The 57,671-nt window shown below is 71.9% G+C and carries 23 protein-coding genes (2 of these 23 cut by a window edge); 20 read left to right on the top strand and 3 right to left on the bottom strand.

Translation table 11 applies throughout. The features are described from left to right. From ACIHIX_RS33240 to ACIHIX_RS33325, 18 genes are all read left to right on the top strand, one after another. Window positions 1-4,231, top strand: the final stretch of a protein-coding gene (locus tag ACIHIX_RS33240; RefSeq protein WP_399962732.1) for an amino acid adenylation domain-containing protein. Its footprint begins 5,564 nt before the window's first position; only the last 4,231 of its 9,795 coding nucleotides appear in the window; its start codon lies beyond the left edge, outside the window; the stop codon is at window positions 4,229-4,231. Window positions 4,232-4,380: 149 nt separating this feature from the next. Beyond that, window positions 4,381-32,928 (top strand): non-ribosomal peptide synthase/polyketide synthase, encoded by a 28,548-nt coding sequence (locus tag ACIHIX_RS33245; RefSeq protein WP_399962734.1) that lies wholly within the window; start codon window positions 4,381-4,383, stop codon window positions 32,926-32,928. A 7-nt stretch (window positions 32,929-32,935) separates the two neighbouring features. Further along, window positions 32,936-34,105, top strand: coding sequence for a cytochrome P450 (locus tag ACIHIX_RS33250; protein ID WP_399962736.1), 1,170 nt, complete (start codon window positions 32,936-32,938; stop codon window positions 34,103-34,105). A 5-nt stretch (window positions 34,106-34,110) separates the two neighbouring features. After that, complete coding sequence (locus ACIHIX_RS33255) at window positions 34,111-34,398, top strand: ferredoxin (RefSeq protein WP_399962738.1); 288 nt, start codon at window positions 34,111-34,113, stop codon at window positions 34,396-34,398. A gap of 86 nt (window positions 34,399-34,484) precedes the next feature. Continuing rightward, entirely contained in the window at window positions 34,485-35,045 is a 561-nt protein-coding gene (locus tag ACIHIX_RS33260) for a hypothetical protein (RefSeq protein WP_399962741.1), read from the top strand. Next, window positions 35,042-36,364 (top strand): peptidoglycan-binding protein, encoded by a 1,323-nt coding sequence (locus ACIHIX_RS33265; RefSeq protein WP_399962743.1) that lies wholly within the window; start codon window positions 35,042-35,044, stop codon window positions 36,362-36,364. Before ACIHIX_RS33260 ends, ACIHIX_RS33265 begins: the two co-directional genes overlap by 4 nt. Continuing rightward, complete coding sequence (locus ACIHIX_RS33270; protein WP_399962745.1) at window positions 36,361-37,083, top strand: ABC transporter ATP-binding protein; 723 nt, start codon at window positions 36,361-36,363, stop codon at window positions 37,081-37,083. Before ACIHIX_RS33265 ends, ACIHIX_RS33270 begins: the two co-directional genes overlap by 4 nt. Then, on the top strand, window positions 37,080-38,339 hold the full coding sequence (locus ACIHIX_RS33275; protein ID WP_399962747.1) for an ABC transporter permease: 1,260 nt from the start codon (window positions 37,080-37,082) through the stop codon (window positions 38,337-38,339). Before ACIHIX_RS33270 ends, ACIHIX_RS33275 begins: the two co-directional genes overlap by 4 nt. Before the next feature lie 299 nt (window positions 38,340-38,638). Further along, window positions 38,639-38,863 carry an MbtH family protein gene (locus tag ACIHIX_RS33280; RefSeq protein ID WP_079306987.1) on the top strand — a complete coding sequence of 75 codons (225 nt, stop codon included), beginning with the start codon at window positions 38,639-38,641 and terminating at the stop codon, window positions 38,861-38,863. Window positions 38,864-38,927: 64 nt separating this feature from the next. Then, a complete protein-coding gene (locus tag ACIHIX_RS33285; RefSeq protein ID WP_399962749.1) occupies window positions 38,928-41,030 on the top strand; it encodes an ABC transporter ATP-binding protein in 2,103 nt (700 codons plus the stop codon). A gap of 376 nt (window positions 41,031-41,406) precedes the next feature. After that, on the top strand, window positions 41,407-42,378 hold the full coding sequence (locus tag ACIHIX_RS33290) for a streptomycin biosynthesis protein (RefSeq protein ID WP_399962751.1): 972 nt from the start codon (window positions 41,407-41,409) through the stop codon (window positions 42,376-42,378). 313 nt (window positions 42,379-42,691) lie between these two features. Further along, window positions 42,692-45,889, top strand: coding sequence for an AAA family ATPase (locus ACIHIX_RS33295; protein ID WP_399962753.1), 3,198 nt, complete (start codon window positions 42,692-42,694; stop codon window positions 45,887-45,889). A 139-nt stretch (window positions 45,890-46,028) separates the two neighbouring features. After that, entirely contained in the window at window positions 46,029-48,155 is a 2,127-nt protein-coding gene (locus ACIHIX_RS33300; protein WP_399962755.1) for an aminotransferase class I/II-fold pyridoxal phosphate-dependent enzyme, read from the top strand. An 87-nt stretch (window positions 48,156-48,242) separates the two neighbouring features. Then, window positions 48,243-49,367 carry a 3,5-dihydroxyphenylacetyl-CoA synthase DpgA gene (dpgA, locus tag ACIHIX_RS33305; protein WP_399962757.1) on the top strand — a complete coding sequence of 375 codons (1,125 nt, stop codon included), beginning with the start codon at window positions 48,243-48,245 and terminating at the stop codon, window positions 49,365-49,367. A 17-nt stretch (window positions 49,368-49,384) separates the two neighbouring features. Further along, window positions 49,385-50,047, top strand: coding sequence for an enoyl-CoA-hydratase DpgB (gene dpgB, locus ACIHIX_RS33310; protein ID WP_399962759.1), 663 nt, complete (start codon window positions 49,385-49,387; stop codon window positions 50,045-50,047). Further along, a complete protein-coding gene (gene dpgC, locus ACIHIX_RS33315; RefSeq protein WP_399962761.1) occupies window positions 50,047-51,345 on the top strand; it encodes a (3,5-dihydroxyphenyl)acetyl-CoA 1,2-dioxygenase DpgC in 1,299 nt (432 codons plus the stop codon). Before dpgB ends, dpgC begins: the two co-directional genes overlap by 1 nt. After that, window positions 51,342-52,154 (top strand): enoyl-CoA-hydratase DpgD, encoded by an 813-nt coding sequence (gene dpgD / locus ACIHIX_RS33320; protein WP_399962763.1) that lies wholly within the window; start codon window positions 51,342-51,344, stop codon window positions 52,152-52,154. The genes dpgC and dpgD overlap by 4 nt, the downstream gene beginning before the upstream one ends. Window positions 52,155-52,187: 33 nt before the next feature. Next, window positions 52,188-52,997 carry an alpha/beta fold hydrolase gene (locus ACIHIX_RS33325; RefSeq protein ID WP_399962765.1) on the top strand — a complete coding sequence of 270 codons (810 nt, stop codon included), beginning with the start codon at window positions 52,188-52,190 and terminating at the stop codon, window positions 52,995-52,997. 18 nt (window positions 52,998-53,015) lie between these two features. Here the strand turns inward: ACIHIX_RS33325 and ACIHIX_RS33330 are convergent, their stop codons facing one another. Beyond that, a complete protein-coding gene (locus ACIHIX_RS33330) occupies window positions 53,016-53,897 on the bottom strand; it encodes an aminoglycoside phosphotransferase family protein (protein WP_399962767.1) in 882 nt (293 codons plus the stop codon). A 33-nt stretch (window positions 53,898-53,930) separates the two neighbouring features. Here ACIHIX_RS33330 and ACIHIX_RS33335 point away from each other — a divergent pair, with 33 nt between their 5' ends. Continuing rightward, window positions 53,931-54,584 carry a rhomboid-like protein gene (locus tag ACIHIX_RS33335; protein ID WP_399962769.1) on the top strand — a complete coding sequence of 218 codons (654 nt, stop codon included), beginning with the start codon at window positions 53,931-53,933 and terminating at the stop codon, window positions 54,582-54,584. A 10-nt stretch (window positions 54,585-54,594) separates the two neighbouring features. Continuing rightward, entirely contained in the window at window positions 54,595-56,001 is a 1,407-nt protein-coding gene (locus ACIHIX_RS33340; protein ID WP_399962771.1) for an NAD(P)/FAD-dependent oxidoreductase, read from the top strand. 6 nt (window positions 56,002-56,007) lie between these two features. Here the strand turns inward: ACIHIX_RS33340 and ACIHIX_RS33345 are convergent, their stop codons facing one another. Both ACIHIX_RS33345 and ACIHIX_RS33350 read right to left on the bottom strand, forming a co-directional pair. Further along, window positions 56,008-57,501, bottom strand: a complete 1,494-nt coding sequence (locus tag ACIHIX_RS33345) for an MFS transporter (RefSeq protein ID WP_399962773.1) — start codon at window positions 57,499-57,501, stop codon at window positions 56,008-56,010. A 47-nt stretch (window positions 57,502-57,548) separates the two neighbouring features. Next, a protein-coding gene (locus ACIHIX_RS33350) for a zinc-binding dehydrogenase (protein ID WP_399962775.1) crosses the window boundary here: on the bottom strand, window positions 57,549-57,671 show its 3' end. The gene runs 858 nt beyond the window's last position; 123 of the gene's 981 nt are visible here — the last part of the coding sequence; its start codon lies off the right edge, out of view; its stop codon occupies window positions 57,549-57,551.

Consider the following 57,671-nt stretch of genomic DNA (forward strand, 5'->3'; position numbering starts at 1 on the left):
GCCTCTCGGCGCAGACCTCGCGCTCAAGGCCACGGAACTTCGCGAGTCGACCAACTTCGCGCTGGCCCTGGGTGTCACCCCCGGCGACGGCCTGGAGATCCGCCTCGACCACCGCGCCGACCTCTTCGACCGCCCCGCCGCCGAGCGGATGGCCCGTCGGTTGGTGCGGGTGCTGGAGCAGGTGGCGGCCGATCCGCTGGTGCGGCTGAGCGCGCTGGATCTGCTGGACGACTCCGAGCGGGCTGCGGTGGTGGGGGAGTGGAACGCCACGGGGCGGGACGTGGATACGTCGTCGGTGGTGGGGCGGTTCCGGGGGTGGGTGGCTGGGGCTCCGGGGGCGGTGGCGCTGTGGTCGGGGGGCCGTGCGCTGTCGTATGCGGAGGTGGATGCGCGGTCGGATGCGTTGGCGCGTGGGTTGGTGGCGCGTGGGGTGGGGGCGGAGTCGCGGGTGGGGCTTTGTCTGCCGCGCGGGGCTGAGATGGTCGTGGCGATTTTGGGGGTGTGGAAGGCCGGTGGGGCGTACGTTCCGCTGGATCCCGAGTATCCGTCGGATCGGCTGGCGTTCATGGTCGCCGACAGCGGGGCCGAGGTGGTGCTGGTCGCGGAGGAGACGGCCGGTCGTGTGCCGGTGGGTGTGCTGCTGGATGAGGTGGTGAGTGACTCCGGTGTGCTGCCGGAGGTGGGCATCGACCAGCTGGCGTACGTCATCTATACGTCGGGCTCGACGGGGCGGCCGAAGGGAGTAGCCGTCGCGCACGCCTCCGTGGCGAACCTGGCCTCTGTGATGCGTCCCGTTCTGGGTGTTGAGCCTGGTGTCACGGCGTTGCAGTTCGCGTCGTTCAGTTTCGACGCGGCGGTGCTGGATGTGGCGGTCACGCTGGCGGGCGGGGGCACGTTGGCGATTGCCACCTCGGAGGAGCGGCTGGACCCCGCTGCCCTGGCCGGGATGCTTCAGGAAGCCGGGGTGACGGTGGCGAGTGTGGTGCCGTCGCTGCTGGGGGCGTTGGAGCCGGGGGCGGTGGCCGGTGTCGGGAACTGGGTGCTGGGCGCTGAGCGGCTTGAGGCGGGGCTGGCGGCGAAGTGGCGTGCGGGTGCTCGGGTTTGGAACACGTACGGGCCGACTGAGGCGACCGTGATCACGACTGCGGTGTTGTTGGAGGAGGGTGTCTCGGGTGAGGACGCTCCGCCTGCGATCGGCCGGCCTTTGGGCAATGTCCGCACCTTTGTGCTGGATGCGTTTTTGCGGCCGGTGCCGGTGGGCGTGGTGGGTGAGTTGTATGTCGCTGGTGGTGGTCTGGCGCGGGGGTATGTGAACCGTCCTGACCTGACGGCGGAGCGGTTTGTGGCCTGCCCGTTCGGTGAGGGCGGTCGGATGTACCGCACCGGCGACCTGGCGCGTTGGACGGCCGATGGCCAGCTGGAGTTCGTGGGGCGTGCGGATGCGCAGGTGAAGATCCGTGGGTTCCGGGTGGAGTTGGGTGAGGTCGAGGCTGTTCTCGCTGCGCATCCGGGGGCGGAGCGGGCGGTGGCGGTTGTGCGGGATGGCCGTCTGGTGGGGTACGTCGTCGGTGGCGTGGAGGGTGAGGACGTACGGGCGTATGCCGGTACTCGGTTGCCGGAGTACATGGTGCCGTCGGTGGTTGTCGTGCTCGACGCGTTCCCGTTGACGGTGAACGGCAAGGTGGATCGGGCCGCGCTGCCGGTGCCGGAGGTCGCGGCGAGTGATGTGCGGGCGCCCGAGAGCTCCGCGGAGAAGGCGTTCTGCGAGCTGTTCGCCGAGGTGCTGGGGCTGGCGAAGGTCGGGGTCGGGGACGGGTTCTTCGAGCTGGGCGGTGACTCGATCATGTCGATGCTGCTGGCGTCCCGTGCGCGGCGGGCCGGGTGGGTGGTGACGCCTCGGCAGGTCTTCGAGGAGAAGACACCGGAGCGGCTGGCGCTGGTGGCGGTCATGACCGGGGACAGGGCGGAGGAGGCCGAGGACTGCGGCGTCGGTGAGGTGCCGTGGACGCCGGTGATGCGGTCCCTGGGTGCGGACGCGTTGCGGGCGGGGTTCGCGCAGTGGATGGCGGTCGGCGCGCCCCCCGGGCTGGGGACGGAGGTGCTGACGGCGGGGCTGGCGGCGGTGCTGGCCGTGCACCCCATGCTGCGGGGCGGTGTGCGGCGCGGGGCCGACGGCCGCCCGGTGCTGGTGGTGCCGGAGGCCGACGCGGTGGACCTTTCCGGCCGGGTGGTGCGGGTGGACGCCGTCGGTGTTCCCGACGGTGGTCTCGACGACGTGGCCGGGGAGGCGGCTCGGGCCGCGGTCGCGGCGCTGGACCCGGTGGCGGGTGTCATGGTGCGCGCGGTGTGGGTGGACGCCGGACCGGGCCGCGTCGGCCGGGTGGTCGTCGTGGCGCATCACCTGGTGGTCGACGGGGTGTCGTGGCGGGTGCTGATGCCGGATCTGCGGGCGGCCTGCGAGGCCGTGGCCGTGGGACGGAGGCCGGAGGGCGTCCTGGAGTCGGGTGGCACCTCCTTCTGTTCCTGGGCACGGCAGTTGGAGCGGTCGGCGCTGCGCGCGGAGCGGGTGGCGGAGCTGGACGGGTGGGTGGAGCTGCTGGCCGGGGCTGATGGGCAGCGGTTGGCCGGGGCTGATGGGCAGCGGGTGGTTGGGACCGGCGGGATGCAGGCGGTCGGTGCCGACGGGTTGCAGGCGGCTGGCGCTGATGGGTCGCGGGTGGTTGGGGCTGGTGGGCGGCGGGTGGTCGGGGCCGACGGGTTGCAGGCGGTCGGGGCCGACGGGTCGCGGGTGGTTGGGACCGGCGGGTTGCAGGGGGTCGGTGCCGACGGGTTGCGGGTGGCTGGCTCTGATGGGTCGCGGGCGGTCGGGGCTGATGGGCGGCGGGTGGTCGGGGCTGACGGGATGCAGGCGGTCGGTGCCGATGGGTTGCAGGCGGCTGGCGCTGACGGGTCGCTGGTGGGCGGGGCTGATGAGCGGCGGGCGGTCGGGGACGACGGGTTGCGGGTCGCCGGGACCGGCGGGTTGCAGGCGGTCGGTGCCGGCGGGTCGCGGGTGGCTGGCGCTGATGGGTCGCGGGTGGTCGGGGCTGACGGGTTGCAGGGGGTCGGGGCTGATGAGCGGCGGGCGGTCGGTGCCGACGGGTTGCAGGCGGCTGGCGCTGACGGGCCGCGGGTGGTCAGGGCTGACGGGTTGCAGGCGGTCGGGGACGACGGGTTGCAGGTCGCCGGGACCGGCGGGTCGCGGGTGGCTGGCGCTGATGGGTCGCGGGTGGTCGGAGCTGGTGGGCGGCGGGCGGTCGGTGCCGACGGGTTGCAGGTGGCCGGGGCTGGCCGGGCGCAGGGGGGCGGGGGCCGTGGGCTGTCGGTGGTTGGGGCGCGGGTGTTGGATCCGGGTCGTGACACCGTCCGGACTCTCGTCCGCCGTGAGTGGACGCTGACCGCCGAGCGCGGTGCCGTTCTGGTGGGGCGTACCCCGGCGCTCTTCCACTGCGGTGTGCACGAGGTGCTGCTGGCGACGTTGGCGGGTGCCGTGGCGCGCCGGCGTCCGGAGGCCGGTGACGGTGGGCTGCTGGTGGATGTGGAGGCGCACGGCCGGGAGCCGTTGGCGGAGGGCATGGACGTGTCCCGGACGGTGGGCTGGTTCACGGCGGTGCATCCGCTGCTGCTGGACGTGTCGGATCTGGATCTGGACGATGCCGCGGTCGGCGGTCCCTCCGCCGGTGCGCTGGTCAAACGGGTGAAGGAGCAGGTGCAGGCGGTGCCGGGGGACGGCCTCGGACACGGTCTGCTGCGCTGGGCGAACCCGGACACGGCACGGTTGCTGGCGGATCTGCCCGTACCGGAGATCGGCTTCAACTATCTGGGCCGGTTCGCCGCCGCCGGGCCGGACGACGGACCGGTCCGCGCCTGGCAGACGGCCGGCGGCGCGGCGATGGCCGGTACGGCGGACCCCGACATGCCGGTGGCGCATGCGCTGGAGGCCGGAGCCCTGGTGGCGGACACCCCGGACGGGCCGCTGCTGACCCTCACGCTGAGCTGGCCCGCAGGGCTGCTCGACGAGAGCCGGGCGGAGTGTCTGGGCCTGGCCTGGCTGGAGTTGCTGGAAGGCGTCGCCGCGCACACCGCGGACCCGTCGGCCGGCGGCCACACCCCCTCCGACTTCGCGCTGCTGGATCTCGACCAGGACGAGATCGAGGCTCTCGAGTCCGAGTTCGCCGACGACCACCACTGATCACACCAGTTCACCCTTCCTCTTCTCTTCTCTTCTCTTCTTCCCTTCCTGGCGCCCGCTCTGGGACGCCCCTTTTACGACTTCTGTCCTTTGACGCTCTGTTCGTGCTGCCGAACCGAAGCTGTTACCGCTGTGAGGAGATCTACGCGATGACCCGGACTCGGAACGCCATCGAAGACATCTGGCCGCTGTCGCCCCTGCAGGAGGGACTGCTGTTCCACGCGGCCTTCGGGGACGGGGCGTCCGACGTGTACGCGGGACAGCGGGCCCTCGCCCTCGACGGGCCGCTGGACGTCGACCGGCTCCGCCGCTCCTGGGAGAGCCTGATCGCCCGGCACGGCGCGCTGCGGGCCGGCTTCCGCCGACGCAGGTCGGGGCAGGCGGTCCAGATCGTCGCACGGCAGGTGGAACTTCCCTGGCAGGAAGCCGACTTGAGCGGCCTGTCACAGGAGGAGGCGGAGGCCGAGGCGGCCCGACTCTCCGAGGCCGAACTGTCGGCCGGCTTCGATCTCGAGCGGGGGCCGCTGCTGCGGCTGCTGCTGATCCGCCTCGGCGGACGGCGCCACCGCCTGGTGATGACGACCCATCACATCGTGCTGGACGGATGGTCGTTGCCGATCCTGGTGGGCGAGCTGTCGACGCTGTACCGGGCCGGAGGCGAGGCCGGGGCGCTGCCCCCGGTCCGCTCCTACAAGGATTACCTGGCCTGGCTGGGCCGCCAGGACCGGGAGGCGGCCCGGACCGCGTGGCGCGCGGAGCTGGCGGGAGCGGACGAACCGACCCTGGTCGCCCCGGCCGACCCCGCCCGGGCACCGCTGCGGCCGGAGGCGCTGACCGTCGAATGCAGCGCGGAACTGACCCGGGCGCTGGAGACACTGGCCCGTGACCACGGGGTCACCATGGCCACGGTGGTGCAGAGTGCGTGGGCCCTGGTTCTCGCCCGGTTGTCCGGACGCCAGGACGTGGTGTTCGGCACCACGATCGCCGGCCGTCCCACGGACCTGCCCGGCGCCGACTCGCTCATCGGCCTGTTCATCAACACCCTGCCGGTCCGCGTCGAGCTGGCCGGCGGCCAGTCCGTCGCCGACCTGCTGCGTACCCTCCAGGCCCGCCAGGTCGCCCTCCTCGGCCACCAGCACCTCGGCCTCACCGAGATCCGGCAACTCACCGGCCCCGGCGCCGAGTTCGACACACTCGTCGTGTACGAGAACTACCCGCGCCCGGCGGACGCGGAGCCGGACGGCCCCGACGCCCTCACCATCCGGCTCGACGGCCGGACCAGGGACGCCAGCCACTACCCCCTCGGCCTGATCGTCGGACCGGGCGAGCGGTTGGAACTGCAACTCGACCACCGCACCGACCTGTTCGACCGAGCCCGCGCCGAACAGGTGCTCGCCGCGCTCCAGCAGGTACTCGAAGGCTTCGCAACCGACCCGCGCACACCGCTGGCCCGCATCGGCCTGCTGACCGGCGACGAACTGGCCCTTGTCACCCGGGACTGGCAGGACATCCAGCCCGAGGCACCCACCGGGACACTGCCCGAACTCCTCGCCGGGCAGGTGCGCCGGACACCGGACGCGATGGCCCTGGACTCGGACGAGCGGACGTACGGCTACGCCGAACTCCAGGACGAGGCGGGCCGCCTGGCCCGGCATCTGATCACCCTGGGCGTGGGGCCCGAGCGCCGGGTCGCCGTGGTCGCCGAACGGTCGGCGGACACCGTCGTCGCGCTCCTCGCCGTCTCCATGGCCGGCGGCGCCTTCGTCCCCCTCGACCCCGGGCACCCCGCCGACCGCCTCGCCCTCGTCCTGGAGGACGCCGACCCGGTCGCCGTGCTCTGCACCGAGACCGGCCGCACGCTGCTGCCGGAGGCCGCCCGGGACCGGGCGATCGCCCTCGACGACCCGCAGGTCGTGGCAGCGGTGGCACGGCAGGCCCCCGGCCTGGTGACCGACACCGAACGCACGGCACCGCTGCGCCCCGCGAACGCCGCCTACGTCATCCACACGTCGGGTTCGACGGGGCGGCCGAAGGGTGTGGTGGTGTCGCATGCGGGGTTGGTGAATCTGGCGGGTGCGCAGGTTGAGCGGTTTGCGGTGGGTGTGGGTTCGCGGGTGTTGCAGTTTGCGTCGTTGAGTTTCGATGCGGCGGTGTCGGAGTTGTGTATGGCGTGGGGTGCGGGTGGGGTGTTGGTGGTTGCGGGGGTTGGGGGGTTGCCGCCGCGGGTGTCGTTGGGTGAGGCGTTGGTGCGGTCGGGGGCGTCGCATGTGACGGTGCCGCCTGGGGTGTTGGCGGTGGAGGAGGGGGTGTTGCCGTCGGGGTTGGTGACGTTGGTGGTGGCGGGGGAGGTGTGTGCGCCGGGGTTGGTGGATCGGTGGTCGGTGGGTCGGCGGATGGTGAATGCGTATGGGCCGACTGAGGTGACGGTGTGTGCGGCGATGAGTTTGCCGTTGGTGCCGGGTTCGGCTGCTGGTTCGGGTGTGGTGCCGGTGGGGCGTCCGTTGCGGAATGCGAGGGCGTTTGTGCTGGATGCGTTTTTGCGGCCGGTGCCGGTGGGTGTGCGGGGTGAGTTGTATGTGTCGGGGGTTGGGTTGGCGCGTGGTTATGCGGGGCGTGCTGGTCTGACGTCGGAGCGGTTTGTGGCGTGTCCGTTCGGTGAGGGTGGCGGGCGGATGTATCGCACGGGGGATGTGGTGCGGTGGCGTGTGGATGGGCAGTTGGAGTTTTTGGGGCGTGTGGATGAGCAGGTGAAGATCCGTGGGTTCCGGGTGGAGTTGGGTGAGGTGGAGGCTGTTCTCGCTGCTCATCCGGGGGTTGAGCAGGCGGTGGCGTTGGTCCGCGACGGCCGCCTCATCGCCTACGCCGTCGGCGACGCGGAGGGTGCGGAGCTGCGGACGTATGCCGGTACCCGGTTGCCGGAGTACATGGTGCCGTCGGTGGTCGTCGTCCTGGACGCCTTCCCGCTGACGGTCAACGGCAAGGTGGATCGGGCCGCCTTGCCGGTGCCGGACCTGGGTGCGGGGGCCTCTCGCGCGCCGGCGACCCCGACCGAGGAGACGCTCGCGGCGCTGTTCGCCGAGGTCCTGGACCTGGAGCGGGTCGGCGCGGAGGAGAGCTTCTTCGAGCTGGGTGGTGACTCGCTGCTGGTGATGCGGCTGATCGCCCGCATCCGCTCCGTGCTGGAGGTGTCGGTCGGGGTCCGTGAGGTGTTCGCGGAGCCGACCGTCGCCGGTGTCGCGCGGCTCGTCGAGACCGCAGGGGCGTCGACCGGCGTGGTGGTGCTGGGGCGTGAGGAGCGGCCGGAGCGGGTGCCGCTGTCCTTCGCTCAGCAGCGGATGTGGTTCCTGAACAGGATGGACGGGGCGGGTACTGAGGGAGCTGCCGCCTACAACATGCCCTTCGCCCTTCGGCTGTCGGGCCGCTTGGACGTGGCCGCGCTGGATGCGGCGCTGGGTGACATCGCCGACCGGCACGAGAGCCTGCGGACGGTCTTCCCGGACGTGGAGGGTGTGCCGTACCAGGAGATCCGTCAGGGTGCCGAGGGGCGCCCGGTGCTCCAGGTCGTCGAGGCCGGCGAGCGGTGGCGTGACGCCATGCAGGAGGAGGCCGCGCGCGGATTCGACCTCGCGGCTGAACTACCCTGGCGCACCACCCTGTTGAGGGTCTCTGAGGCGGAGTGGGTGCTGCTGCTGGTGGCCCACCACATCGTCACGGATGCCTGGTCGATGGGGGTGCTGGCGGGGGACCTTCAGGTTGCCTACGGTGCTCGGCTCTCCGGCCAGGCTCCGGGCTGGGAGCCGCTCCCTGTCCAGTACGCGGATTACGCGCTGTGGCAGCGGCAGGTGCTGGGCGCGTTGGAGGACCCGGACAGTGCGGGGGCCGGCCAGGTCGCCTTCTGGCGGCAGGCGTTGGAGGGGGTGCCGCAGGAGACCGCGCTGCCGTTCGACCGTCCGCGAGGCGCGTTGCCGACGTTCCGTAGTGGGTCGGTACCGGTCGGGGTGGATGCGGAGACGCATGCCCGGTTGGTGGAGCTGGCCGCCCGTGGTGGGGCGACCATGTTCATGGTCGTGCACACGGCGCTGGCGCTGTTGCTGGCCCGGATGGGGGCCGGGGAGGACGTCTGCGTCGGTACGCCGGTAGCCGGGCGGCCGGACGCGCAGTTGGAGGGGCTGGCCGGCTTCTTCGTCAACACGCTGGTGCTGCGCTCCGATACATCGGGGAATCCCACGTTCGGTGAGCTGCTGGCGCGGGTGCGTGAGGCTGATCTGTCGGCGTACGCGAACCAGGACGTGCCCTTCGAGCGGCTCGTCGACGAACTGAACCCGGCACGGTCGGCGGCCCGTAATCCGCTGTTCCAGGTGATGCTGGCGCTCCAGAACGTGCCCGAAGCCCGATGGGAGTTGGAAGGGCTGTGGGTGGAGCAGGTTCCGCCGGTGGAGGATCCGGCCGCCCGCTTCGACCTGTCGGTGGACCTCAGCGAGCAGTGGAACGACAGTGGCGCCCCGGCCGGGCTGGGCGGGGGGATTCTCTATGCCGCCGACCTGTTCGATGAGGGGACGGTTCGTGGGCTGGCGGGCCGGTTGGTGCGGGTGCTGGAGCAGATCGCGGCCGATCCGGGCGTGCGGCTGAGTGATCTGGATCTGCTCGGTGAGTCCGAGCGGGCCCTGGTGGTGGGGGAGTGGAACACCACGGGGCAGGTGATTGAGCCGGGTTCGGTGGTGGAGCGGTTCCGGGCCAGTGTGGTCAGGGCGCCGGATGCGGTGGCGCTCCGCTCCCTCGGCCGCTCGCTGACGTATGCGGAGGTGGACGCCCGGTCGGACGCGCTCGCGCGTGGGTTGGTGGCGCGTGGGGTGCGGGCGGAGTCGCGGGTGGGGCTGTGCCTGCCGCGCGGTGCCGAGATGGTCGTGGCGATTTTGGGGGTGTGGAAGGCCGGTGGGGCGTATGTGCCCCTGGACCCGGAGTACCCCTCCGACCGGCTGGCGTTCATGGTCGCCGACAGCGGTGCCGAGGTGGTGCTGGTCTCTGAGGAGACGGCCGACCGTGTGCCGATGGGTGTGCTGCTGGACGAGATAGCGAGTGAGTCCGGTGTGCTGCCGGAGGTGGGCACCGATCAGTTGGCGTACGTCATCTATACGTCGGGCTCGACCGGCCGTCCCAAGGGCGTGGCCGTCGCCCATGCCTCCGTGGCCAACCTCGCGTCCGTGATGCGTCCCGTTCTGGGCGTCGAACCCGGCGTCACGGCATTGCAGTTCGCGTCGTACAGCTTCGACGCGGCGGTGCTCGATGTTGCCGTCACCCTCGCTGCTGGGGGCACCCTGGCGATCGCCTCGGCGGAGGAGCGGCTGGACCCGGCTGCGTTGGCGGCCATGGTGGAGGCCGCCGGGGTGACGGTGGCGAGTGTGGTGCCGTCGCTGCTGAGCGTGCTGGAGCCCGAAGCCGTTGCCGGGGTCGGGAACTGGGTGCTCGGTGCCGAGCGCCTGGAGGCCGGTTTGGCGGCGAAGTGGCGTGAAGGTGCCCGGGTCTGGAACACGTACGGGCCGACCGAGGCGACCGTGATCACGACTGCCGTACTGCTGGAGGAGGGCATCACCGGGCAGGATGCCCCACCGGCGATCGGTCGTCCCCTGGGCAATGTCCACACCTACGTGCTGGATGCCTTCCTGCGTCCGGTTCCTGTGGGGGTGACGGGTGAGCTGTATATCGCCGGAGACGGGCTGGCCCGGGGCTACGTCAACCGCCCTGACCTGACGGCGGAGCGGTTTGTGGCCTGCCCGTTCGACGGTGAGGGCGGTCGGATGTACCGCACCGGTGACCTGGTCCGCTGGACGGCCGATGGCCAGCTGGCCTTCGTGGGCCGTGCCGACGAGCAGGTCAAGATCCGTGGCTTCCGGGTCGAACTCGGCGAGGTCGAGGCCGTCCTCGCCGCCCACCCGCAGGTCGAGCGGGCAGTGGCCGTCGTACGGGATGGCCGTCTGGTCGGCTACGTCGTCGGCGATGTGGACGAGGACGCTGTACGGGCTCATGCGGCGACGCGGCTGCCGGACTACATGGTCCCGGCTGCCGTGCTGGTGCTGGACGCGCTGCCGTTGACGGTGAACGGCAAGGTGGACCGGGCTGTGCTGCCGGCGCCGGAGCTGGGTGCGGGCGCTTCCCGTGGGCCGGTGACGGCGACGGAGGAGGCGCTGTGCGGGTTGTTCGCCGAGCTGCTCGGCGTGGAGAGCGTCGGGGCGGAGGAGAGCTTCTTCGAGCTGGGTGGTGATTCGCTGCTGGTGATGCGGCTGATCGCCCGGATCAGGTCGGTGCTGGAGGTGTCGGTCGGGGTCCGTGAGGTGTTCGCCGAGCCGACCGTGGCCGGTGTCGCGCGACTCGTCGAGACCGCCGGGGCCTCGGCGGACGTGGTGGAGCTGGGGCGTCGGGAGCGGCCGGAGCGGGTGCCGTTGTCCTTCGCCCAGCAGCGCATGTGGTTCCTCAACCACCTGGAAGAGGTCGGTGCGGAGGGTGCGGGCGCTGTTTACAACCTGCCGCTGGTGCTGCGTCTGAACGGGCGACTGGACGCTGAAGCGCTGGCTGCGGCGCTGGGCGACATCGCCGACCGGCACGAGAGTCTGCGCACGGTCTTCCCGGACATCGAGGGCGTGCCGTATCAGCGGGTGCTGGTGGGGGCGGACAGTCGTCCGGAGCTGGTGGTGGTCGAGGCCGGTGCACGGTGGCGCGAGCTTGTGCAGGCCGAGGTCGGGCGCGGCTTCAATGTCGGAGTCGAACTGCCCTGGCGGACGACGCTGTTGAAGGTCTCCGAGGCGGAGTGGGTCCTGCTCCTGGTGGCCCACCACATCGCCACCGACGCCTGGTCGATGGGCGTGATAGCGGACGATCTGCGGAACGCCTATCGGGCACGCCTCACCGGGCAGGCCCCGGGCTGGGAGCTGCTCCCTGTCCAGTACGCGGATTACGCGCTGTGGCAGCGCGAGGTACTGGGTGAGCTGGAGGACCCGGACAGCGAGGGGGCCGGTCAGGTCGCCTTCTGGCGGCGGGCGTTGGAGGGGGCTCCGCAGGAGACGGCCCTTCCGTTCGACCGTCCGAGGGCGGCGGTGCCGACATTCCGTAGTGGGTCGGTACCGGTGGACGTCGATGCGGAGACGCATGCCCGGTTGGTGGAGCTGGCCGCGCGGGGCGGGGCGACGATGTTCATGGTCGTCCATGCCGCGCTGGCGGTACTGCTGGCTCGGATGGGGGCGGGTGAGGACGTCTGCGTCGGTACGCCGGTAGCCGGGCGGCCGGACGCGCAGTTGGAGGGGCTGGCCGGCTTCTTCGTCAACACGCTGGTCCTGCGGTCGGATGCTTCCGGGAATCCCACGTTCGGTGAGCTGCTGGCGCGGGTGCGGGAGGCTGATCTGTCGGCGTACGCGAACCAGGACGTGCCGTTCGAGCGGCTCGTCGACGAGCTGAACCCGGCACGGTCGGCGGCGCGTAATCCGCTGTTCCAGGTGATGCTGGCGCTCCAGAACGTGCCCGAAGCCCGGTGGGAGCTTGAGGGGCTGGCCGTCGAGCAGATCCCGCCGCAGATGGCCCCGGCCCGCTTCGACCTCTCCGTGGGGCTCAGCGAGCAGTGGAACGACAGCGGCGCCCCGGCCGGTCTGGATGGGGGGATTCTCTATGCCGCGGATCTGTTCGATGAGGGGACGGTTCGTGGGCTGGCGGGCCGGTTGGTGCGGGTGCTGGAGCAGATCGCGGCCGATCCGGAAGTGCGGCTGAGCGATCTGGATCTACTGGGTGAGTCCGAGCGGGTGGCGGTCGTCGAGGAGTGGAACGCGACGGCTGAGGCGTTTGAGTCCGGCCTGGTGGTGGAGCGGTTCCGGGCCGGTGTGGTCAGGGCGCCGGATGCGGTGGCGCTGTGGTCCGGGGGGCGTGCGCTGTCGTATGCGGAGGTGGATGCGCGGTCGGATGCGTTGGCGCGTGGGTTGGTGGCGCGTGGGGTGCGGGCGGAGTCGCGGGTGGGGCTGTGCCTGCCGCGCGGCGCCGAGATGGTCGTCGCCATCCTGGGCGTGTGGAAGGCCGGTGGGGCGTACGTCCCGCTGGACCCGGAGTACCCCTCCGACCGGCTGGCGTTCATGGTCGCCGACAGCGGTGCCGAGGTGGTGCTGGTCTCTGAGGAGACGGCCGACCGTGTGCCGATGGGTGTGCTGCTGGACGAGATAGCGAGTGAGTCCGGTGTGCTGCCCGAGGTCGGCTTCGGTCAACTCGCCTATGTCATCTATACGTCGGGCTCGACCGGGCGCCCGAAGGGTGTGGCCGTCGCGCATGCCTCGGTGGCCAATCTGGCCTCGGCGATGCGTCCCGTTCTGGGTGTTGAGCCTGGTGTCACGGCGTTGCAGTTCGCGTCGTTCAGTTTCGACGCGGCGGTGTTGGATGTGGCGGTCACGCTGGCCGCCGGGGGCACGTTGGCGATCGCCTCGTCCGATGAGCGCCAGGATCTGGCTGCGTTGGCGGCCATGGTGGAGGCGGCCGGGGTGACGGTGGCGAGTGTGGTGCCGTCGCTGCTGAGCGTGCTGGAGCCGGAGGCAGTGGCCGGTGTCGGGAATTGGGTGCTCGGTGCCGAGCGCCTGGAGGCGGGCCTGGCAGCCAAGTGGCGTGCGGGCGCCCGGCTCTGGAACACCTATGGCCCCACCGAGGCCACCGTCATCACCACCGCCGTGCTGCTGGAAGACGGCATCACAGGTGAGGACACCCCGCCCGCCATCGGGCGCCCCCTGGGTAACGCCCGTACGTATGTGCTCGACGCGTATCTGCGGCCTGTCCCTGTCGGTGTGACGGGTGAGCTGTACATCGCTGGGGACGGTTTGGCGCGAGGTTATGTCAACCGTGCGGATCTGACGGCGGAGCGGTTTGTGGCCTGCCCGTTCGACGGTGAGGGCGGTCGGATGTACCGCACCGGTGACCTGGTCCGCTGGACGGCCGAAGGCCAGCTGGAGTTCGTGGGCCGTGCCGACGAGCAGGTCAAGATCCGTGGCTTCAGGGTCGAGCTCGGTGAGGTCGAGGCCGTTCTCGCCGCCCACCCGCAGGTCGAGCGGGCGGTGGCCGTCGTACGGGATGGCCGTCTGGTCGGCTACGTCGTCGGAGGCGCGGACGCCGAGAGCGTGCGGGCGTATGCGGCGACGCGCCTGCCGGAGTACATGGTGCCGTCGGTGGTCATCGTGCTCGACGCGTTCCCGTTGACGGTCAACGGCAAGGTCAACCGTGATGCCTTGCCGGTGCCGGATCTGGGTGCGGGGGCCTCTCGCGTGCCGGCGACCCGGACGGAGGAGGCGCTTGCGGTGTTGTTCGCCGAGGTGCTGGATCTGGAGCGGGTGGGGGCGGAGGAGAGTTTCTTCGAGCTGGGTGGTGACTCGCTGCTGGTGATGCGGCTGATCGCCCGCATCCGCTCCGTGCTGGAGGTGTCGGTCGGGGTCCGTGAGGTGTTCGCGGAGCCGACCGTGGCGGGTGTGGCGCGGCTCGTCGAGACCGCCGGGGCGTCGACCGGCGTGGTGGTGCTGGGGCGTGGGGAGCGGCCGGAGCGGGTGCCGCTGTCGTTCGCTCAGCAGCGCATGTGGTTCCTCAACCGCATGGACGGGGAGGGCGCCGAGGGGGCCGCTGCCTACAACCTGCCGTTCGCCCTGCGACTGACCGGCAGCCTGGATGTCCAGGTGTTGCAGGCGGCGCTATGGGATGTCGCCGATCGTCACGAGAGTCTGCGGACGGTGTTCCCGGACGTGGAGGGTGTGCCGTACCAGGAGATCCGTGAGGGCGCCGAGGGGTGCCCGGTGCTCCAGGTCGTCGAGGTCGGCGAGCGGTGGCGTGAGGTCATTCAGGGCGAGGCCGAGCGCGGGTTCGATCTCTCGGTCGAGCTGCCGTGGCGGACCTCGCTGCTGAGGGTCTCGGAGGCGGAGTGGGTGCTGCTGCTGGTGGCCCACCACATCGCCACCGACGCCTGGTCGATGGGTGTGCTGGCGGGTGACCTTCAGACGGCGTACCGGTCGCGGTTGAGCGGCCGGGCGCCGGAGCGGGAGCAGCTGCCTGTCCAGTACGCGGATTACGCGCTGTGGCAGCGCGAGGTACTGGGTGAGCTGGACGACCCGGACAGCGCCGCGTCGGCGCAGGTCGCCTTCTGGCGCCGGGAGTTGGACGGCGCACCGCAGGAGACGGTGCTCCCCTTCGATCGTCCGAGGGCGGCGGTGCCGTCCTTCCGCAGTGGGTCGGTTCCGATGGAGGTGGACGCGGAGACGCATGCCCGGCTGACGGAGCTGGCGGCGCAGGGCGGGGCGACGATGTTCATGGTCGTCCATGCCGCGCTGGCCGTGCTCCTGGCTCGGATGGGGGCCGGGGAGGACGTCTGCATCGGTACGCCGGTCGCCGGGCGGCCGGACGCACAGCTGGAGGAGCTGGCCGGCTTCTTCGTCAACACGCTGGTCCTGCGGTCGGATGCTTCCGGGAATCCCACGTTCGGTGAGCTGCTGGCGCGGGTGCGTGAGGCTGATCTGTCGGCGTACGCGAACCAGGACGTGCCGTTCGAGCGGCTCGTCGACGAGCTGAACCCGGCACGGTCAGCCGCCCGCAACCCGCTGTTCCAGGTCCTGCTGGCGCTTCAGAACGTGCCCGAGGCCCTCTGGGACCTCGAAGGGCTGGCGGTTGAGCAGATCGCGCCGCTGGCGGATCCCCCGGCTCGCTTCGATCTCTCCCTGACGCTGAGCGAGCGCAGGTCGGAGGACGGGTCCGCCGGTGGTCTGCGCGGCGGGATCCTTTTCGCGGCCGATCTCTTCGACGAGGGGACGGTTCGTGGGCTGGCCGGGCGGCTGGTGCGGGTGCTGGAGCAGGTTGCCGCCGATCCGCAGCTGCGGCTGAGCGCTGTGCAGGTGCTGGATGCGGCGGAGATGGCCACGGTCGTCGAGCAGTGGAACGGGCCCGTGACCGAGGTCGAAGCCGTGACGGTGCTGGAGCTGTTCCGGGGGTGGGTGGCGCGGACGCCTGAGGCGGACGCCCTGTGCTCCGAGGACCAGACGCTGTCGTACGCCGAACTGGACGCGCGTTCCGACGCGTTGGCGCGCGGACTCGTGGCGCGTGGCGTGGGCCTGGAGTCCCGGGTGGGGCTGTGCATGCTGCGCGGGATGGACGCGATCGTCGCGATCCTGGCGGTGTGGAAGGCCGGTGGGGCGTACGTCCCGCTGGACCCCCAGTATCCGTCGGACCGGCTGGCCTACATGGTCGCCGACAGTGACGCCGAACTCGTCCTGGTCGCGCCCGAGACCGCCGACCGGCTGTCCGACGGCGTGGAGACGGTCCTGCTCGACGAGCTGGACGGCGACTCGGACCGTGACTCGGACGGCGACTCGATCGAACTGCCCGACATCCTCCCTGATCAGCTCGCCTACATCATCTACACGTCGGGTTCGACGGGGCGGCCGAAGGGTGTGGTGGTGTCGCATGCGGGGTTGGTGAATCTGGCGGGTGCGCAGGTTGAGCGGTTTGCGGTGGGTGTGGGTTCTCGGGTGTTGCAGTTTGCGTCGTTGAGTTTTGATGCGGCGGTGTCGGAGTTGTGTATGGCGTGGGGTGCGGGTGGGGTGTTGGTGGTTGCGGGGGTTGGGGGGTTGCCGCCGCGGGTGTCGTTGGGTGAGGCGTTGGTGCGGTCGGGGGCGTCGCATGTGACGGTGCCGCCTGGGGTGTTGGCGGTGGAGGAGGGGGTGTTGCCGTCGGGGTTGGTGACGTTGGTGGTGGCGGGGGAGGTGTGTGCGCCGGGGTTGGTGGATCGGTGGTCGGTGGGTCGGCGGATGGTGAATGCGTATGGGCCGACTGAGGTGACGGTGTGTGCGGCGATGAGTTTGCCGTTGGTGCCGGGTGTGGGTGTGGGTTCGGGTGTGGTGCCGGTGGGGCGTCCGTTGCGGAATGCGGGGGCGTTTGTGCTGGATGCGTTTTTGCGGCCGGTGCCGGTGGGTGTGCGGGGTGAGTTGTATGTGTCGGGGGTTGGGTTGGCGCGTGGTTATGCGGGGCGTGCTGGTCTGACGTCGGAGCGGTTTGTGGCGTGTCCGTTCGGTGAGGGTGGCGGGCGGATGTATCGCACGGGGGATGTGGTGCGGTGGCGTGTGGATGGGCAGTTGGAGTTTTTGGGGCGTGTGGATGAGCAGGTGAAGATCCGCGGGTTCCGGGTGGAGTTGGGTGAGGTGGAGGCTGTTCTCGCTGCTCATCCGGGGGTTGAGCAGGCGGTGGCGTTGGTCCGCGACGGCCGCCTCATCGCCTACGCCGTGACTGGTGCGAGCGCCGACGTGGACGCGACCGAGCTGCGCGCCTTCGCTGCCGCGCGTGTGCCGGACTACCTGGTGCCGTCAGCCGTGGTCGTGCTCGATGCGTTCCCGTTGACGGTCAACGGCAAGGTCGACCGTGATGCCTTGCCGGTGCCGGATCTGGGTGCGGGTGCCTCTCGCGCGCCGGCGACCCCGACGGAGGAGGCGCTTGCGGTGTTGTTCGCCGAGGTGCTGGATCTGGAGCGGGTGGGGGCGGAGGAGAGTTTCTTCGAGCTGGGTGGTGATTCGCTGCTGGTGATGCGGCTGATCGCCCGGATCAGGTCGGGGCTCGGGGTGTCGGTCGGGGTCCGTGAGGTGTTCGCGGAGCCGACCGTGGCCGGTGTCGCGCGGCTCGTCGAGACCGCAGGGGTGTCGGCGGGCGTGGTGGTGCTGGGGCGTGGGGAGCGGCCGGAGCGGGTGCCGCTGTCGTTCGCTCAGCAGCGCATGTGGTTCCTCAACCGCATGGACGACGCCGGCGCGTCCGCCTACAACATGCCGTTCGCGTTGCGGCTGACCGGCAGCCTCGACGCCGAGTCGCTCCAGGCCGCCTTGGGTGACATCGCCGACCGGCACGAGAGCCTGCGGACGGTCTTCCCGGACGTGGAGGGCGTGCCGTATCAGGAGATCCGTGAGGGCGTCGAGGGACGGCCCCGGCTCCAGGTCGTCGAGGCCGGTGAGCGCTGGCGTGAGGTGATGCAGGAGGAGGCTGGGCAGGGCTTCGACGTCCGGAGCGAACTGCCCTGGCGCACCACGCTGTTGAAGGTCTCGGCGTCGGAGTCGGTGCTGCTCCTGGTCGCTCATCACATCGCTACGGATGCCTGGTCGATGGGCGTGCTGGCCGGGGACCTTCAGGTTGCCTACGGTGCTCGGCTCTCCGGCCAGGCTCCGGGCTGGGAGCCGCTCCCTGTCCAGTACGCGGATTACGCGCTGTGGCAGCGGGAGACGCTGGGTGAGCTGGACGACCCGTCCAGCCCCGGCGGGGGTCAGGTCGCCTTCTGGCGGCGGGCGTTGGACGGCGTGCCGCAGGAGACGGCGCTGCCCTTCGATCGTCCGCGAGGGGCGGTGCCGTCCTTCCGGAGTGGGTCGGTTCCGATGGAGGTGGATGCGGAGACGCATGCCCGGTTGGTGGAGCTGGCCGCGCGGGGCGGGGCGACGATGTTCATGGTCGTCCATGCCGCGCTGGCGGTGTTGCTGGCCCGGATGGGGGCCGGGGTGGACGTCTGCATAGGCACCCCGGTCGCCGGGCGCTCGGACGCACAGCTGGAGGAGCTGGCGGGGCTCTTCGTCAACACGCTGGTCCTGCGGTCGGATGCTTCCGGGAATCCCACGTTCGGTGAGCTGCTGGCGCGGGTGCGTGAGGCTGATCTGTCGGCGTACGCGAACCAGGACGTGCCGTTCGAGCGGCTCGTCGACGAGCTGAACCCGGCACGGTCGGCGGCGCGTAATCCGCTGTTCCAGGTGATGCTGGCGCTCCAGAACGTGCCCGAGGCTCGATGGGAGTTGCAGGGGCTGGCCGTCGATGAGGTGCCGCAGACGGGCGACCTCGTGGCCCGCTTCGATCTCTCCCTTTCGCTGAGCGAGCGCCGGTCGGAGGGCGGGGCCGCCGGTGGTCTGCGGGGCGGGATCCTGTACGCGGCCGATCTGTTCGATGAGGGGACGGTTCGTGGGCTGGCGGGCCGGTTGGTGCGGGTGCTGGAGCAGATCGCGGCCGATCCGGAAGTGCGGCTGAGCGATCTGGATCTGCTCGGTGAGTCCGAGCGGGCCCTGGTGGTGGGGGAGTGGAACACCACGGGGCAGGTGATTGAGCCGGGTTCGGTGGTGGAGCGGTTCCGGGCCGGTGTGGTCAGGGCTCCGGGGGCGGTGGCGCTCCGCTCCCTCGGCCGCTCGCTGACGTATGCGGAGGTGGATGCGCGGTCGGATGCCTTGGCGCGTGGGTTGGTGGCGCGTGGGGTGCGGGCGGAGTCGCGGGTGGGGCTGTGCCTGCCGCGCGGTGCCGAGATGGTCGTCGCCATTCTGGGCGTGTGGAAGGCCGGTGGGGCGTATGTGCCCCTGGACCCGGAGTATCCGTCGGATCGGCTGGCGTTCATGGTCGCCGACAGTGGTGCCGAGCTGGTGCTGGTCGCGGAGGAGACGGCCGGTCGTGTGCCGATGGGTGTGCTGCTGGACGAGGTGGTGAGTGAGTCCGGCGTGCTGCCCGAGGTTGCCTCCGGTCAACTCGCCTACGTCATCTATACGTCGGGCTCGACCGGACGCCCGAAGGGCGTGGCCGTCGCCCATGCCTCCGTGGCCAATCTCGCGTCCGTGATGCGTCCTGTCCTCGGTGTCGAGCCCGGTGTCACGGCGTTGCAGTTCGCGTCGTTCAGTTTCGACGCGGCGGTGCTGGATGTGGCGGTCACGCTGGCCGCAGGGGGCACGTTGGCGATCGCCTCGTCCGATGAGCGGCTCGACCCCGCTGCCCTGGCAGCCATGCTGGAGGCGGCCGGGGTGAGCACGGTCAGCGTGGTGCCCTCGCTCCTCGGCGTGCTGGAGCCGGGTGCGGTGTCCGGGGTCGGGAACTGGGTGCTGGGCGCTGAGCGCTTGGAGGCCGGTTTGGCGGCGAAGTGGCGTGAAGGTGCCCGGGTCTGGAACACGTACGGGCCGACCGAGGCGACCGTGATCACGACTGCCGTACTGCTGGAGGAGGGCATCACGGGAGAGGATGCCCCACCGGCGATCGGCCGGCCCTTGGGCAATGTCCGGACCTACGTGCTGGATGCCTTCCTGCGTCCGGTTCCTGTGGGGGTGACGGGTGAGCTGTATATCGCCGGAGATGGTCTGGCCCGGGGTTATGTCAACCGCCCTGACCTGACGGCGGAGCGGTTTGTGGCCTGCCCGTTCGACGGTGAGGGCGGTCGGATGTACCGCACCGGTGACCTGGTCCGCTGGACGGCCGATGGCCAGCTGGCCTTCGTGGGCCGTGCCGACGAGCAGGTGAAGATCCGTGGCTTCCGGGTCGAACTCGGTGAGGTCGAGGCCGTCCTCGCCGCTCACCCGCAGATCGACCAGGCGGTGGCAGAGGTACGCGACGGACGCCTGATCGCCTACGCCGTCGGAGACACCGGCACCGACGACCTGCGCGCCTTCGCCGCCACCCGTCTGCCCGACTACATGGTGCCGTCCACCATCGTCCTGCTCGACGCGCTGCCACTGACCGTGAACGGCAAGATCAATCGTGCGGCGTTGCCCGCTCCGGACCTGGGTGCGGGTGGTGGTCGTGCGCCGGCGACTGCGACCGAGGGGGCGCTCGCGTCCCTGTTCGCCGAGGTGCTGGATCTCGAAGCGGAGGCGATAGGAGCGGAGGAGAGTTTCTTCGACCTGGGTGGTGATTCGCTGCTGGTGATGCGGTTGATCGCCCGGATCAGGTCGGTGCTGGAGGTGTCGGTCGGGGTCCGTGAGGTGTTCGCCGAGCCGACCGTGGCCGGTGTCGCCCGGCTGGTGGAGAGCAGCGCGGTGTCGACAGGCGGGGTGCTGTTGGCGCGGCGGGAGCGGCCCGAGCGGGTGCCGTTGTCGTTCGCTCAGCAGCGGATGTGGTTCCTCAACCGGATGGACGAGACCGGCGCGTCCGCCTACAACATGCCGTTCGCCCTGCGCCTGACCGGAACCCTCGACACCGAGGCCCTCCAGTCGGCGCTGTGGGACATCGCCGACCGGCACGAAACCCTGCGCACGGTCTTCCCGGACATCGAGGGAGTGCCGTATCAGGACATCCGCGAAGGCGCCGAAGGACGCCCCCGCCTCCAAGTGATCGAGGCCGGCGAGCGGTGGCGTGACGCCATGCGGGACGAGGCGGGACGTGGCTTCGATCTGTCGGCCGAACTGCCCTGGCGCACCACGCTGTTGAGGGCGTCCGAGTCGGAGTGGGTCCTGCTCCTGGTCGCCCACCACATCGCCTCCGACGCCTGGTCGATGGGCGTACTGGCCCGCGACCTTCAGGGTGCTTACCGTGCCCGTCTCGCGGGCCGGACCCCGGGATGGAAGCCCTTCCCCGTCCAGTACGCGGATTACGCGCTCTGGCAGCGCGAGGTACTGGGTGAGCTGGACGACCCGGACAGCGCCGGGGCGCGCCAGATCGCCCACTGGCGACAGGAGTTGGACGGGGCGCCCCAGGAGACGGCGCTGCCCTTCGACCGTCCGCGTCCGGCGACGCCGACGTTCCGTAGCGGGTCGGTACCGGTGGACGTCGATGCGGAGATGCATGCCCGGCTGACGGATCTGGCCGCGCAGGGCGGGGCGACGATGTTCATGGTCGTGCACGCGGCGCTGGCCGTCCTGCTGGCCAGGATGGGGGCGGGCGAGGACATCTGCGTCGGCACGCCCGTCGCCGGGCGCTCGGACGCACAGCTGGAGGACCTGGCCGGCTTCTTCGTCAACACCCTCGTGCTGCGCTCGGACTTGGCGGGGGACCCGTCGTTCACTGAGGTGCTGCGCAGGGTGCGTGAGGCTGATCTGTCGGCGTACGCGAACCAGGACGTGCCCTTCGAGCGGCTCGTCGACGAGCTCAACCCGGCCCGTTCCGCGGCCCGCAATCCCCTATTCCAGGTGATGCTGGCGCTCCAGAACGTGCCCGAGGCGCACTGGGATCTCGAAGGGCTCGCGGTCGAGCAGATTCCGCCGGCGGAAGACCCGCCGGCCCGCTTCGACCTTTCCCTGACGCTGAGCGAACTCCGCTCGGAGGGTGGCGCGGTCGACGGTCTGCGGGGCGCGATTCTCTACGCGGCCGATCTCTTCGACGAGGGGACGGTTCGTGGGCTGGCCGGGCGGCTGGTGCGGGTGCTGGAGCAGGTCGCGGCAGATCCGCAGCTGCGGCTGAGTGCAGTGGAGGTGCTGGAGGAGTCGGAGCGGGCGGCGGTCGTCGAGCGGTGGAACGCCACGCACCAGCAGATGGACCCCTCGACCGTGGTGGAGCGGTTCCGCGCCAGTGTGGTCAGGGCGCCGGATGCGGTGGCACTGTGGTCGGAGGGGCGTGCGCTGTCGTATGCCGAGGTGGACGCCCGGTCGGATGCGTTGGCGCGTGGGTTGGTGGCGTGTGGGGTGCGGGCGGAGTCGCGGGTGGGGCTGTGTCTGCCGCGCGGGGCCGAGATGGTCGTCGCCATCCTGGCGGTGTGGAAAGCCGGCGGGGCCTACGTGCCCCTGGACCCGGAATACCCGTCCGAGCGACTGGTGTTCATGGTCGCCGACAGCGATGCCGAACTCGTCCTGGTCGCACCCGAGACCGCCGACCGCTTGTCCGCGGAGGTCGACACCGTCCTGCTCGACGACCTGGACGGCGACGCGAGCGAGCTGCCGGATGTCACCGGCGTTCAACTGGCCTACGTCATCTATACGTCGGGCTCGACCGGGCGCCCGAAGGGCGTGGCCGTCGCCCATGCCTCGGTGGCCAACCTGGCCTCGGCGATGCGTCCCGTCCTCGGCGTCGAACCCGGTGTCACGGCGTTGCAGTTCGCGTCGTTCAGTTTCGACGCGGCCGTACTGGACGTGGCCGTCACCCTCGCCACGGGCGGCACGTTGGCGATCGCCTCGTCCGATGAGCGGCTGGACGACGCGGCACTGGCGCGCATGATCGAGGCGGCCGGGGTGAGCACGGCCAGCGTGGTGCCCTCGCTCCTCGGGGCGCTGGAGCCGGGTGCGGTGTCCGGGATCCGGAACTGGGTCCTGGGCGCTGAGCGCCTGGAGGCCGGTTTGGCGGCGAAGTGGCGTGAAGGTGCCCGCGTCTGGAACACGTACGGGCCGACCGAGGCGACCGTGATCACGACTGCCGTACTGCTGGAGGAAGGCATCACCGGGCAGGATGCCCCACCGGCGATCGGTCGCCCCCTGGGCAATGTCCACACCTATGTCCTGGACTCCTTCCTGCGCCCGGTTCCTGTGGGGGTGACGGGTGAGCTGTACATCGCCGGAGACGGTCTGGCCCGGGGTTATGTCAACCGCCCGGATCTGACGGCGGACCGTTTCATCGCCTGCCCGTTCGACGGGGACGGCGGTCGGATGTACCGCACCGGTGACCTGGTCCGCTGGACGGCCGAAGGCCAGCTGGCCTTCGTGGGCCGTGCCGACGAGCAGGTCAAGATCCGTGGCTTCCGGGTCGAGCTCGGTGAGGTCGAGGCCGTCCTCGCCGCCCACCCGCAGGTCGAGCGGGCAGTGGCCGTCGTACGGGATGGCCGTCTGGTCGGCTACGTCGTCGGCGATGTGGACGAGGACGCTGTACGGGCTCATGCGGCGACGCGGCTGCCGGACTACATGGTCCCGGCTGCCGTGCTGGTGCTGGACGCGCTGCCGTTGACGGTGAACGGCAAGGTGGACCGGGCTGTGCTGCCGGCGCCGGAGCTGGGTGCGGGTGGTGGTCGTGCGCCGGCGACTGCGACCGAGGGGGCGCTCGCGTCCCTGTTCGCCGAGGTGCTGGATCTCGAAGCGGAGGCGATAGGAGCGGAGGAGAGTTTCTTCGAGCTGGGTGGTGATTCGCTGCTGGTGATGCGGCTGATCGCCCGGATCAGGTCGGTGCTGGAGGTGTCGGTCGGGGTCCGTGAGGTGTTCGCCGAGCCGACCGTGGCGGGTATGGCGCGGCTGGTGGAGAGCAGCGCGGCGTCGACAGGCGGGGTGCTGTTGGCGCGGCGGGAGCGGCCCGAGCGGGTGCCGTTGTCGTTCGCTCAGCAGCGGATGTGGTTCCTGAACCGGATGGATGAGACCGGCGCGTCCGCCTACAACATGCCGTTCGCCCTGCGCCTGACCGGAACCGTCGACACCGAGGCCCTCCAGTCGGCGCTGTGGGACGTCGCCGACCGGCACGAAACCCTGCGCACGGTCTTCCCGGACATCGAGGGAGTGCCGTATCAGGACATCCGCGAAGGCGCCGAAGGACGCCCCCGCCTCCAAGTGATCGAAACCGGTGAGCGGTGGCGTGAGGTGATGCAGGAGGAGGCCGGGCAGGGCTTCGACGTCCGGAGCGAACTGCCGTGGCGGACCTCGCTGTTGAAGGTGAACGAGTCGGAGTGGGTCCTGCTCCTGGTGGCCCACCACATCGCCACGGACGCCTGGTCGATGGGTGTACTCGCCCGCGACCTTCAGAGCGCCTATTGCGCTCGTCTCGGCGGGGAGGCTCCGGGATGGGAGCCGCTCCCCGTCCAGTACGCGGATTACGCGCTGTGGCAGCGGGAGGTGCTGGGCGAATTGGACGACGACGGGGCCGGTACGGGGGCCGGGCAAGTGGATTATTGGCGACGGGTGTTGGAAGGCGCGCCGCAGGAGACGGTGCTGCCGTTCGACCGTCCGCGTCCGGCGGCGCCGTCGATCCGCAGCGGGTCGGTACCGGTCGGGGTGGACGCGGAGACGCATGCCCGGCTGACGGAGCTGGCCGCGCGGGGCGGGGCGACGATGTTCATGGTCGTGCACGCGGCGCTGGTGGTGCTGCTGGCCCGGATGGGGGCCGGGGAGGACGTCTGCGTGGGGACGCCGGTCGCCGGCCGGTCCGACGTACAGCTTGAGGAGTTGGCCGGGTTCTTCGTCAACACGCTCGTGCTGCGGTCCGACGCCTCCGGTGACCCCACCTTCGGTGATCTGCTGGCGCGCATCCGGGAGACCGACCTGTCGGCGTACGCGAACCAGGACGTGCCGTTCGAGCGGCTCGTCGACGAGTTGGGTGTGGCGCGTTCCGCCGCGCGCAATCCGCTGTTCCAGGTGATGTTGGCGTTGCAGAACGTGCCCAAGGCGCGGTGGGATCTCGAAGGGCTGGCGGTCGAGGAGATACCGCCCGCGTCCGACCCGGCCGCACGGTTCGACCTGTCCGTGGCCCTGAACGAGTTCCACACCGCCGAGGGCGAACCGGAGGGTATGCGCGGCGGCATCCTGTTCGCGGCCGACCTGTTCGACGAGGACACGGTCCGCCGGCTGGCCGAGAGGCTGGCGCGGGTGCTGAAGCAGGTCGCGGCCGATCCCCAACTGCGGCTGAGCGCTGTGGAGGTGCTGGACGAGGCCGAGCGGACCACGGTCGTGACGGAGTGGAACGCCACGGCCCGCGACGCGGACGACGTCAGCACGGTCGTGGAGCGGTTCCGCGAGTGGGCCGCGCTGACCCCGACGGCGGTGGCGCTCCGCTCCCTCGGCCGCTCGCTGACGTACGCCGAGGTGGATGCGCGGTCGGACGCGGTGGCGCGTGGGCTGGTGGCGCGTGGGGTGGGCCGGGAGTCCCGGGTGGGGCTGTGCCTGCCGCGCGGGGCCGAGATGGTCGTCGCCATCCTGGGGGTGTGGAAGTCCGGTGGGGCGTACGTCCCGTTGGACCCGGAGTACCCGTCGGATCGGCTCGCCTACATGGTCGCCGACAGTGGTGCCGAGGTGGTGCTGGTCGCGGAGGAGACGGCCGACTGTGTAGCCGAGGGTGTGCCGCTGGACGAGGTGACGAGTGAGTCCGGTTTGCTGCCCGAGGTCGGCTCCGGTCAACTCGCCTACGTCATCTATACGTCGGGCTCGACCGGGCGCCCCAAGGGTGTGGCCGTCGCGCACGCCCCGGTGGCGAACCTGGCCACCGCGATGCGTCCGGTACTGGGCGTCGAACCCGGTGTCACGGCACTGCAGTTCGCCTCGTTCAGCTTCGACGCGTCCGTTCTGGACGTCGCGGTGACGCTGGCCGCGGGCGGTACGTTGACCATCGCCTCGGCGGAGGAGCGGCTGGACCCCGCCGCCCTGGCCGCCCTGGTGGAGACCTGCGGTGTCGAGGTCGCGAGCGTCGTTCCGTCGCTGCTCGGGGTGCTGGAGCCGGAGTCGGTCCACGGGATCGGCAACTGGGTGCTGGGCGCCGAGCGGCTTGAGGCCGGACTGGCCGCCAAGTGGCGGGCGCGGAGCCGGGTGTGGAACACCTACGGCCCGACCGAGGCCACCGTCATCACCACGGCGACACTGCTGCCGAAGGGCCTCACCGCCGAGGACGCGCCGCCGTCCATCGGCCGCCCCCTGGAGAACGTCCGGACCCATGTCCTGGACGCCTATCTGCGGCCCGTGCCGGTAGGGGTGCCCGGCGAGCTGTACATCGCCGGAGACGGTCTGGCCCGGGGGTATGTCAACCGCCCGGACCTGACGGCGGAACGCTTCGTCGCCTGCCCGTTCGACCAGGACGGCGGGCGGATGTACCGCACTGGTGACCTGGCCCGTTGGATGGCCGACGGGCGGCTGGAGTTCGTCGGGCGCGCCGACGAGCAGGTGAAGATCCGTGGCTTCCGGGTCGAGCTCGGCGAGGTGGAGGCCGCGCTGGCCGCGCACCCGGACGTGAAGACGGCCATAGCGGTCGTGCGCGAGGAGCGGCTGGTCGGTTATGTGCTGCCCGTGGCGGGTCGGGAGCCGCGGGCCGACGCGGTTCGGGAGTTCGCCGCCACCCGGCTGCCGGACTACATGGTGCCGTCCGCGGTCGTGCTGCTCGACGCGCTGCCGTTGACCGTGAACGGCAAGATCGACCGCGCTGCGCTGCCCGAGCCGGAGCGCGCGGCGGACGGCGGTCGTGCGCCGGCGACCCCGACCGAGGAGGCGCTCGCGGCGCTGTTCGCGGAGGTGCTGGACCTGGAGCGGGTCGGCGCGGAGGAGAGCTTCTTCGAGCTGGGTGGTGACTCGCTGAAGGTGATGCGGCTGATCGCCCGGGTCCGCTCGGTGCTGGAGGTGTCCGTCGGGGTCCGTGAGGTGTTCGCCGAGCCGACCGTGGCCGGTGTCGCGCGGCTCGTCGAGACCGCCGGGGCGTCGGCGGGTGTGGTGCTGGCGCGTCGGGAGCGGCCCGAGCGGGTGCCGTTGTCCTTCGCCCAGCAGCGCATGTGGTTCCTCAACCGCATCGAGGGGACCGAGAGCGACGGGGCGGGGGCGTCCGCCTACAACCTCCCCTTCGCGCTGCGTCTGACCGGCGCCGTCGACACCGAGGCCCTGCGCTCGGCGCTGGCGGACCTCGCCGACCGGCACGAGAGTCTGCGCACGGTCTTCCCGGACGTGGAGGGCGTGCCGTACCAGGAGATCCGTGAGGGTGCCGAGGGACGACCCCGGCTCCGGGTCGTCGAGGCCGGTGAGCGGTGGCACGAGCTCATGCAGGACGAGATCGGGCGTGGCTTCGACGTGCGGGTCGACCTGCCCTGGCGGGCCTCGCTGCTGAGGATCTCGGAGACGGAGTGGGGCCTGCTCCTTGTGGCCCACCACATCGCCTCCGACGGCTGGTCGATGGGGGTGCTGGCCAACGACCTCCAGGCCGCCTACCGCGCCCGTCTCGCGGGCCGGGCGCCGGAGTGGGAGCCGCTGCCGGTGCAGTACGCGGATTACGCGCTGTGGCAGCGGGAGACGCTGGGCGAGCTGGACGACCCGGACAGTGCGGGGGCGAGCCAGATCGCTTACTGGCGTGGGGTGTTGGAGGGGGCCCCGCAGGAGACGGTGCTGCCGTTCGACCGTCCGCGTCCGGCGATGCCCTCGTTCCGCAGCGGGCAGGTGCCGGTACGGGTGGACGCGGAGACGCATGCCCGGCTCGTGGAGCTGGCCGCGCGGGGCGGGGCGACGATGTTCATGGTCGTCCATGCCGCGCTGGTGGTGCTGCTGGCCCGGATGGGGGCCGGGGAGGACGTCTGTGTGGGCACGCCGGTCGCGGGCCGGTCGGACGTGCAGTTGGAGGGGCTGGCCGGGTTCTTCGTCAACACGCTCGTGCTGCGGTCCGATGCCTCCGGTGACCCCACTTTCGGTGATCTGCTGGCGCGCATCCGGGAGACCGACCTGTCGGCGTACGCGTACCAGGACGTGCCCTTCGACAAGCTCGTCGACGAGCTCAACCCCACGCGGTCGGCGGCCCGCAGTCCCCTGTTCCAGGTGATGCTGGCGCTCCAGAACGTGCCCGAGGCGCAGTGGGATCTCGAAGGGCTGGCGGTCGAGCAGGTCCCGCCGGCTGAGGACCCCGCGGCCCGCTTCGACCTCTCGTTCTCCCTGGGGGAGCGGTGGTCCGGGCAGGGCGTGCCCGCCGGGATGGGCGGCGGGATCCTCTACGCGGCCGATCTCTTCGACGAGGAGACCGTCCGTCGGCTGGCCGGGCGGCTGGTGCGGGTGCTGGAGCAGGTCGCGGCCGATCCGGAGCTGCGGCTGAGCGCCGTGGAGGTGCTGGAGGAGGCCGAGCGGGCGGCGGTCGTGGCGGAGTGGAACGCCACGGCGAGCGAGGCCGACAACTCGACCGTGCTGGAGGGCTTCCGGGAACGGGTGGCCGAGGCACCGGGGGCGGTCGCGCTGTGGTCGGAGGGGCGTGCGCTGTCGTACGCCGAGGTGGATGCGCGGTCCGACGTGCTCGCGCGTGGGCTGGTGGCGCGTGGGGTGGGCCGGGAGTCCCGGGTGGGGCTGTGCCTGCCGCGCGGTGCCGAGATGGTCGTGGCGATGCTCGCCGTGTGGAAGGCCGGTGGGGCGTACGTCCCGCTGGACCCGGAGTACCCGTCCGAGCGGCTGGTGTTCATGGCCGCGGACAGCGACGCCGAGCTGGTACTGGTGACGGCCGCCACCGCCGACCGCCTGTCCGCGGAGGTCGACGCCGTCCTGCTCGATGAGCTGGCGAGTGACTCCGGTGCGTTGCCGGAGGTGGGCTCCGGTCAACTCGCCTACGTCATCTATACGTCGGGGTCGACGGGGAGGCCGAAGGGTGTGGCCGTCGCGCATGCCTCGGTGGCCAATCTGGCTTCGGCGATGCGTCCCGTCCTCGGCGTCGAGCCCGGTGTCACGGCGTTGCAGTTCGCGTCGTTCAGTTTCGACGCGGCGGTGTTGGACGTGGCGGTCACGCTGGCCGCCGGGGGCACGCTGGCCATCGCCTCGTCCGATGAGCGGCTCGACGGTGCGGCGCTCGCGCGGATGATCGAGGCGGCCGGGGTGAGCACGGCGAGCGTGGTGCCCTCGCTGCTCAGGGCGCTGGAGCCGGACGCCGTCGCCGGGATCGGCAACTGGGTCCTGGGCGCCGAGCGCCTGGAGGCCGGTTTGGCGGCGAAGTGGCGTGAAGGCGCCCGGCTCTGGAACACGTACGGGCCGACCGAGGCGACCGTGATCACGACCGCGGTGCTGCTGGAGGAGGGCATCACGGGTGAGGACGCCCCACCGGCGATCGGCCGCCCGCTGGGCAATGTCCGCACCTATGTACTGGACGGGAAGTTGCGGCCTGTTCCTGTCGGGGTGACGGGTGAGCTGTACATCGCCGGTGCGGGTCTGGCGCGTGGGTATGTGAACCGCCCCGACCTGACGGCGGAACGCTTCATCGCCTGCCCGTTCGATCAGAACGGCGGTCGGATGTACCGGAGCGGTGACCTGGCCCGCTGGACGGTGGACGGCCGGCTGGAGTTCGTGGGCCGGGCCGACGAGCAGGTGAAGATCCGTGGGTTCCGGGTGGAACTGGGCGAGGTCGAGGCCGTTCTCGACGGCCACCCCGATGTGAGGACGGCGGTGGCGATGGTCCGTGAGGACCGCCCGGGCCATCCGCGCCTGGTCGGTTACGTCCTCCCGCGCGACTCCGCGGCCGGGACCCTGGAGGCCGGCGGCCTGCGGGAGTTCGCGGCGACCCGGCTCCCGGACTACATGGTCCCGTCGGCCGTCGTGGTCCTCGACGCGCTGCCCCTGACGGTCAACGGCAAGATCGACCGGGCCGCCCTGCCCGTACCCGACCCGGAGAGCGACGGCTCGGGGCTCCTGCCCCGGAACGGCACCGAGGCGCTGCTGTGCACCCTGTTCGCCTCGGTGCTGGGCGTGGACCGGGTGGCCGCCGACGGCAACTTCTTCGATCTGGGCGGCAATTCGGCACTGGCGATGCATCTCGCGGGCCGGGTCCGGTCGGAGACCGGCGCCGAGCTGAACCTGAAGCAGTTCTTCGGTGATCCGACGCCGATCGGCGCCGCGCGCATCCTGGGCACCAAGTCGCGTCCCTCGCTGCTCCCGGTCGAGCACGAGGGCGGTGAGGCACCGGCGACGGCCGGACAGAGGTTCCTCTGGCGGCGCGCCGCGGCCGACCCGGGCACCCGGGCCCTCCAGTCGTCCGTCGCCCTGCGGCTGCGCGGGGAACTCGACCGTGAGGCGCTGCGGGCGGCGCTGGCGGACGTGGCCGAACGGCACGACATCCTGCGGACGGTGTTCGCCGAGACCCCGGACGGCGGGCTGGTCCAGCGGATCCTGGACGCCGACGACCCCGCCGTACGCCCGGATCTTCCGGTCGTCGCGGCGACCGAGCGGGAGCTTCCCGCCGTGCTGGCCGCCGGTGCGGCCCGGCACTTCGATCTCGGGCGCGAAACCCCTTGGGCGCACACGCTGTTCGCGCTCTCCGAAACCGACCATGTGCTGCTTCTCGTACTGCATCGGATCGGTGGCGACGACGCGTCCCGGGACGCCCTCGTGCGCGATGTCTCCGTGGCGTACGGCGCGCGCTGGGAGGGCCGTGCGCCGGAGCGGGCGCCGCTGCCGCTTCAGTTCGCCGACTACGCGGTGTGGGAGAGCAGGCTGCTGGCGGGCGCGGAGCCGGAGGCGGAATCGGAGGGCTCGTCGGCTGAGAGCGTCGCCGGTGATCAGCTCGCCTACTGGAAGGAAGTGCTGGCGGACGCGCCGTCCGCGATCACCCTTCCCGTGGACCGGCCCCGCTCCGAGCGGTCCGGTCGGCGGACCGGGGCGGTGCCGCTGCGCGTACCGGCGCCGGTGCATGTCCGGCTGATGGAGACGGCCCAGCCGCTCGGTGTGACCTCGGTCGCCGTCGTGCACGCTGGGCTGGCGATGCTGCTCGCCCGGATGGGGGCCGGTACCGATCTGGTGCTGGGAGCGGTGGCGCCGCGGCCGACGGGCGAGGGTGAACTGGAGGCCGTGGTGGGCCCGTTCGCCGGGCTGCTGCCGCTGCGCACCGATGTCTCGGGCGACCCGACGTTCCGGGAGATGCTCGGCCGGGTCCGGGAGACCACCGAGGAGGCGGAGCGGTCCGGGGACGTTCCGTTCGCGCGGATCGCCGAGGCCCTCGGGGTCGCGGACGCGGCACCGGGTGAACCGCATCCGCTCGTCCAGGTCGCCCTGGACGTCCGGGACGACACCGCGGCGAAGTGGGACGTGCCCGCGGTCCCGGGCCTCGACGCCTCACTCGTCGGCCTCGGTGCCCTGGCGTCCGGGTTCGATCTGACGGTACGGCTGACCGACCGGCACCGGGACGACGGCGGGCCCGACGGCCTCGACGGCACCCTCGACTACGCCGAGGAACTGTTCGACCGGGCCACCGCAGTCGGTCTCACGCGACGTCTCCTCCGTCTCCTCGGGCAGGTGGCGGCCGAGCCGGAACTGAGGCTCAGCCAGATCGACATCCTGCTCGGCGAGTCCGAGCGCCGGCAGCTGACCGAGGACTGGAACCGCGGTGCGGCCAAGGTCCCGGACGGCACCCTGCCGGCGGCGCTCGCCGAGGCGGCGGCCCGCGATCCGCGGGCGGTGGCCGTCCAGGACCGGTACGGCTCCCTCAGCCGCCGGGCCCTGGACCGGGCGTCCGCGTGGCTCGCCGCCGGGCTGCACCGGCGCGGGGTGGGCGCGGGGGACGTCGTGGTGGTGGCGGTACGGCCCGGCACCGACTGGGCGGTCGCCGTGCTCGGTGTCCTCCGGGCCGGCGCCACCTGCCTGATCGCCGAGGCGGACGACCCCGCGGGGGCCTTGGTGGCGGCCGCCGATCTGGGCTGCGCCCGGGTGGCCGCGGTCGTGCTGTCGTCGGGCGGGGGGAAGGAGCCCGGGGCGGGGACGGTGCCCGTTGTGCGGGTGGCGGACGCGATCCGGGCCGGGGGCAGGCGGCTGCGTCGTCCCCCCGTCCTGCCGGACCCGCTGCCGTCCCAGCCGGCGGTGCTGCTTCCCGGGGAGACCCCGGACGGCACGCTCGTGGGCGAGCTGGTGGACCATCGGTCACTGCTCGGCCGGGTGATCGACCGCCGGGCGACCTCCCCGTCGACGGAGTCGACCGCCACCGTGGTCCGCCTGAGCGCCGACACCCCGATCACCGACCTCCTCACCGGCCTGCTGGCCGCGCTGAGCGGGGGGCGCACGGTCGCGATGGAGAGCGCCGCGATGCCTGCGGAGGAGCAACTGAACGGCGGGGCGGCCCCGGTGGACGGTGAGTCGGCCCCGGTGGACCGTGAGCCCGCCCCCACGGGCCTTGCGCCGAGCCGACCCCACCGCCGCTTGGCGCAGCCGCACCGCGCCCTTGCCCCGGCCTCCGCATCGACCACCGTCCCGGCGCCGCTCTCCCTCCCCCGTACCGCCCGCGCCTACGTGCTCGACGAGTGGCTGCGGCCGGTGCCGGTCGGTGTGGCGGGGGACCTGTATGTGGCGGGACCGTCGCTGGCCCGGGCCTATGCCGGGGCGCCGGCCCGCACCGCGGGGAGCCTGGTCGCCGATCCCTTCGGGCGCGGTGGTGATCTGATGCTGCGGACCGGGCGGCGTGCCGCGTGGACCTCGGACGGGCTGGTGCAGCCGCGCGCGGCACTGGACGCCGGTGCCGGTCTGACGGCGCCGCGGCGGGCCGGGCGGCGGCGGGACGACCTCGACGCGCTGCTGTCGTTGCAGAGCGGCGGATCGCGTACGCCACTGTTCTGCCTGCATCACAGCACGGGGCTGGCCTGGTCCTACGCCGCGCTGTTGCGGCATCTGCCGCAGGATCTGCCGGTCTACGGCCTCCAGACGCCCGGGTTCACCGACCGCAGGGCGATGCCGGGCAGCGTGCCGGAGCTGGTGGCCGACTACGTCGACCGGATCCGCTCGGTGCAGCCCGAGGGGCCGTACCAGCTGCTCGGCTGGTCCTTCGGCGCGGTGCTGGCCCAGGCCATCGCCGCGGAGCTGGAGGAGCGGGGCGAGGAGGTCACGCTGCTGGCGCTGCTGGACGGGTTCCCCGGCGGTCACCACCGGAGGGACGAGGACGGTCCCCGGCAGGACGGCGACGGCCCCGGCGACGGTGACGTCGGCGGTGGCGCCGGCGGCGTGGACGGGACCCGTGTCCGGATCGACGGCGCGGCGGACCAGGAGGGCCGGGCCCTGCTCGACGGGCCGGGGGCGGCGAGCCCGCCGGCCGACTCGTTCACGGTCAACGTGGAGGAGACGAAGGAGCACATGATCCGGCTGGCGCAGAGCCACACCCCCCGGCGGTTCGGCGGTGGCGCGCTGCTGTTCCTGGCCACCGAGGGCGACCTCGCCCAGACGTCGCTCGCCGCGGCACGCACCACCTGGGAGCAGTACATCGCCGCGCCCATCGAGGGGTTCGAGATCGCCGCCGACCACGTCGGGATGCTCCGAGGCACGCACGCCGAGGCCATCGGCCGGGAGGTCGCCCGGCGCCTGGTGACCCCCGCACCCACGTCCGACCACAAGCCCGTGTCAGAGAGGTAGGACTCGCATGACGCAGTCGTTCGAGCTTCCGGTGGACAAGCGCCGGAACGTCCTGGACCCGGTGCCGGAGCTGCTGGCACTCAACGCGCGGGCGCCGCTGTTCCGGCCCCCCGGCGGGATGCCCCACTGGATCGTGACCGACCGCGAGGTGGTGCGGCAGATCCTCGCCGACGCCGAGCGGTTCTCCAGCATGCCGCCGCCCGAGCCGGACGGCCGCAAGCCCGATCCGCACCCGGGGAGTCTGTTGCAGACCGACGGGGCCGAGCACAGCCGGCTGCGGCGGCTGGTGGCGCCGATGTTCACGGTCCGGCAGATGAAGGCGCTGGAGCCGATGATGGCGCGCATCGTGGACCAGCGGCTGGAGGTGCTGGAGCGGGCCGGGCGGCCCGCCGACCTGATGCGGTACTTCGCCCGGCCGGTGTCGGGCCTGATCCTCGCCGAGCTGATCGGCCTGCCCCGCGACGACCTGTCGGAGCTGTCCCGGCTCGGTGACCACCGGGCGTCCGGGCACAGCCCCCGCCGGCACCCGGCGACCTCGGAGTACGTGGGGCACTTCCGGAAACTGGCCGCGGCCCAGCGCCGCGATCCGGGTGAGGGCCTGGCCGGGATGCTGATCCGGGAGCACGGGGACGCGGTGTCGGACGAGGAGGTGGCCGGCATCTGCGAGAGCGTCGCCAACGGCTCGATCGAGAACACGGCGGAGACCATCGGCCTCGGGGTGCTGGCGCTGCTGTGCCATCCCGATCAGCTGGCCCTGCTGCGGGAGCGGCCCGAGCTGATGGACCGGGCGGTGGAGGAGCTGCTGCGCTATGTGTCGGTGGTGGCCTCCGTGTCGCCGCGTACCGCACTGGTGGACGTGGAGATCGGCGGGGAGCTGATCAAGGCCGGTGAGGTGGTGTCGTGCTCGGTGTTCGCCGCGAACCGCTGCCCCTACGGCGGCGACGACGGCACCGCCGACCGGCTGGACATCGCCCGGGAACCCGGAAACCACCTGGCGCTGGGCTTCGGCGTGCACTTCTGCCTGGGCGCGGCACTGGCGCGGCTTCAGCTGCGCATCGCGCTGACGGGGCTGCTGGAGCGGTTCCCCGGGCTGCGGCTGGGCACCGGGGTGGAGGAGCTGCGGTTCAGGTCGCTGGCACCGCAGTTCGGCGTCGAGACGCTGCCGGTCCTGTGGTGAGACCGGTGGCGGACACGGCGGACACGGCAGACAGCACGGAGCCCATGGTCACGGCCCGGGTGGAGATCCAGGTGGACCGGGACAGCTGTGTGGGCTCGGGCGCCTGCGCGCTGTTCGAGCCGGAGTTCTTCGACCAGTCGGAGGACGACGGCCTGGTGGTGCAGCGCGTGCGGGAGGCGGGCCCGGAGGCGCTGTCGGCGCTGCGCACGGCCGCGTCCCGCTGTCCCGCCCGCGCCATCGTGCTGGTGCCGTCCGGCGGACAGGGAAGTGCCGGGTGGGACCCCTCTGACTGAGCGGTCCCGCGGGGCGCCCGTTGCAACCCTGGTGTGACCGGGCGCCCCGTAGAACTTCTGGTATGCCGAATAACCATCAGAAGCGCGTGACCGGGCCCCTCCTGGCGGTGCTGTCCGTGGCGACAGCGGGAGTACTTCTCGCCGGCTGTTCGTCGGGCGACAAGGACGCGAACGTGACCAGCGAGGGCGGCGTGAACTCCTCCGCCAGTGCGGGCGGCTCCGACAGTGCCGGAGTGGCCTACGCGAAGTGCATGCGGGAGCACGGTGTCTCGGAGTTCCCGGACCCGGAGAAGGACAGCGGGGGCGGCGTGAAGCTCGTCATCCCGCAGGGCGTCGACCAGAACTCGCCGACCTTCAAGTCGGCCCAGTCCGCCTGCCAGAGCCTGCTGTACCAGGGCGACACCGGTGACGCCGCGGGCAGCCGCGCCTTCGACGCGACGAAGGTCGCGGCCTGGGCGAAGTGCATCCGTGAGAACGGTGTGCCGGGCTTCTCGGACCCCCAGGTGAACGGGAACACGATCGTCATCGACGCCAACGCGGCCGGACTGTCCGGGCGGGACGATCCCAAGTTCTCCAAGGCCGCGGAGGCCTGCTACAGCATCCGGCCCGGCGGCACGCTCGCCTTCATGGGAGGGCCGCAGCAGTGACCAGTCAGGAGGAGGGGACCGTCGCGCGGACGGTCTCCCACGAAGCGCCGGACCTCGCAGAAGCGCCGGGCGTCGAGGGCGGGGAACTGGAGCTGCGGCCCGATGCCGTCCCCTCCCCCTCTTTCGACGGGAGCGGCGCCGCCGTGGACCCGGAGCCGGTGGACCGGCGCCGCCGGCGCCGCGGGATGCGCGTCGTCCTGGTCACCGCGTGTGTGGTGGTGGTCGCCGCGGTCGCGGCGGGTGCCGCCCTCGGGGTGTTCGGCGGCGGGGACGATGACCCCGAGGCGAAGGCGCCGTCCGGGCCGCCCGCCACGACCCAGGTCAAGCGGACGACGCTGACCAGCTCGCAGGCCCTGGACGGCCAGCTCGGGTACGGCGACACGGTGGCCGTGCAGGCCCCGGCCGGGTCCGGCTCGGCGCAGTCCGGGCAGGCGCAGGGCGGTGGCGGGGCGGGCGCCGGGATCGTCACCTGGATGCCCTCCGACGGCGACACCGTCACCCGCGGAAAGCCGGTCTACAAGGTCAACCAGCAGTCGGTGCCGCTCCTCTACGGCTCGGTGCCGCTGTACCGGACGCTGAAGCCGGGCGTCAGCGGCAGCGACGTCAAGATGCTGGAGAAGAACCTGAAGGCGCTCGGCTACGACGGCTTCACGGCGGACGACGACTACACCTCGGACACGGCCGCCGCCGTCGAGGAGTGGCAGGACGACCTGGGCCGCACCGAGACCGGGCAGGTGACGGCCGGCGACGCGGTGGTGGCGTCCGGCGCGCGGCGGGTCGCCAAGGCGGAGCTCGCCGTCGGCGACAGCCTCACCGGTGACGTGCTCACCTGGACGGGCACCGACCGGGTCATCTCCGTCGACCTTCCGGTGCAGTACGCGGACCTGGCGAAGAAGGGCGGCAAGTCGACCGTCACGCTGCCGGACAACACCACGGTGACCGCCGTGGTGACGGAGATCGGCACGCCGACGTCCTCCGGTGACTCCGCGGGCGGGGGCCAGGACCAGCAGAACTCCTCGGGCTCGGGCTCCTCGAACGCCACCGTCCCGGTGGAGCTGAAGGTCCAGGACGCCAAGAAGCTCGGCGCCTACCAGGCCGCCTCCGTCAGCGTCGAGTTCGCGGCCGAGACCCGCGCCGACGTGCTGGCGGTGCCGATCAGCGCCCTGTTCGCGCTGCCGGGCGGCGGTTACGCGGTCGAGGTGGTGACCGGGTCGACGTCGGAGTACCGCAAGGTGCAGCTCGGCACGTTCGGCAACGGCATGGTCGAGGTCTCCGGCAGCGGCATCACCGAGGGCACGGTCGTGGGGGTCCCGAAGTGACCGTCACCGCCCACCCGGTGATCGAGCTGACCGGGGTCGGCAAGTCGTACGGGGACGTGGCCGCGCTGGTCGAGGCGGACCTGGTGGTCCACCGCGGCGAGATGCTCGCGGTCGTCGGCCCGTCGGGCTCGGGCAAGTCCACCATGCTCAACATCATGGGCACCCTGGACCGGCCCACCTCGGGGACGGTGGCGATCGCCGGGCATCCGGTGGACTCCCTCAACGACCGTGAGCTGTCGGCGCTGCGGGCCGGCACCATCGGCTTCGTCTTCCAGCAGTTCCATCTCGCCGCCGGGGTGCCCGCCCTCGACAGCGTCGCGGACGGTCTGCTGTACAGCGGCCGGCCGCGCCGGGAGCGGCGCCGGCTCGCCGAGGTGGCGCTGCGCAGGGTGGGCCTGGGACACCGGCTCGACCACGAGCCGCAGCAGCTGTCCGGCGGTGAGAAGCAGCGGGTGGCGATCGCCCGCGCGGTGGTCGGCGATCCGCCGCTGCTGCTGGCCGACGAGCCGACCGGCGCGCTGGACTCCCGCTCGGGCACGGTGGTGATGGAGCTGCTCCACGAGCTGCACGAGGCCGGGACGACGGTCGTCGTCATCACCCACGACCGGGACATCGCGGCGTCCCTGCCGCGCGAGGTCAGGGTGCGGGACGGCCGGATCGAGCACGACTCGGGATCACCGGGGCCCCGGGCCCTGGCGCACACGGGGGTGGAGCGATGAGTACGGCGTATTCGGCGCTGCCGGCCGAACGGCAGCGGCCCTGGGCCGATCTGCCCCCGCCGCCGCGCCCCCGGGCGGCCCGGCTGAGCCTGTCGGACGTGGCCCGGGTGGGCGGCTGGGGTCTGCGGTCGCGGCCGATGCGGGTCTTCCTGTCCGCCCTCGGTATCGCGATCGGGATCGCCGCGATGATCGGCGTGGTGGGTATCTCCACCTCGTCGACGAACGATCTGAACAAGCAGCTGGCGGCCCTCGGTACCAATCTGCTCACCGTCGCCCCGGGTACCACCATGACCGGCGACAACGCCCATCTGTCGGACGACGCCGTCGCCATGATCGCGAACCGGCCCGAGGTGATCTCGGCGTCCGCGACGGGCACCACGGACGCGAAGCTCTACCGCAACGACCGGGTCCCGGCGGTGGAGTCGGGCGGTCTGACGGTCAGCGCGGCCCGTACCGACCTGCTGCGTTCCATCGGCGGGAAGATCGTCGACGGCCGCTGGCTCAACGAGGCCAACAGCCGCTACCCGGCCGTGGTGCTGGGCGCGGAGACCGCGCGGAGCCTCGGCGTCCACCGGGCCGGGACGGATGTCCAGGTGTGGCTCGGCAACCGCTGGTTCACCGTGGTGGGTCTGCTGGCCCCCAACGAACTGCTGCCCGCCCTTGACACCCAGGCCTTCGTGGGCTGGACGGTGGCGGAGAAGGAACTGTCCTTCGACGGCTACCCGACGACGGTCTACACGCGGGCCAAGGACGAGGACGTCGAGAAGGTGCACAGCGTGCTGGGCCCGACGGTCTCCCCGGAGGACCCCAACGAGGTCAACGTCTCCCGCCCCTCCGACGCGCTGGCCGCCAAGCACGCCGCGGACAAGTCGCTGAGCGGGCTGCTCCTGGGCCTCGGCGGGGTCGCGCTGCTGGTCGGCGGGGTCGGGGTGGCCAACACGATGGTCATCTCGGTGCTGGAACGCCGCTCCGAGATCGGACTGCGCCGCTCGCTCGGTGCCACCCGGGGCCAGATCAGGATCCAGTTCCTCGCCGAGGCGCTGCTGCTGTCCGGGCTCGGCGGGGTGGGCGGGGTGCTGCTGGGCATCGGGGTGACCGACGGCTACGCCGCCTACCAGGGCTGGGCCGCCTTGGTGCCGCTGTGGGCGATGGCCGGCGGACTCGCCGCCACCCTCGCCATCGGCGGGCTGGCCGGCTTCTACCCCGCGGTCCGAGCGGCCCGGCTCCCTCCGACGGAGGCCCTCGCGACCAACTAGCCGCCTGGACGGTGGCTTGACATTCCGGACCGCGGCGCCTTCGTCGCCATCCCCCGCCGGCGGGGGCGCCGCACCCCGGTCGTCCGGTGTCCAACTGCCCGGGTCGGCCGGTTGGACGACCCTGTCGCGCGGGACGTGCGCAGGTCAGACTGTGGTCCGGCTCCGCCCCGCCCTCCACGAAAAGTGAATATCTATTGCCGCGGATTGTTCCCGGAATTGGTGAACCTTGTTCGGCCCAATGCGTCGGGCTAAGGTTTTCCTATCCATCGGGGAATTAAATTCGATCCGCGGGAGTGACTATGGCGAACCCGTTCGATGATGAAGACGGGACCTTTCTGGTGCTCGTGAACAGGGAAAATCAGCACTCGTTGTGGCCTGCATTCGCTGAAATTCCGAACGGCTGGCGGCTCGTTTTCGGAGAGGCCTCGCGCAAGGAATGCCTCGCCTATGTGGAGGAGAGCTGGACGGATCTCCGTCCGCAGAGCCTCATCGACGCGATGAAGGAGACCGAGGCGGCCCGCTAGTGGCCCGCCCGACCGCAGCGACGCTACCCAGGGAGTACCTGTGGCCATGATGGGCGGACCCGTCATGATCCGGTCCGACGGACCGGATTCCTCGAACAACACCCAGCGGGCGAAGCCCGGAACGACGAAGAGAATCATCCCGTACACCCGCGGGCACCGCCGCTCCATCGGCTTTCTCGTGGTCTGCACCACGCTGAACGCCCTGTGCGCGGTGGCCCCGCCCCTGCTCCTGAAGTACCTGATCGACGACGGCATCATGGCCGGTGACAACCGGACCGTGGCCTGGCTCGCGGGTGCGGCCGCCGCGGTCGCGGTGCTGGCCGCACTGGTGGGGTTCGGGGAGAGCTGGTTCTCCGCCAAGGTCAGTGAGGGCCTGGTCTACGACCTGCGGGTGCAGGTCTTCGACCATGTGCAGCGCCAGTCGCTCGCCTTCTTCACCCGCGCCCAGACCGGCGCGCTGGTGAGCCGGCTGAACACCGATGTGATCGGTGCCCAGCAGGCGGTCACCCAGATGCTCTCCACGGTGGTCTCCGCCGCGCTGACCGTCCTGGTCGTGCTCGGCACGATGTTCTACCTGTCCTGGACGATCACCCTGATCTCCCTGGTACTGGTCCCGTTCTTCATCCTTCCCGGCCGGCTCGTCGGCCGCAGGCTCCAGGGCCTGGCCCGGCGGCACATGCAGGTCAACGCCGAGATGGGCTCGCTCATGCACGAGCGGTTCAACGTCGCCGGCGCGCTCCTCGCCAAGCTCTACAGCCGCCCGGACCGGGAGACCGCCGGCTATGCGCGGCTCGCCGCCCGCGGCCGGGACATCGGGGTGCGCAACTCGGTGTCGATGAAGCTGCTCTTCCTGTCGAGCATGTTCATCGGCTCGATCGCCACCGCCGTGGTCTACGGCGTCGGCGGGACGCTCTCCGTGAACGGCGTCTTCGAGGTCGGCACCCTGGTCGCCCTCGCCACGCTGCTCACCCGGCTGATGGCACCGGTGGGCCAGCTGTCGAACGCCCAGGCCGACGCGATGACGGCGCTGGTCAGCTTCGACCGGCTCTTCGAGATCCTCGATCTGAAGCCGCTGGTCACCGAGAAGCCCGACGCGGTGGCGCTGCCGCCCGCCGCGACCCGCGACACGGCTCCCGGCGTCGAGTTCCGCGGGGTGTCGTTCCGGCACCCGCGGCCCGCCGACGTCTCGCTGGCCTCGCTGGAGGACTTCGCCACGCCGACGCCCGAGCGCGAGGGCGGCAGCTGGGCGCTGCGCGACCTCAGCTTCACCGTGCCGGCCGGCAAGCTCACCGCGCTGGTCGGCCCGTCCGGGGCGGGCAAGACCACCGTCACCCATCTGGTGCCGCGGCTGTACGACCCGGAGGAGGGCACCGTCCTCATCGACGGCCGCGATGTGCGCGACCTGACGCTCCAGTCGCTGAGCGACACGGTCGGCATGGTCACCCAGGACGGGCATCTGCTGCACACCACCATCCGGGAGAACCTGCTCTACGCCCGCCCGGACGCCACCGAGGAGGAACTGGTCGCGGCCTGCCGGGCCGCCCAGATCTGGCGGCTCGTCGCCTCCCTGCCCGACGGCCTGGACACCATGGTCGGCGACCGCGGCTACCGGCTCTCCGGAGGCGAGAAGCAGCGCATCGCCATGGCCCGGCTGCTGCTCAAGGCCCCGCCCGTGGTGGTGCTCGACGAGGCGACCGCGCACCTGGACTCCGAGTCCGAGGCCGCCCTGCAACTGGCCCTCAAGACCGCGCTGGCGGGCCGCACCTCGCTGGTCATCGCGCATCGGCTGTCCACCATCCGGGACGCGGACCAGATCATCGTCCTGGACCAGGGGCGGATCGCGGAGCGCGGCACCCACGACGAACTGCTCGCGCTCGGCGGGCTCTACGCCGAGCTGTACCGCACGCAGTTCGCCGCACCGGCCCTCGCCGACGACGAGCCGGCCGAGGTCGAGGAGATGCCGCAGCAGCGGGTTCCGGAGCCGGTGGGCCACGGCCACGGAGGGCCGGTGTTCTTCGGCCCCGGCGGCCCCGAAGGGCCCGGTGGGCCCGGTGGGCCGGGGATGCCGGGGATGCCGGGACCCGGCCAGGGCCCCGGACCGCGGCCGATGGTCTTCGGTCCCGGCCCCCAGGGGCCCGGCGGTCCGGGAGGTCCCCGACCCCAGTGAGTACGGTCCGCGACACATGAGTACGGCCCGCGACACCGGTGCCCGCGACGCTCCCACGGCGTCGCGGGCACCTCTTTGTCCAGCGCGTTCGTCCCGTTCGCGTCCACACCCCCTAGAGGTAGGGGGGAGGCCGGCTCGAACCGCAGGGGTTTCGCCCAGGATGTCGGACTGTTAATTTCGGTCACATCTGAAGCATGCAAATGTCGACCTTGTGAAATCGCTCCCCCCACATTCTGGCCACCGGCGATGGATTTTCGGCAGAAAGCGTGTTCGGACGAGAAATTCTTCTTCGTGGACGGCAACCGCCTTTCGCAGCAGCGTGGGGATGTAAGGAGCTGGGGTGGAGTCCGAGGGAGCAATAAGTCAGCAGCCCGTCGTGGAGGTCGAGATCGGCTCGTTGAGCCTGTCCGGATCACCGCGGTTGGCGGGGGAGAGAACGGAGCACATTCAGGTACTCGCGGCAGCGCAGAACCCGCTGCCGCCGATCATGGTCCACCGGCCGACGATGCGGGTCATCGACGGCTACCACCGGCTGAAGGCCGCCCGGCTGCGCGGCGAGAACACGATCGCCGCCCGGTTCTTCGACGGGGACGAGGCCGCGGCCTTCGTCCTCGCGGTCCAACTCAATGTCCACCACGGCCTGCCGCTGGCGCTGGCCGACCGCAAGCGCGCCGCCGAGCGCATCGTCGTCTCCCATCCGCAGTGGTCGGACCGCAGGGTCGCCTCGGTCACCGGGATCGCCCCCGGGACCGTCGGCGAGATCCGCAGGCGGGTCGTCCAACTGCCGGGCCCGGAGGGACGACGGCTCGGCCAGGACGGCAGACTGCGGCCGGTCGACGGCAGTACCGGCCGCATCCTGGCCGGTGAACTGCTCACGGAGAACCCGGAGCTGTCACTGCGTCAGGTCGCACGGGCGGCCGGGATATCCCCGGAGACCGCCAGGGACGTCCGCAACCGGCTGCGCAACGGCGAGGACCCGCTGCCCCGGCAGCGCCGGCGCAAGCAGGCGGAGGCCGAGCCCGGGGAGCCGCCCGGGCGCGGGGAGTTCGGGGCGCTGCGGCTCGCCCGGCCCGCTCCCCGTACCCGTCCGGACATGGCGTCGGCGCCCGACCGTGCCGTGCTGATCAAGCGGCTGAAGGCCGACCCGGCCCTGCGTTTCACCGAGACCGGCCGCAATCTGCTGCGCCTCCTCGTTCTGCACTCGCTGCGCAAGGAGGAGTGGGAGGCGATCGTCAGCAACGTCCCGCCGCACTGCAGCGACATCGTGGCCGATCTCGCCCGGCAGTTCGCCGACCTCTGGTCGGATTTCGCCGAGCGGGTCAGGGACGACGTCGCACAGATCGGCTGAGAACGGACTCCGGAATGTCGACCGTCGCGAAAGTTGCCGCTTTCGCGACGGTTTTCCGGATTGACGCTGCCGGTGAGCTGGCGTAAATGGCCCGCCCGTTATTCACCGGTGGATTCTGTGTCCTGCCTTTGATTTCCCCGTGGATTATCGGCCGATCGCTGTCCGAAAATCGCCCCCATTGCCCCCGCCGGGTGGCTGAAATCCTGCCGTGCTGGCGCTAATGAGCCGGTATCCTGGCGAAGTAGTTGCAGGTCGGAGACGGTTTGTTCTGACCTCAAATACTCACGGGTCAGCGTAGGTACGGGGGGTACCTGTGAAGCTCACCGAAAGGGACGTAGAACTCGGTCTGCTACGAGAGCTCTACGAGGAGTGCTTGGCCGGAAAGGGAGCCCTGGTCGTCGTCAACGGCCCGGTGGGCTGCGGCAAGACCGCCCTGGTCCGCGCATTCGCCGGGCAGGTCGTCGACCGGGGAGGAACCTTCCTGCCGGTGACCGGCGCCGCGAGCGAGAGCCTTGACCGACTGGGCCTGATCGACCAACTGGTAACCGCGATACGGGCGACGGGCGCGGCCGACGGACCACCGGCCGCCACCGAGCTCACGAAGGCCGCGGAGGCGAGCGGACGCGTGCCGCGCGCGCTCATGCAGCGCATCCACCGCTCCGTCGCCGAACTGGCCGGGCACCGGCCGCTCGTCCTGCACGTCGACGACGTGCACTTCGCCGACGAGGCGTCACTGCAATGTCTGCGCTATCTCGTACGACGCATCGACGCGCTGCCCGTCCTGGTGGTCCTGACCGAGACCGCCGGCCACGACCGCGCCCTCGCCACCCTGCACGCCGAGACCCTGCATCTGCCCCACTGCCGGCGGCTGCGGATCGGACCGCTCACCGTCGACGGGGTCGCCGCGTATCTGGCCGGGCATCCGGCGACGCGCGCCGCGCTGCCGCAGCACGCCGAGGCGTGGGCCCGGGCGAGCGGCGGGAACCCCCTGCTGCTGGACGCACTGGCCGAGGACACCGCCGGGCGCGGCCCGGCGGAGGCCGCGGAGCGGGGCGCCCCCAGGCCCCAGGAGGCGTTCCGCAACGCCTTCCTGCGCTGTCTGCACCGAGGCGAGCCGACCCTGCTCGCCGTCGCGCGCGCCGCCGCGGTGCTCGGCGACTCGGTCACCCCGGCGCTGATCGGCGCCCTTCTCGGGGCGGACGCGACCTCCGTGCGCTGGAGCATCACCGAACTGCGCGCGGCCGGTCTGTTCTCGGGCGGCTGGTTCGGCCACGAACGCGCCCGGCTGACCGTCCTGGCGGACCTTCCCGGACCGGAGCTCACCGCCCTGCGGGCCCGCGCCGCCGAGCTGCTCCGGGAGAGCGGCGCCCCGGCCGCGGTGGTGGCCAGGCAACTGCTCGCGGCACACGACTCGGCCAAGGCCCCCTGGCAGCTCGACATCCTCCGTGAGGCGGCGCGCGAGGCCCTCGCCGCGGGTGACATCGGCGCCGGCGTCGACCATCTGCGGCACGCCTCCCGGCTCTGCCGGGACGCCGACCAGGAGGCGGAGGTGATCGCCGCCCTCGCGGAGGCCCAGTGGTCCATCGACCCCGTGAAGACGTCCCGGTACCTCCCGCAGCTCAGCCGGATGGTGCGCGCGGGGCTGCTGACCGGGTCCGACGCCCTGGTCGTGGTGAAGCAGAAGGTGTGGCGGGGCGAGTTCACTCAGGCCGACGACCTGCTGCGGATCATCGAGGCACGCGAAGGGGCGGGGCACGGGCATGCCTGGGACACCGGTCCCGAGCACGGCTGGGGCACGGGCGGTCCGGAGCAGGGCTGGGGCAGCGGGGGTCGGGAGCAGGGCTGGGGCAGCACCGGTGGCCCCGAGCACGGCTGGGACACGGGCGGTTCGGAGAAGGGGCGGGGCAGTGGGGGTCGGGAGCAGGGCTGGGACACGGGCGGTTCGGAGCAGGGCCGGAGCAGCGGGGGTTCGGAGCAGGTTCGGAGCAGCGGGGGTCCGGAGCAGGGCTGGGGCAGTGAGGGTTCGGAGCAGGGCTGGGACACCGGCGGTTCGGAGCAGGGTCGGGGCAGCGGGGGTCGGGAGCAGGGTCGGGACACCGGCGGTTCGGAGCAGGGTCGGCGCGCCGGTGCCGAGCATGGCTGGGGCCAGGGCGCCGAGCGCTCCTGCGACGCCGGCGCCGAGCACGCCTGGGACACCGCGGGGTACCCCCCTGCCGTCTCCCGCTCGGACTCCGCCCTCGTCCGGCTCTGGCTGTCCTTCTGCTGCCCCGGCCTGCGACGCGGCACCCGCACGACCGACGGCGCGACGGACCGTACGACGGACTTCACGACCGACCGCACACAAACCGGTGCCGTCACCGCCACCCCCGCCGCGATGGCGCCGCACGCGTTCCTCACCCTCGGCGCCGGCCTCGTCGCGGCCGAGAAGGACCGGCCCGCGGGCCGGCTGCTGCGCGGCAGCGGCACGGTCAGCCCGTTCGCGGACCCCCTGGTGGCGCTGATCTACCTGACCGGGGCCCAGCGACTGGACGACACGATGCTCCGGGCGGAGCGGCTGCTGGAGGACCCCCGCAACCGGCGGCTCCCCATGGGGCGCGCGCTGCTGGAGACGATCCGGGCGGCCGCGGCCCTGGGCCGGGGCGATGTCGCCGCCGCGGCCGAGGCCGCCGGCACCGCGCTCGACCTGGTCAGCGCCGAGGCCTGGGGCATCGCGATCGGTCTGCCGCTGGCCCTGGCGATCCGCGCGGCGACCGAGCGCGGCGACGTCGAGACCGCGCGGGCCTGTCTCGACGTGCCTGTTCCGATGGTCATGTTCGGCACGCCCTTCGCCCTGCCCTACCTCCACGCCCTGGGCCGTTTCCGCCTCGCCCTGAACCGGCCGCGCGCGGCCCTGCGGGACTTCGAGTCGTGCGGCGAGCTGATGGCGAAGTGGCAGCTCGACGCCCCGGAACTGGTGGACTGGCGCAACGACGCGGTCGCCGCCCTCATCGCGCTGGGCGACCGGCAACGCGCCCGGGAACGGGTCGAGGAACACCTCGCCCGGCTCGGCGACCGGCCCAGCCGGGCCCGCGGCACCGCCCTGCGCCATCTCGCGGCCGTGAGCCCGCCCCGGCACCGGCTGCGGCTGCTGGAGGAGGCGGTGCGGGTCCTCGACGCCTGCGGCGACGGTCTGGAACGGGAGCGGGCCCGGGCCGAGGCGGAGAGCGCGCGCCGCGCGGCGCGGGCACCGGCCGACGTGCCCGAGCCCATGGATCCGCCGGGCGCGCGATGGGACGCGCCGTCGCCGCCAGGCCGGGACGCGCTGCCCGCGCCGCTGGCCGAACTCACCGACGCGGAACTCCGGGTCGGGGCGCTCGCCGCCGCCGGCCGCACCAACCGGGATATCGCCGACCGGCTCTCCATCACGGTCAGCACCGTGGAACAGCACCTCACGAAAATATACCGGAAATTGAAGGTGCGTGGCAGAGCGGATCTACCGGCGTCAATCACCGGACTTTCCGAGGTCTCCTGATCTCTGAAAGCAAGGTGAATAAGTCCCCGTCCAAGTGACGGTTTCGGGCTGTTGGACAGAGTTGTGACCAGGATTGCGATCGTGTGATTCTGGATGCCGAAATCAACCTGCCAATACCGAATCCGCCGGGGGGAATTCCATGGGCCTGGACCGTGCACCGGAAGAATCCCCGGAAACCGAACGGGCCGCGGCCGACAACCGGGCGGCCTTCGACCGGACCGGGCTGCGTCCGGGCCGGTCCGTCCGGCCCGGTCCGCCCGACACCACCGTGAAGATCCTCGACCGGCCGTGGGCGGCGCCGATCGCCCTCGGCCCCGCCGCCGGACGCACGGACCGGCCTGCCCTGCTGCGGGCGGCCGACGCGGCGGGGCTCCCCGTCGTGCACCCGCTCGCCCGGCACGACCTCGCGCACCGGGAACCGCCGGCCGCCGGGTCCGCCGCTCTGCTGCTCCCGCTGGGCTCCCGGGACGGCGCCGGTCCCCCGCGGCCCGTCCCGGGCTTTCTCCCCGCCGACTGGGCGGAGGTGGAGCGGCTGTGCGCCACCTCCGCGCTGCCCGTGCTCGTCGCGGGGATCCGTACGGCGTCGGACGCGGCCCGCGCGCTGGAGGCCGGGGCCGGCGGTCTCGTCACCGACTCACTGGCCGCGCTGCCCGAGCTCGCCGCGGCCGTGGACGGCCACCGCCCCCTGCTGCTCGGCGGGGGCGTCCGCACCGGCGCCGACGTCCTGGTGTCCCTCGCTTCGGGGGCCGACGCGGTCCTCGTGCGACGACCGGTGCTGGACGCGCTGCTCGCCGACGGCGAAACCGACGGGGAGGCGGGCGTCGCCGAGGTGCTGGCCACGCTCGTGCGCGAACTGGAGCAGGCCATGGCCTTCACCGGCACCGCCTCGGTCGCCGAGGCCCGCCCCGAGAGCCTGCGGATCGGACACCGCCCGCCGCCCGCCCGACCGCGCCCCGGCCCCGACGCCGTGTACCCGCTGCGCAAGGCCGAGCTGCACCCGAGCCTGTCCGACCCCGTCCTCGACACGATGACCTTCCTCAACGAGGTCACCCACCGCTTCCCGGACGCGATCTCCTTCGCGCCCGGCAGGCCGTACGACGGCTTCTTCGACACCGAGCAGATCTTCACCTACCTGCGTGGCTATCTCGACCACCTGAGGGCCGAGGGCGCCACGGAGCAGGACATCCGCACCGCCCTGTACCAGTACGGGCCCACCGCGGGGCAGATCAGGGAGATCGTCGCCGACTCACTGCGCAAGGACGAGGACATCGACGTACCGCCCGAGTCGATCGTGATCACGGTCGGTGCCCAGGAGGCCATGCTGCTGGTGGTGCGGGCGCTGACCGCCGGACCCGAGGACGCGCTTCTCGTGGCGAGCCCCTGCTATGTCGGCATCACGGGCGTGGCACGGCTGCTGGGCGTGCCGGTCACCGCCGTCGAGGAGCGGGAGGACGGGTTCTCCTGCGCCGACCTGGAGGCCGCGATCCTGCGCGAGCGCGCCCGGGGACGGCGGCCCCGCGCCCTGTACGTGATCCCCGACCACTCCAACCCGTCCGGGACCACGATCGATCTGCCGACGCGCCGCGCGCTGCTGGAAGCGGCCGAGCGGCACGGCATCCTCCTCATCGAGGACAGCCCGTACCGCCGGGTGAGTCCCGGCACGCCGCTGCCGACGCTCAAGTCCCTGGACCGGTCGCGCCGGGTCGTCCATCTCGGCTCGTTCGCCAAGACGGTCTTCCCGGGCGCCCGGGTCGGCTTCGCCGTCGCCGATCAGCAGGTGGTCGACGAGGAGGGCCGGACCGGTCTGCTGGCCGGTGAACTCGCCAAGATCAAGAGCATGGTGACGGTCAACACCTCGTCCCTGAGCCAGGCCGTCGTGGCGGGCGCGCTGCTGGCCGGCGACGGCCGCCTCTCCGTGCTCAACGCGGAACCGGCCGCCTACTACGGCGACGCCCTGCGCACCACACTGCGCGCCCTGGACGCCCGGCTGCCCGAGGCCCGGCGCACCGCCCTCGGCGTGCGCTGGAACGAGCCCACCGGCGGCTTCTTCCTCACCGTCCAGGTCCCCTTCCGGGCGGACAACGCGGCCCTGGCCCGGTCGGCCCAGGAATTCGGCGTCATCTGGACGCCGATGAACTACTTCTATCCGCAAGGCGGCGGCCATCAGGCCCTCCGTCTCTCCACCAGCTATCTGACGACCGCCGATATCGAAGAAGGCACCGAGCGGCTCGCCCGGTTCATCGAGGCACAGGCTCCGGCGTCGTGAACTCCGCGGAAAGGCGAGGCAAGTGAGCGGGAACAGCAACGCACAACGATCGCGGTCCAAGCCGCGAATGTGGGGGTGGACTTTTCGATGACAGTCAGCCTGGACCAGCCGCCGCTGGCCCTGACCGGTGACGGCGCCCTGAAGACGCCGTACCGGCCGCGGATCCTCGGGGTGGGGACGGCCGCCTCGGCCGCCACCTACTCCCAGCAGGAGGTGCTCGACGCGTTCGGCATCACCGACCCGAAGATCACGTCCGTCTTCGCCAACAGCGCCATCGACCGGCGCCACCTGACCCTGCCGGAACCGGACGCCGACGGCGTCCGCGCGCCCGAGCCGCAGGGCGATCTGATCGACAAGCACAAGGCCATGGCGGTCGAGATGGGCGCCGAGGCACTGCGCGCCTGTCTCAAGCGGGCCGGCGCCGAACTCTCCGATCTGCGGCATCTGTGCTGTGTGTCGTCGACCGGGTTCCTCACCCCGGGACTGAGCGCCCTGATGATCCGTGAGCTGGGGATCGACCGGCACTGCAGCCGCAGCGACATCGTCGGCATGGGCTGCAACGCGGGCCTCAACGCGCTGAACGTCGTGGCCGGCTGGTCCGCCGCCCACCCCGGCGAACTCGCCGTCGTGCTCTGCACGGAGGCCTGCTCGGCGGCGTACGCCATGGACGGCTCGATGCGGACAGCGGTCGTCAACAGCCTCTTCGGCGACGGCGCCGGAGCGATCGCCCTGCTGGCCGGGCCCGGTGACGAGGCGTCCGGGACCACCGAGGGCCCGACCGTCCTGAAGTTCGCCAGCTGCATCATCCCCGAGGCGATCGGCGCGATGCGCTACGACTGGGACCGCGAGCTGGACCGGTTCAGCTTCTACCTCGACCCGCAGATCCCCTACGTCGTCGGCGCCCACGCCGAGATCGTGGTCGACCGTCTGCTCGGGGACACGGGGCTGCGGCGGAGCGACATCCGCCACTGGCTCGTGCACTCCGGCGGCAAGAAGGTCATCGACGCGGTCGTGGTCAACCTCGGGCTGACCCGCCACGACCTGCGGCACACCGTCGGCGTCCTGCGGGACTACGGCAACGTGTCCAGCGGATCGTTCCTTTTCTCGTACGAACGGCTCCTCGACGAGCAGGTGACCCGGCCCGGCGACTACGGGGTGCTGATGACCATGGGACCGGGCTCCACGCTGGAGACGGCGCTGGTGCAGTGGTGACGACAGGAGAGAGCGCAGTGAGTGACCTGAGCGGCGTGCCGACACTGACCATCGACGGGGCCCAGCCGCTGTCGATCAGGACCGTCAAGGACGTCACCGTCCTGTGCGACGAGGTGGAGGACCGGGGCGGGGCGGTGATCCTGCGGGTCACCGGCGCACCCGCGCCGGGCTGGGCCGACGGGCTGGACGTCGCCCTGGTCACCAAGTGGGAGCGGGTGCTGCGGCGCCTCGAACGGCTGCCCGCGGTGACCGTCGCGGTCGCGAGCGGCGACTACGGCGGAACGGCCCTCGACGCCTTCCTCACCGCCGACGTCCGCATCGCGACCCGCAGCAGCCGGCTGCTGCTGCCCATCGAGGGCGAGGCCACCTGGCCCGGCATGGCCGTCTTCCGGCTCGCCCGCCTGGCCGGCGCCGCACGCGCCCGCCGCGCCGTCCTGTTCGGCCAGCCGGTCCAGGCCCCCGAGGCGCTGATGCTGGGCATCGCCGACGAGCTGACCGAGACGCCCGACGCCGCCGCGGCCACGACCGTCGAGCGCCTCAAGGGCCTCGCAGGCAAGGAGGTCGCCCTGCGCCGCCAGCTGCTCCTCGACGCGGCCACCACCAGCTTCGAGGACGCCCTCGGTCCGCATCTGGCGGCCTGCGACCGCGCGCTGCGACGCACCGCCGAGGAGGCCGCCTGATGGTGGTGTCCCACGACGAGACGCAGGAGTGGTCGGCCCTGACGGAGGCCGCTGAGCAGGTGGACAAGACGCTCGCGTCCCTGCCGGAGCCGACCCGCCGCACCCCGCACCAGCGCGCCGAGGCCGAAGCGGCGAAGAACCGGGCCCGCGCCCTGCGCGCCCGCTTCCTCGACGCCCACGCCGACACCGTGTACGACCGGCTCACCGACGGACGCGCCCGGAGTCTGCGCGTCGACGAACTGGTCGCGGCCGCCGCGGACGCCTACCCCGCGCTGGTACCGGACGCCGGCCGCCTCGCACAGGAACGCAGCCGTGCGCAGGCCGACAAAGAGGGCCACGAGATCGACCAGGGCATCTTCCTGCGGGCCGTCCTGCGGTCGCCCACGGCCGGCCCGCACCTGCTGGACGCCATGCTCCGGCCGACCGCCCGCGCCGAACGGCTGCTCCCGGAGTTCCTGCGCACCGGCGTGGTGGAGCTGGAAGCCGTACGGCTGGAACGCCGGGACGGCGTCGCACGGCTGACGATGTGCCGGCACGACCGGCTCAACGCCGAGGACAACCAGCAGGTCGACGACATGGAGACCGCCGTCGACCTGGCCCTCCTCGACCCGGACGTGCGGGTCGGGCTGCTGCGCGGCGGGGAGATGAGCCACCCCCGCTACCGCGGCAAGCGGGTGTTCAGCGCGGGCATCAACCTGAAGAACCTCAGCTCCGGCGACATCTCCCTGGTCGACTTCCTGCTGCGCCGCGAACTCGGCTACCTCCACAAGCTCGTCAGGGGCCTGCGCGTCGAGGGCGCCGAGGCGCCCTGGCACTCGCCCTACGTAGAGAAGCCGTGGGTCGCCGCCGTCGACGGCTTCGCGATCGGCGGCGGCGCCCAGCTGCTGCTGGTGTTCGACCATGTCCTGGCCGCGTCCGACGCCTACCTCAGCCTCCCGGCGGCCAAGGAGGGGATCATCCCCGGCGTGGCCAACTTCCGCTTCAGCCGGTACGTCGGGCCCCGGCTGTCCCGACAGGTGATCCTGGAGGGCCGCCGGATCTGGGCCTCGGAGCCGGCGGCACGGCTGCTGGTGGACGAGGTCGTGGACCCGCAGGAGCTGGACGACGCGATCGAGCGGAGCCTGGCCCGCTTCGACGGCGAGGCGGTGCTCGCCAACCGGCGGATGCTCAACCTCGCCGAGGAGCCCGCAGAGGCGTTTCGCGCCTACATGGCCGAGTTCACCCTCCAACAGGCGCTGCGGCTCTACGGGGAGGACGTCATCCACAAGGTCGGCAAGTTCGCGGCGAGGTCCGCGTGAGCGCCGCCGACCAGCCCCGGGTGCGGTACGAGAAGAAGGACCACATCGCCCACGTCACCCTCGACCGGCCCGAGGTGCTGAACGCGATGGACCTGCGGATGCACGAGGAACTCGCCGGTGTCTGGGACGACGTGGAGGCCGACGACGACATCCGCGCGGTGGTCCTGACCGGGGCGGGCGAGCGGGCCTTCTCCGTCGGGCAGGACCTGAAGGAACGCAGCCGCCTCGACGGCGCGGGCACCCCGCGCACCACCTTCGGCAGCCGGGGACTGCCCGGCTGGCCCCGGCTCACCGAGCGGTTCACCCTGTCCAAACCGGTGGTGGCGCGGGTCAACGGCTACGCCCTGGGCGGCGGCTTCGAGCTGGCGCTCGCCTGCGACCTCGTCATCGCCTCGCACGACGCGGTCTTCGCCCTGCCCGAGGCCCGGCTCGGTCTGATCCCGGGGGCGGGCGGCGCCTTCCGGCTCGCCCGCCAACTGCCTCTGAAGACCGCCATGGGGTACCTGCTCACCGGGCGCTCCATGGACGCGGCGACCGCGCTGCACTTCGGGCTGGTCAACGAGGTCGCCGACGACGAGGAGGGCGACCTGGACCGCCGGGTCGCCGCCTGGACGGACGACCTGGTCCGCAGCGCGCCCCTGTCGGTGCGGGCCCTCAAGGAGTCCGTGATGCGCTCGCTCGACCAGCCGCTGGAGGAGGCGTTCGCCACCCGCTACGTGTGGGAGGAGCGGCGCATGCGGAGCGAGGACGCCGTGGAGGGCCCCCGGGCCTTCGCCGAGAAACGCGCTCCGGTGTGGTCCGGCCACTGAGAGCCGGAGGAGGAACGAGGGAAGGACATGCCGATGCCGCTCGCGCGCGTCAACGGGATCGATCTCAGTTACGACGACCACGGACCGGCCGGCCGGGCGGAGCCCGTCGTGATGCTCGCGGGCACCGGCGGCCCGGGACGGATCTGGCGCAGCCACCAGGTCCCCGCCCTCAGAGCGGCCGGCCACCGGGTGATCACGCTCGACAACCGGGGCATACCGCCGACCGGGCCGTCCGTCGTCGGGTTCACCCTCGCCGACATGGCCGCGGACGTCGCCGCGCTGATCGAGCGTCTGGGGGCGGGCCCCTGCCGGGTGGTGGGCCACTCGCTGGGCGGTCTCATCGCGCAGGAGCTCGTCCTCGCCCGCCCCGAACTCGTCAGCCGGGCCGTGCTGATGGCCAGCTGCGGACGGGCGGACGCGCTGATCGAGGCCATGTCGGCCGCCGACATCGAACTGGCCGACAGCGGCGTCAAGATCCCGCCCTCGGTGACGGCGTACCAGCACGCCCTGCAGAACCTCTCGCCCCGCACGCTCAACTACGAGGACGGGCTACGGGACTGGCTCGGCATCTTCGAGCTCTCCGCCCCCGACCCGTCGACGATCCGCGCCCAACTCGGCCTCGAAGTCATCCCGAACCGCCTCCCGCACTACCGCCGGATCAGCCGCCCCTGTCTCGTCATCGGTTTCCAGGACGACCTGGTCGTGCGCCCGCATCTGTCGCGCGAACTCGCCCTGGCCATCCCGGGCGCCCGGTACACGGAGATCCCCGGCTGCGGTCACTACGGCTATCTGGAGCGGCCCGACGCCGTGAACGAGGCGCTCATCGACTTCCTCGCCGACTGAACGGACCCGGCGGCCGGCTCACGCGCCCCGCAACCGCCGTACGATCTCCAGCTGTTCCGGCTCCAACGCGCGGCCGTCCTCGATCTCCCACAGACAGTTCTGCAGCACCCGCCCGAGCGTCCAGGCACGCGCGCGTGCCCGGTCCAGAGCCAGGACGTCGGTCAGGGCGTCGAAGCGCCAGCGCACCTCACCGGGGTCGAAGCGGTTGTCGATCGCGGGCAGCAGATCGAATCCGGGGTCGCCGGCGAGGGGCTTGGGGTCGATGGCGAGCCAGTCCGCGCGGTCGGCGCCGAGGACGTTGTCGTAGTGCAGGTCCCAGTGCAGCAGCCGGTCGCCGGGCTCGTCCACGACCTCCCGTACGGCGGCGGCGCAGTGGGCGAGCAGTCCGCGCGCCTCCTTGTCGGCGATCCGCTCCAGCGCCCACGGCGTGCGCTCCAGCATGGCCCGCGCGATGTCGCCCAGGCCGCGCATGCCCTCCGGGGCCGGTGCGGTGGTCAGGTGGGCCAGGAGGCGGGCGATGACGAGGACGGCCCGGCGGGAGTCGGGGTCGTAGGACAGCATGCGTCGCGGGTCGAGGCGTTCCAGGAGCATCGTGCCGGTGGCCGCGTCGTGGTCGAGGAGCCGTACCGCCCCGTCGCCGTCCCAGACGCGCAGGGCGACGGGCTCGCCCTCGCTCTCCTCGTCGAGCGGCTGCAGTTTCAGGACGGCTCCGGTGCCGTCGGTCCGCAGTACGGGCAGGACGAGGGCGCTGACGCCGTGCATGGCCGTACCGTCCGGCCGCAGCTCCCAGGCCGCCAGGAAGTGCTCCGCCCGTTCCGGCAGTCCGGCGATGAACGCCCGCCCCGCCGCTCCGTTGAACTTCTCCTGCGCCGCCGCGAGTCCATCCGGAATGTCGATCACGCCGCGAGCGTATCGGCGTGGGTAAATCGGCTCATGCGAATTAAGCGGGGTCTGCACCGGGTGTGGGGGTACGTGCGCGGCGCGCCCGGCACGTACATCTGGCTGGCGGTCCTGTTCGTGACGACGGTCGCCCTGCACCACATGTCGCCGGAGTTCGAGGAGCAGTTCCTGCGGCAGCGCTCGACCAACATCCGTGAACTGTCCAGCAATCCGGTGCGGGTGCTGGTCTCCAGCGCGATGTGGATCGACGGCGGGGTCTGGCTGCCGTACGCCGTCCTGTACTCCGTCTTCCACGCGCCCGTCGAGCGCTGGCTGGGGACGGCGCGCTGGCTGGCGGTCTGCGCGGCGGCGCATGTGCTGGCGACCCTGATCAGCGAGGGGGCGCTGCTGTGGGGGATCCGGCACGGGATGGCGCCCGAGTCGGCGGTCAACACCCTGGACATCGGGGTGAGTTACGCGCTGGCGGGGGTGGTGGCGGTGCTCGCGTACCGGATTCCGGTGCCCTGGCGTGCGCCGTACGCCGCCGCGGTGCTGATCGTCTACGGCGTGCCGCTCGTCACCGGCCGGACCTTCACCGACCTCGGCCACTTCACCTCGGCGCTGATCGGGTTCGCGTGCTATCCGCTGGTCAGAGGGCGCGCAAGACCACGAAATCCGAAGGAGACAGCGGCGGCCGTGGGGGGCTAACGTCCCCGGCATGAGCAGCTCGGCAAGCGCTGTCGTCAACGGCGGCATCTCGTTCTGGTTCGCGGACGACGGTCTCCCGGCGGTACGGGAGCCCCTCGCCGAAGACGCCACGGCGGACGTGGTGATCGTCGGTGGCGGCTACACGGGCCTGTGGACCGCGTACTACCTCAAGAAGGCGGCCCCCTTCCTGCGCGTCACCGTCCTGGAGCAGAAGTTCTGCGGCTACGGCGCCTCGGGCCGCAACGGCGGCTGGCTCTACAACGGCATCGCGGGCCGCGACCGCTACGCGAAGCTGCACGGCCACGAGGCGGCGGTGCGGTTGCAGCGGGCGATGAACGACACCGTCGACGAGGTCGTCCGGGTCGCCGAGGCCGAGGGCATCGACGCGGACCTCCACCAGGGCGGGGTGCTGGAAGTCGCCCGCACACCTGCCCAGTTGGCCCGCCTCAAGGACTTCCACGCGCACGAGCTGTCGTACGGCGAGAAGGACCGCGAGCTGTACGACGCCCGCGGGACGGCCGAGCGGATCCGGGTCGCGGACGCCGTCGGCTCCTCCTGGACCCCGCACGGCGCCCGCCTGCACCCGGTGAAGCTGGTGAAGGGCCTGGCCGCGGTCGTCGAGGCGCTCGGGGTGGTCATCCACGAGGGCACGCCGGTGACGGAGATCCGGCCGAAGCACGCGGTGACGCCGTACGGCACGGTCCGCGCCCCGTACGTCCTGCGCTGCACCGAGGGCTTCACGGCGAACCTCAAGGGGCAGCGGCGGACCTGGCTGCCGATGAACTCGTCGATGGTGGTCACACGGCCGTTGACGGACGAACAATGGGAGACGATCGGCTGGGACGGACGCCAGGCACTGGGCGACATGGCGCACGCGTACATGTACGCGCAGCGCACCGCCGACGGGCGGATCGCGCTCGGCGGACGCGGGGTGCCGTACCGCTTCGGCTCGCGGACGGACAACGACGGCCGGACCCAGGAGGCGACGGTCGAGGCGCTGCGGGACATCCTCGTGGGCTTCTTCCCGTCACTGGCCGGGGTCGCCGTCGAACACGCGTGGTCGGGCGTGCTGGGCGTACCGCGCGACTGGTGCGCGACGGTCACGTTGGATCGGGCTACGGGGCTGGGTTGGGCCGGGGGGTATGTCGGGTCGGGGGTGGCGACGACGAACCTCGCGGCTCGGACGCTTCGGGATCTGGTGCAGTTGGACTCCGGGCAGGGTGGGAAGACCGAGCTGACAGACCTGCCGTGGGTGGGGCACAAGGTGCGCAAGTGGGAGCCGGAGCCGTTCCGATGGCTCGGGGTGCAGGGCATGTACGCGACCTATCGGGCTGCGGACCGGCGGGAGTCGCGGTCGCGCACGGCGGAGTCTTCGAGGTTGGCGCGGGTTGCGGATCGGGTTGCGGGGCGGCACTGAGGTGGGTCATGCGGCCGCTTTTGATGGTGGAACCGGCGTTGGTGCTCCCTGCGCAGCCGGCCTCGCCGTCACCATCAGCGCCGCCACCACCCCCGCCAGCAGCATGATCCCCGCCGCCCACCAGATCGCGACCGTGTATCCGTGCACGACCGCCTCCTTCGAGACCAGGTCCTGGTCGGCGCCGCGGGTCAGATGGGCCGTGAGATAGGCCGTGCTGCTGGTGGTGGCGATCGTGTTGAGCAGGGCCGTGCCGATCGAACCGCCCACCTGCTGGGAGGTGTTGACGGTGGCCGAGGTGACGCTGGAGTCCTGCGGGGCGACGCCCGCGGTCGCGGTGGCGAAGACCGGCATGAAGGTGAGGCCCATGCCGAGGCCCATGAGGATCAGGGCCGGGAGGATCTCCGTCGCGTAGTCGGAGTGGACCGTCATGCGGGTCAGGATGACCATGCCGACCGCGGCGAGGACCATGCCGGGAGCCATCAGCAGCCGGGGTGGCACGCGGTTCATCAGACGGGCCGAGATCTGGGTGGAGCCGATGATGATCGCGGCCGTGAGGGGCAGGAAGGCCAGGCCGGTCTTGACGGGTGAATAGGCGAGGATCACCTGGAGGTAGTAGGTCATGAACAGGAACAGGCCGAACATGCCGATGACGGCGAGGCCCATCGTCAGGAAGCAGCCGGCCCGGTTGCGGTCCTTGACGATGTGCAGGGGGAGCAGCGGCACGGGGGCCCGGGTCTGCCACCACACGAAGGCCGTCAGCAGCACCACGCCGACCGCGAAGAGACCCAGGACCAGGGGGTCCGTCCAGCCGCGCGGCTGCGCCTCGCTGAAGCCGTAGACGATCGCGACCAGTCCGCCGCAGCCCAGCACCGCGCCGGGCACGTCCAGCCGGACGTCCGCGTGTCCGGGGCGGTCGTGGAGGAGGGCCAGGGCGCCGAAGACGGCCACGACGGCGATGGGGACGTTGACGTAGAGACACCAGCGCCAGTCGAGGTACTCGGTGAGCAGCCCGCCCACGATGAAGCCGATGGCGGAGCCGGAGCCGGCGAGGGCACCGTAGATGCCGAAGGCCTTGCCGCGTTCCTTGGGGTCCGTGAAGGTCGTGGTGAGCAGACTGAGCGCGGAGGGCGCCAGGACCGCGGCGAAGACGCCCTGGAGCGCTCGGGCGCCGAAGAGCATGCCGGAGTTCTGGGCCGCGCCGCCCAGGGCGGAGGCGGCGGCGAAGCCGACGAGGCCGATGACGAACGTGCGCTTGCGGCCCACGAGGTCCGCGATCCGGCCACCGAGCAGCAGGAGGCCGCCGAAGGCGAGGGTGTAGGCGGTGATCACCCATTGCCGGTTGCCGTCGGACATGCCCAGGTCCTCCTGTGCGGAGGGGAGGGCGATGTTCACGATGGTGGCGTCGAGGACGACCATCAGCTGGGCGAGGGCGATGATCACCAGGCCCCACCAGCGGCGGGGGTCGGCCTGATCCGGTTCACCTGTTCGGGTGACACTCACCCCGCCAGAAGACCATGAATCGGGATGTATCGCATCCGCGAGGGGGCTTACGGTTCGAGGACGACCTTCCCGGTGGTCCCCCGTGTCTCCAGCGCCCGGTGTGCGGCGGCCGCCTCGGCGAGCGGGAAGCGCTGCACGGCCGGGATGAGACGGCCCGCGGCGGCCTCGGC

The sequence above is a fragment of the Streptomyces sp. NPDC051913 genome, assembly GCF_044593635.1.
Classification (GTDB): Bacteria; Actinomycetota; Actinomycetes; order Streptomycetales; family Streptomycetaceae; genus Streptomyces.

Bases quoted from the DNA above. Each gene is read 5' to 3' on its own strand.
- ACIHIX_RS33245 (WP_399962734.1), top strand. From the start codon at position 4,381: ATGACCCGGACTCGGAACGCCATCGAAGACATCTGGCCGCTGTCGCCC.
- ACIHIX_RS33250 (WP_399962736.1), top strand. From the start codon at position 32,936: ATGACGCAGTCGTTCGAGCTTCCGGTGGACAAGCGCCGGAACGTCCTG.
- ACIHIX_RS33275 (WP_399962747.1), top strand. From the start codon at position 37,080: ATGAGTACGGCGTATTCGGCGCTGCCGGCCGAACGGCAGCGGCCCTGG.
- ACIHIX_RS33280 (WP_079306987.1), top strand. From the start codon at position 38,639: ATGGCGAACCCGTTCGATGATGAAGACGGGACCTTTCTGGTGCTCGTG.
- ACIHIX_RS33285 (WP_399962749.1), top strand. From the start codon at position 38,928: ATGATCCGGTCCGACGGACCGGATTCCTCGAACAACACCCAGCGGGCG.
- ACIHIX_RS33300 (WP_399962755.1), top strand. From the start codon at position 46,029: ATGGGCCTGGACCGTGCACCGGAAGAATCCCCGGAAACCGAACGGGCC.
- dpgA (WP_399962757.1), top strand. From the start codon at position 48,243: ATGACAGTCAGCCTGGACCAGCCGCCGCTGGCCCTGACCGGTGACGGC.
- dpgC (WP_399962761.1), top strand. From the start codon at position 50,047: ATGGTGGTGTCCCACGACGAGACGCAGGAGTGGTCGGCCCTGACGGAG.
- ACIHIX_RS33325 (WP_399962765.1), top strand. From the start codon at position 52,188: ATGCCGCTCGCGCGCGTCAACGGGATCGATCTCAGTTACGACGACCAC.
- ACIHIX_RS33335 (WP_399962769.1), top strand. From the start codon at position 53,931: ATGCGAATTAAGCGGGGTCTGCACCGGGTGTGGGGGTACGTGCGCGGC.
- ACIHIX_RS33340 (WP_399962771.1), top strand. From the start codon at position 54,595: ATGAGCAGCTCGGCAAGCGCTGTCGTCAACGGCGGCATCTCGTTCTGG.